General features: G+C 46.6%; 27 protein-coding genes. 16 read left to right on the forward strand and 11 right to left on the reverse strand.

Going from position 1 to position 40,707, the window contains the following annotated elements:
- Positions 1-195 precede the first annotated feature (195 nt).
- From QUA20_RS25770 to hisC, 3 genes are read left to right on the forward strand one after another with little or no spacing between them, the layout of a single operon-like run.
- Positions 196-1,050 (forward strand): alpha/beta hydrolase, encoded by an 855-nt coding sequence (locus tag QUA20_RS25770; protein ID WP_333192368.1) that lies wholly within the window; start codon positions 196-198, stop codon positions 1,048-1,050.
- Positions 1,047-1,760: a glycerophosphodiester phosphodiesterase family protein gene (locus QUA20_RS25775; protein ID WP_333192371.1), complete on the forward strand. Its 714-nt coding sequence runs from the start codon at positions 1,047-1,049 to the stop codon at positions 1,758-1,760. Before QUA20_RS25770 ends, QUA20_RS25775 begins: the two co-directional genes overlap by 4 nt.
- A 41-nt stretch (positions 1,761-1,801) precedes the next feature.
- Complete coding sequence (gene hisC, locus QUA20_RS25780) at positions 1,802-2,848, forward strand: histidinol-phosphate transaminase (RefSeq protein ID WP_333192374.1); 1,047 nt, start codon at positions 1,802-1,804, stop codon at positions 2,846-2,848.
- Positions 2,849-2,937: 89 nt separating this feature from the next.
- Here the strand turns inward: hisC and QUA20_RS25785 are convergent, their stop codons facing one another.
- From QUA20_RS25785 to QUA20_RS25815, 7 genes are all read right to left on the reverse strand, one after another.
- Positions 2,938-3,405, reverse strand: a complete 468-nt coding sequence (locus QUA20_RS25785; protein ID WP_333192377.1) for a type II toxin-antitoxin system VapC family toxin — start codon at positions 3,403-3,405, stop codon at positions 2,938-2,940.
- A complete protein-coding gene (locus tag QUA20_RS25790) occupies positions 3,399-3,695 on the reverse strand; it encodes an antitoxin family protein (protein ID WP_333192378.1) in 297 nt (98 codons plus the stop codon). Before QUA20_RS25790 ends, QUA20_RS25785 begins: the two co-directional genes overlap by 7 nt.
- Before the next feature lie 46 nt (positions 3,696-3,741).
- Complete coding sequence (locus QUA20_RS25795; protein ID WP_333192380.1) at positions 3,742-4,542, reverse strand: class I SAM-dependent methyltransferase; 801 nt, start codon at positions 4,540-4,542, stop codon at positions 3,742-3,744.
- A gap of 143 nt (positions 4,543-4,685) precedes the next feature.
- Positions 4,686-6,326, reverse strand: a complete 1,641-nt coding sequence (locus QUA20_RS25800) for a 2-isopropylmalate synthase (RefSeq protein ID WP_333192383.1) — start codon at positions 6,324-6,326, stop codon at positions 4,686-4,688.
- Between the two features lie 209 nt (positions 6,327-6,535).
- Entirely contained in the window at positions 6,536-7,057 is a 522-nt protein-coding gene (locus tag QUA20_RS25805) for a LabA-like NYN domain-containing protein (RefSeq protein WP_006633075.1), read from the reverse strand.
- Positions 7,058-7,389: 332 nt separating this feature from the next.
- Positions 7,390-8,040 carry a response regulator transcription factor gene (locus QUA20_RS25810; RefSeq protein WP_172184679.1) on the reverse strand — a complete coding sequence of 217 codons (651 nt, stop codon included), beginning with the start codon at positions 8,038-8,040 and terminating at the stop codon, positions 7,390-7,392.
- Positions 8,041-8,759: 719 nt separating this feature from the next.
- Positions 8,760-9,185 carry a (2Fe-2S) ferredoxin domain-containing protein gene (locus QUA20_RS25815; protein WP_172184677.1) on the reverse strand — a complete coding sequence of 142 codons (426 nt, stop codon included), beginning with the start codon at positions 9,183-9,185 and terminating at the stop codon, positions 8,760-8,762.
- A gap of 263 nt (positions 9,186-9,448) precedes the next feature.
- Between QUA20_RS25815 and groES the strand changes: the two genes are divergently transcribed.
- The 6 genes from groES to QUA20_RS25845 all read left to right on the forward strand — a co-directional run bounded on the left by groES (position 9,449) and on the right by QUA20_RS25845 (position 16,539).
- The gene (gene groES / locus QUA20_RS25820; RefSeq protein WP_006633072.1) at positions 9,449-9,760 is read left to right on the forward strand and encodes a co-chaperone GroES; all 312 of its coding nucleotides are present in this window, start codon (positions 9,449-9,451) and stop codon (positions 9,758-9,760) included.
- A 138-nt stretch (positions 9,761-9,898) separates the two neighbouring features.
- Positions 9,899-11,542: a chaperonin GroEL gene (gene groL / locus QUA20_RS25825; protein ID WP_172184675.1), complete on the forward strand. Its 1,644-nt coding sequence runs from the start codon at positions 9,899-9,901 to the stop codon at positions 11,540-11,542.
- A gap of 122 nt (positions 11,543-11,664) precedes the next feature.
- A complete protein-coding gene (locus QUA20_RS25830; protein WP_333192388.1) occupies positions 11,665-12,666 on the forward strand; it encodes an ATP-binding protein in 1,002 nt (333 codons plus the stop codon).
- Positions 12,667-12,694: 28 nt separating this feature from the next.
- A complete protein-coding gene (locus QUA20_RS25835) occupies positions 12,695-15,283 on the forward strand; it encodes a S8 family peptidase (RefSeq protein ID WP_333192390.1) in 2,589 nt (862 codons plus the stop codon).
- 168 nt (positions 15,284-15,451) lie between these two features.
- Positions 15,452-16,114 (forward strand): glutathione S-transferase family protein, encoded by a 663-nt coding sequence (locus tag QUA20_RS25840; protein WP_333192392.1) that lies wholly within the window; start codon positions 15,452-15,454, stop codon positions 16,112-16,114.
- Positions 16,111-16,539 (forward strand): hypothetical protein, encoded by a 429-nt coding sequence (locus QUA20_RS25845; RefSeq protein ID WP_333192395.1) that lies wholly within the window; start codon positions 16,111-16,113, stop codon positions 16,537-16,539. The genes QUA20_RS25840 and QUA20_RS25845 overlap by 4 nt, the downstream gene beginning before the upstream one ends.
- 260 nt (positions 16,540-16,799) lie before the next feature.
- Here the strand turns inward: QUA20_RS25845 and QUA20_RS25850 are convergent, their stop codons facing one another.
- Together QUA20_RS25850 and QUA20_RS25855 are read right to left on the reverse strand one after the other, a co-directional pair.
- On the reverse strand, positions 16,800-17,738 hold the full coding sequence (locus tag QUA20_RS25850; RefSeq protein ID WP_333192396.1) for an SH3 domain-containing protein: 939 nt from the start codon (positions 17,736-17,738) through the stop codon (positions 16,800-16,802).
- Between the two features lie 337 nt (positions 17,739-18,075).
- A complete protein-coding gene (locus QUA20_RS25855; RefSeq protein WP_333192398.1) occupies positions 18,076-18,267 on the reverse strand; it encodes a hypothetical protein in 192 nt (63 codons plus the stop codon).
- A gap of 725 nt (positions 18,268-18,992) precedes the next feature.
- Between QUA20_RS25855 and QUA20_RS25860 the strand changes: the two genes are divergently transcribed.
- Entirely contained in the window at positions 18,993-19,874 is an 882-nt protein-coding gene (locus QUA20_RS25860; protein ID WP_333192401.1) for a lysophospholipid acyltransferase family protein, read from the forward strand.
- Between the two features lie 385 nt (positions 19,875-20,259).
- Here QUA20_RS25860 and QUA20_RS25865 read toward each other — a convergent pair whose 3' ends face one another.
- A complete protein-coding gene (locus QUA20_RS25865) occupies positions 20,260-21,645 on the reverse strand; it encodes a 2-polyprenyl-6-methoxyphenol hydroxylase-like oxidoreductase (RefSeq protein WP_333192402.1) in 1,386 nt (461 codons plus the stop codon).
- Between the two features lie 399 nt (positions 21,646-22,044).
- Between QUA20_RS25865 and QUA20_RS25870 the strand changes: the two genes are divergently transcribed.
- Both QUA20_RS25870 and QUA20_RS25875 read left to right on the forward strand, forming a co-directional pair.
- Positions 22,045-25,143 carry an MFS transporter gene (locus QUA20_RS25870; RefSeq protein ID WP_333192404.1) on the forward strand — a complete coding sequence of 1,033 codons (3,099 nt, stop codon included), beginning with the start codon at positions 22,045-22,047 and terminating at the stop codon, positions 25,141-25,143.
- 886 nt (positions 25,144-26,029) lie between these two features.
- Positions 26,030-30,565: a response regulator gene (locus tag QUA20_RS25875; RefSeq protein ID WP_333192407.1), complete on the forward strand. Its 4,536-nt coding sequence runs from the start codon at positions 26,030-26,032 to the stop codon at positions 30,563-30,565.
- 130 nt (positions 30,566-30,695) lie between these two features.
- On the opposite strand, the gene QUA20_RS25880 is transcribed toward QUA20_RS25875, so the two are convergent.
- Positions 30,696-32,357 (reverse strand): glycosyltransferase family 39 protein, encoded by a 1,662-nt coding sequence (locus QUA20_RS25880; protein WP_333192409.1) that lies wholly within the window; start codon positions 32,355-32,357, stop codon positions 30,696-30,698.
- 74 nt (positions 32,358-32,431) lie between these two features.
- Between QUA20_RS25880 and QUA20_RS25885 the strand changes: the two genes are divergently transcribed.
- The 4 genes from QUA20_RS25885 to QUA20_RS25900 form a co-directional block, all read left to right on the forward strand.
- Positions 32,432-33,919 (forward strand): hypothetical protein, encoded by a 1,488-nt coding sequence (locus tag QUA20_RS25885; protein WP_333192413.1) that lies wholly within the window; start codon positions 32,432-32,434, stop codon positions 33,917-33,919.
- 359 nt (positions 33,920-34,278) lie between these two features.
- Complete coding sequence (locus tag QUA20_RS25890; protein WP_333192416.1) at positions 34,279-34,686, forward strand: DUF4347 domain-containing protein; 408 nt, start codon at positions 34,279-34,281, stop codon at positions 34,684-34,686.
- Between the two features lie 765 nt (positions 34,687-35,451).
- Complete coding sequence (locus tag QUA20_RS25895) at positions 35,452-39,030, forward strand: DUF4347 domain-containing protein (protein WP_333192419.1); 3,579 nt, start codon at positions 35,452-35,454, stop codon at positions 39,028-39,030.
- A 705-nt stretch (positions 39,031-39,735) separates the two neighbouring features.
- A partial coding sequence (locus tag QUA20_RS25900; RefSeq protein WP_333192421.1) for a DUF4347 domain-containing protein occupies positions 39,736-40,707 on the forward strand: 972 nt, incomplete at its 3' end.

Genomic DNA, 40,707 nt, shown 5'->3' on the forward strand with positions numbered 1-40,707 from the left:
GCTGAAAAGATAATATTTTTAATCTCTAATTCCATTTGGTTTGCGTTCTCTCATATCGCTTTTAGTCTAAACTCCAGCTGTTGAGGAAAACCGTACAATAAACTTCACTCTTCGCTTCACAGGCATCTTGCCTCTTCATAAAAATAGTATAAAGGAGGTAAAGTCAAATTCATCCAACCATCAAATACCCTAATTATGCCAAATCGTAATACTTTGCACTTACCAGAAATCGAACTTTCCTACCTAGAATGGCAGCCAGAAACTGGGAAAGAAAAATCTCCCCGTTTGCTGCTGCTGCACGGTTTAGCAGATAGTGCGTGTGTCTGGACTAGCTTGGGCAATTACTTGTCCAACCGCTATCATATTGTAGCACCAGATATGCGCGGTCACGGAGAAAGTAGCAAACCGAAAACAGACTATACTTTTGAAAGTGCGATCGCAGATTTAGAAGCTTTGATGGCACATCTCAACTGGCCAAACGCCCATATTTTAGGACATTCTTGGACGGGCAAACTAGCAGCGATTTGGGCGAGGCAAAATCCGGCTCGCTTTTGCAGTATGATTTTAGTAGACCCCATCTTCATCACAAAACTGCCCGCCGCCATTAAACTCACCTTGCCAATTGTTTACCGAAAATTAGACTGTCTCAAATGTGTGGGCCCGTTTGCGACTTTATCCCAAGCAGAAGCAGCAGCAAAACAATCGGGAGAATACGCAGACTGGAGTGACGTGCAGCAAATGGTATTCCAACACCAAATAGAACAAAAATCCGACGGAAGTTGGGGCAGTAAATTTGCGATTGCAGCCAGAAATCAGATATTTGCAGAAGTGATGAAAGTTGCCGGTTTAACAGAAAATATTGATATCCAGACTTTGTTTGTACAGCCGGAAAAAGGCGTAAATCGCATGAATTGGCAAATGCAGCCATACAAGAGATACTTGAAAAATCTTAGCGTTGCAAAAGTACCGGGGAATCACTGGTCTTTTTTGACTCAACAGGAAACTTTTAATCAAACTGTGGCAGATTTTTTAGAGGGCACAAGACAGTGAATTTAGAAATTATCGCACATCGGGGATTTTCAGCGATCGCCCCCGAGAATACTTTAGCAGCTTTTGAACTGGCGATCGCCCGTGGAGCTCATTCGATCGAATTTGACATCCAGCTATCCGCCGACAACGTACCAGTGATTTTTCACGACGCCACATTAGATAGAATCACTGGAGTTTCTGACAAAGTTAGGGAAAAAACTCTGTCTGAATTGCAAACACTTAATGCGGGAAAATGGTTTAGCGATGAATTTTCACAAGAAAAAATTCCTACCTTAAAAGAATCATTAGCTATCCTCAAAAATGTTGACAAATTTCTTTACTTTGATGTCAAGCCTCACTGCGAGTGGTCTGATTCAGATGTCGCGGCTTTTGTCAATACTTTGAAGGGCGAAGAAATCCAACATAAATGCGTTATTACTTCCTTTAACCCTGGATTTCTGGAACAAGTGCGGCGGCTATCTGGCGATTTGGCGATCGGACACATTGTTGCTAATCTAGAAGCGTACAAAACTCAATTAGCTCAAGCTGTGGCGCATCGGGATAATTTGATTAGCAGCCAGTACCGCGTGTTGCTGGAAAACCCCGCACTAATTCAAGAAAGCCGGAGTCAGGGAGTTGACATTGTGGCCTGGACGGTGGACGATCGAGCGGATATGCAAAAGTTAATTGATTTGGGTATCACGCGGATAGTCACTAATTGTTTGATATAATTTTTTAACCGAAGATGAAGGCAGATAAACGCAGATAATAGATGAATTACTTTCGCAAAAGCATCCACGAAATGTCTGGCTATGTGCCGGGGGAACAGCCACCGCTAGGCACAAAAATTATTAAATTAAATTCTAATGAAAATCCCTATCCGCCTTCTCCCAAAGCTTTAAAAGTGCTTCAGGAAATAGACGGAGAAATGCTGCGGCGCTATCCAGATCCCACTGGCAAAAGTTTCCGCATTGCTGCTAGTCAAGTTTTGGGAGTTGCTGACGATTGGATTGTTGTAGGTAACGGCAGCGACGATTTATTAAACTTGATAGTTCGCGCTGTGGGCGAATCTGGGAAACAGATTGTTTGTCCTTCACCCACATATGTATTGTATCGCACTTTGGCAGAAATTCAAGATGCAGAATTTGTCAAAGTTCCTTATCCCGAGGACTACAAGTTACCAGTCGATTTGTTAATAGCAGCCCAGGGTGCAGTGACATTTATAGCTTCGCCAAACAGTCCATCGGGAACAGCCATATCTGTTGCAGATTTGGAGAAACTGGCTAAAGAGTTATCGGGCATTCTTGTGATCGACGAAGCTTATGTAGATTTCGCCGAAGAAAATGCTTTGAACTTGACAAAAAAGTACAGTAATGTTATTATTTTGAGAACGCTTTCAAAAGGTTATTCCCTCGCAGGATTGAGGCTGGGTTTTGGCATAGCAAATCCGGCGCTGCTGGCAGAAGTAAATAAAATCAAAGACAGCTATAATGTGGATGCTTTAGCCTATGCAGTGGGGGCGGCAGCGATCGCCGATCAAGAGCACAAAATAAGCAACGCCGAAAAAATTAAGGCTTCGCGAGCAAAACTAGCTGTTAGCTTCAAGAAATTAGGCTTTGACGTTTGGCCCTCGCAAACCAATTTTTTGTTAGTTAGGCCACCAAACGGCGATGCAGAAAGGATTTATAAAACACTGAAAGTACGGGGAATATTGATTCGATACTTCAATCAGCCGCGATTAGAAGACAAATTGCGGATTAGTGTAGGTACGGAGGAACAAAATCAAATATTGGTAAAAACATTGAAAGAAATCCTATAACTAACGATCGCACTAAAAGTAGTTTCTAGTAATGACTTTAGTCCTCTGATTTTTATGAGGACTTGAATTCCTGACTACACACAGCTTGATTACTGATAATTATTAGGATTATCAATCGCCAACCCTGCCGACTGAGCAATATCGAGCAATCTGTTGTCCGCAGAAACAAAAATTAGTTGAGTTTCTGGTATGGATGTTAAAACTGATTGAACGCGCAAAGCAGACGCTAATTGCACAGCATCATAAGCCCGCAGTGGATATTGAACAATCAATTCACCCGCCCTTTCAACCAGTGCCAGATCAACTTCGATAACTCTATACCGACTATTGAATTCAGAGCGAAACTTTGCAATAAGTGCAGCAACTTCCGCAGCAGTTATACCGCCTTCACGTTGTCTGCGTGCAAAAGCACTAAGAACTTCCACCCAGGTGATGCTGACTAGAAGCAGCGAGTTACCAGTCTGGGAATCCGTGAGCGTTTTTATCCAAGGGCTGCCAATTTCAACCACATATCTTTTGATGAGGGCGCTGCTATCCAAAAAATAAATGTTTACCACGAGCCGCGATCCTCGATAATAATTTCTGACAGAGGCTTGCCCGGTTTTGCCCCTAACCTTTTAGCCAATTCATACACCTCTTCATCAGTGACAGCCTCGACGTTATGGGGATCGTTAGGTAGTGGAGTCACCAATCCTCGGTCAACTAAAAACTGGATTGCCAATTCTGCCTGCTTTTTTGGATCGTCTGGCCAGAGTTGAATCTGCACAGTTTCCCCATCCTTGAAAGACACAGAACTCAAGGGACGAAAAACCCCGTTTTCGTAGATAGCAGTAATAGTTTCTGGCATAATTAGCCTCTTAAATAAATGCTTTGACTTATTGTACTTTTTTTAATTACTTCGTTGCCACAACAGCCAAATTCCAAGCCAAGCGCTTCATCAAAGGCAACTTTTTCAAAAATCCATCCAACTCTTCCAACCGAGAGTATTCCGGTTTCAATCTATCTTGTTCAATGATAATCTTTTTCCAATAACGCTCCTCATTTGGATGCACTTTTTCTATCAAATAAAAGCGCAAAAAAACCCAAAGCGATGTCAGCCAAAACGTATCATAAGCCGTCTCAGAAAACAAAGACTTGACAAAATTCACAATATTAATATCTAAAGGAGTTTCATCCTCCGTCCGCACCTCAGTCGCCATCCTGCGGTAAACATTAATCACAGGATTGTGCTTCATCGGGTCCCAAAAACAAGCTTTACCCCCAGGCTTTAGCACGCGGTGCATTTCGCGAATTGCCTTTTCTGGTTCCGGTAAATGGTGCAACAAATTAGAAGCATAAACAATATCAAAACTATTGTCCGGGAAATCCATCGCCATTGCATTCACCGTGCAGCCGTCTATTTTGACGCCGTTTTTCTCAGCCAATTTCATAGCAACTTCTACCATGCCTTGAGAATAGTCCGCCGCCACACAATTCGCACCTTTTTTAGCAAAATAAACGCTATTTTCTCCCGCGCCGCAGCCTAAATCTAACAGGCGTTTGCCTGTAATATTGCCCATTTGCTGGACGATAAATCTATTTTCTGGGGCGGTACAAGCTTCAAAGTAATCATTGACTCGGATGCCGTCAATATCGATTGTGGATGCCCAAGCATCGTGGAATTGCCGCTCTTTTTTTAAAGTTTCGTCTTGCATTTTTCAAGAGTTGGTTATTAGTAAAAAAAAGTAATTTTAAACCGCAGATAAACCTGGCTCAAGGCAGATTAATTGAGATTTATCTGCTTCGCTCTGGGTTCGTCTGCGGTTTGTTTCAAGAAAAATGGCTGACAAGAAATTTATCAGCGCTGTGCTTCTGCAACAACTTCATTTCTGATCAGAGTTGGCTGTTCCGAGGATTTTTCAGTAGTATGCTGCAATGCCTGATACAGTCGATTTAAAGCGCTGATGTATGCTTCTGCAGACGCTACGATAATGTCGGTATTTGCTGAGTGACCGGAAAATACTTTGCCTTCGTGGCGCAAGCGAATTGTTACTTCCCCGATCGCATCTATGCCCGCTGTTACGGATTGTACAGAAAACTCGATCAACTCGTTCGGTACGTTTACCACCCGGTTAATTGCCCTGTAAATCGCATCCACAGGCCCAGTGCCGATCGCGGCATCGGTCAATTCTTCGCCCGCTGGATTCCGCACAGTGACGGTTGCTGTCGGGCGAGATTTGTCGCCGCAAGAAACCTGCACTAATTCTAACCGGAACAGTTCCGGTGCTTGGTGTACTTCGTTATTGGCGATCGCCTCTAAATCCCAATCAGTAATCTCTTTTTTCTTGTCTGCCAAATCTTTAAACTTGACAAAAGCCTTATTTAGCTCATCATCTGCCATTTCAAAACCCAACTCTTTCAAGCGAGTGTGAAAAGCGTGGCGGCCGGATAATTTGCCCAAGACGATTTGATTTTCCGTCAAGCCGATCGACTCAGCATCCATAATCTCGTATGTCAGCTTATTTTTCAGCACCCCGTCTTGGTGAATTCCCGACTCGTGAGCGAAAGCATTTGCCCCGACAATCGCCTTATTTGGCTGCACCAGCATCCCCGTCAAATTGGAAACCAAGCGGGAAGTTTTGTAAATTTGGCGCGAGTCAATATTTGTCAGCGGTTCCTCAGAATCCGCAGCCCGACCCAAGAACGGATTATAATATTGGCGCCGCACGTAAAGCGCCATTACCAACTCTTCCAGAGCTGCATTTCCCGCCCGTTCGCCAATTCCGTTAATCGTGCATTCTAACTGTCTGGCACCATTTTTTACGGCTTCCAAAAAGTTAGCAACAGCCAATCCTAAGTCATTGTGACCGTGAACCGAAATAATTGCGCGATCGATATTCGGCACATTTTCTTTAATTCCCCGAATCAAAGCCCCAAACTCGCTCGGAGTCGTGTAACCGACTGTATCGGGAATATTAACAGTAGTCGCACCCGCTGCGATCGCCCGTTCCAGAACCTGATACAAAAACTCCGGTTCCGATCGGCAAGCATCTTCCGGCGAAAACTCCACATCATCCACAAAAGACTTAGCGTAAGCCACCATTTCCGGCACAATTTCCAGAATCTCAGCCCGCGTCTTTTTCAACTTATGCTCCAAGTGAATATCAGACGTAGCCAGAAACGTATGAATTCGCGCATTTGCGGCTGGTTTCAGAGCCTCTGCTGCTCTTTTAATATCCGGCTTTCTCGCCCGTGCTAAACCGCAAATAGTCGGCCCATGTTCCGTGCCAACCGATCTGGCTATTTTTTGGACTGCCTCGAAATCTCCCGTGCTGGTGAAAGGGAAACCCGCTTCAATCACATCCACGCCCAATCTTGCTAACTGGCGAGCGATCGTCAGCTTTTCATCCACATTCAGAGATGCACCCGGAGATTGTTCTCCGTCCCGCAAAGTCGTATCGAAAATAATAATCCGGTCTTGACTTGGTTGAGTTTTCATAGCTCTAAAAAAGTGTTTTCCTGATTTTTACTTGTCCGTTTTTCTGGGTTTTTAGCCCCCAGTCACCAGTTTTGTGTCTCGCGCCAATAACTAATAATTAATAACCCATAACCCATAACTACTGACTGATGACTGATGACTGATGACTGATGACTAATGACTGCTGACTAATGACTAATGACTAATGACTAATGACTAATAACTACTGACTAATAATCCATTTTCTCGATATGTTCCCTAATTTCATTTAGGTCTATATACCTATCTGTAGCATTTCGTAACTCTCTAGCAATCATTCCTTCGGTTGATACCACAGTAATATGAGTATTTTTAGATCGCAACAGCTCGATCGCCCGCTCAAAATCCCCATCTCCGCTAAACAGCACAACTTGGTCGTACTGATCCACCGTATTAAACATATCAACAACAATCTCAATGTCTAAATTAGCCTTTTGAGAATATCTGCCCGAAGCATCATCGTAATATTCCTTAAGAATCTTAGTGCGAACCGTGTAACCCAGACTGATCAAGGCATCTCGAAATCCCCTTTGATCTTGCGGGTCTTTCAGACCCGTATACCAGAAAGCATTGATCAAGATGACATTCGGCTGCGAAGTTTTGAAATATTCGAGCACCCTGCGAGGATCAAAAAACCAACCGTTCTTTTGTTGAGCGTAGAACATATTGTTCCCGTCCACAAAAATAGAAAGGCGGTTCATTAAGTTTGTCATAGAAACTTAGACCTAATAATTGTAGAAAGAAGTTAATCTAAATATCACATTTTAGCAACATGGAGCTAACTGAGGCAATAGATTAGACTTCAGAAAACTCCATCCCCCCAGTATTTCATATTTTAGGCTCTACCGCCAGAGGGCTCTTTTAACCCTGCTTGGATTCGATCGAGCAGCCCTCACAAACCAGACGCCTAGTAACTCAATACCGGCTGCCCTGTCCAGGTTAATAGGGCTTCACACTACCGCCCTACCGCCCTACCGCCCAGCAGGCATACCGAAGCGCATAGCACTCGCTTTTGCTCCCTGATTTGATAGCAGAGTACCTCAGCTCAAGCCTTTTTGCTTTCAAGGGCCCAGCGAGCTAACTCTGTCCGGTTGTGCAGACCTGTTTTGCCCAGCATATTGCTGACGTGGCTCTCTATAGTCCGCTGGCTGACATTCATCACGTCTGCGATCTGTCGGTTTGCCATACCCTGCGCTAGCAACTGTACCACCTTTAACTCAGTGGGAGTCAATTCGACATTGCGGCGCGCCTTAATTTTTGGACCGCTCTCAATACCTGGATTTGAGTGACGAATCAAGCGGGAGGCTGCTTTCAGAGAAGATTCTACTTGGGCTACCAGTTCTTCTGGTTCAAAAGGCTTGACTATATAAACGTCAGCCCCAGTGCTCAAGCCTTTTACTCGGTCTGAACTTTGACCTTTGGCGGACAAGAAAAGAACCGGAATCCAGCTCGTGCGCGGGTCTTCTCTGATGTATTTGACTAAAGTGTACCCGTCCATTTCCGGCATCATCACATCGCATATGATCAAATCGGGGACTTCTTGTTCGAGCTTTTCTAGAGCGTCTCTGCCGTTTTCTGCTGTAATGACGTTGTAACCCCGAAACTCCAAGTAATCCTTGACTAGCAAGATTAAGTTCGGGTCGTCGTCAACCAGCATCAGCCGTTTTTGATCTCCTGAATTATTGTCTTTTGTCATGTTTATTCCCGCTAAAGTATCCCGCTCGCTTCCTTTTTTTCACTCGTGTTTTTTCCGTCACTCCGCCAATACCCGGCTGGGGGTGGAGGACTGCCGTCGGGTGAAACGATCGCCCTCAGGGGAAAGTGGGGCAGGTGTTACCGCTTCCCAACCAGCGATCGACGCCCGTTTGTGAATGTCTTGCGACTAGGAACGGAGCCAAAACCTATAAGGTACATCTTCACAAAAGCCTGTCAATGGCAGGCATCCTGCCTGCCCCACCAGAGTTATTGGAGATGTGTAATGGACGAATATCGCCCGTTGTCACTATCGGTCTTGATTGATTGGAGACTCTCTGGGAGAGCCCAAGTTAAATATTTAATCTCGATCGGTTTAATTGGTTGATGCCCCAGTTTTAAATGATACTTCTGATATAGAGGAATTTAAGCAGACTCCCTACTTACGTATTTAACTGTTTCTAGTGTAGTTTGGCAAACTGCTTAGTGTCGGCCACTGAGAAACTTTTGCACAAAATTTCACACTTTCTCCGATCGTTTTTTTTTTGCGTACCTTTTGAGCAACACCAGCGACAAGCCAAGCCCGACTACCAAGACAACCTAACTACAGTTTTTTTGCTCTGTAGCAGGTGCGATCGCCTGGGAGCCCAACGGTCTAAAATTCTCACCTTTAACCTTAAACTTAACATTTCAGTATAACTTTGTACTTTAACAGCGCTATACTTAAATGTTTGGCTCTGCCTCAGGAGGCACAGGCAAAGGATGAGTCAAGAAAGCGTATTCTTGAACGACCTTTGAATTTAGGAGATGTTCCTGAATAATTCTCTCAATGACGGGGGGAGTAACGTCGCGATACCACACTCCGTCTGGATAGACTACCACGATCGGGCCAGACGCGCACACTCGCAGGCAATTGGCTTTCGTGCGAAAGACACAGGTTGGTCGATCGGCACTTGGCTTGTCCAACCCCAATTCTTGCAAGCGTTTTTTTAAGTAATTCCACGCCTCCAGACTGGTTTGCCGATCGCAGCACTTGGGCACCGTTTGGTCAGCACAGATAAAAATATGCCGCTCGATTTTAGCGAGCCCCAGGCTTTGGACGCAAGCGCTCAAGCCTTGGCTGCAATATTCCTCGTTAGGTTCAAGCATTTTATTCATTCGTCAACAGTAATTGGTTAGCGAGCAAAAGTCATCACCACAGCCCCCACTTCCCCCTACCCCTCTCCTTCGCTCCCACTCATTCTCGGTTCGGGAACCCGTACTGACAACTAAGTTGCGATCGCCCCTTTCTAGAGCTAAATTAGCACTCAGGAGTCGAGAGTGCTAATATGTCAGTTGTAAGCAGTCGGCTGTTGCTTTTATAGCGACCCTGACGGCTGACTGACTAGGATCTGTAATCTGGAGATTTATTTATGGCAGCAGTATCACTGAGTGTTTCTACCGTTAAACCGTTAGGCGAGCGCGTGTTCGTGAAAGTAAGCGCTAGCGAAGAAAAAACCGCCGGCGGCATCCTTCTGCCTGACACAGCGAAAGAAAAGCCCCAAGTAGGCGAAGTCGCGGCCGTGGGCCCCGGCAAGCGCAACGACGACGGCAGCCGCACTGAAATGGAAGTCAAAGTCGGCGACAAAGTTCTCTACTCGAAATACGCCGGCACCGACATCAAACTCGGCACAGACGAATACGTCTTGCTTGCAGAAAAAGACATTCTGGCGATCGTTAACTAATTAATCATTAGTCATCAGTCCTTAGTCATCAGTCATTAGTTTAAAGCGAACGCCGCCAAACAACTAATGACACGGGACAAATGACTAAAATCCATCATCCCCAATCCAAAATCTCAAACCTTCTCATCCCCAAAAACTATGGCTAAGCGTATCATCTACAACGAAAATGCACGTCGCGCCCTCGAACGCGGTATGGACATTTTGGCCGAAGCAGTGGCCGTAACCCTCGGCCCCAAAGGCCGTAACGTGGTTCTCGAAAAGAAATTCGGAGCTCCTCAGATCGTCAATGACGGCGTTACCATCGCCAAAGAAATCGAACTAGAAGACCACGTAGAAAACACAGGCGTTGCTCTAATTCGTCAAGCTGCTTCCAAAACCAACGACGCAGCAGGCGACGGTACCACCACTGCTACCGTGCTCGCCCACGCAATGGTCAAAGAAGGCCTGCGGAACGTAGCAGCCGGTGCAAATGCGATCGCCCTCAAGCGCGGTGTTGACAAAGCAACCACGTTTTTGGTAGAAAAAATTGCCGAACACGCCAAACAAGTAGAAGATTCCAAAGCCATCGCTCAAGTAGGCTCCATCTCTGCTGGTAACGACGATGAAGTCGGTCAAATGATTGCCAACGCAATGGACAAGGTGGGCAAAGAAGGCGTGATTTCCCTGGAAGAAGGGAAGTCTATGACCACCGAATTGGAAATCACCGAAGGGATGCGCTTCGACAAAGGCTACATTTCTCCCTACTTCGTCACCGACACCGAACGGATGGAAGCGATTCTCGAAGAACCCTTCATCTTGCTGACAGACAAGAAAATCGCTTTGGTACAAGATTTAGTACCTGTGCTCGAACAAGTAGCTCGTTCCGGCCGCCCGCTGTTGATCATTGCAGAAGACATTGAGAAAGAAGCTCTAGCTACCCTCGTTGTCAACAAACTGCGCGGTGTGTTGAACGTGACTGCTGTGAAAGCACCCGGTTTTGGCGATCGACGCAAAGCCATGTTAGAAGATATCGCCGTATTGACCGGCGGTCAACTAATCACCGAAGACGCCGGTTTGAAACTGGAAAATACCAAGCTCGACATGATCGGCAAAGCTCGCCGCATCACCATCACCAAAGACAGCACCACAATTGTTGCCGAAGGTAACGAAGTCGCCGTCAAGTCCCGCTGCGAACAAATTCGCCGTCAAATGGACGAAACCGAGTCTTCCTACGACAAAGAGAAGCTGCAAGAACGTTTGGCCAAATTGGCTGGCGGCGTCGCAGTGATCAAAGTCGGCGCGGCTACCGAAACAGAAATGAAGGATCGCAAACTGCGTTTGGAAGATGCGATTAACGCTACCAAAGCTGCTGTAGAAGAAGGAATTGTCCCCGGCGGCGGTACAACTTTGGCTCACCTGACTCCTCAATTGGAAGAGTGGGCTAACAGCAGCCTGAAGGGCGAAGAATTGACCGGTGCTTTGATTGTGGCACGGGCTCTGGCTGCTCCTCTGAAGCGGATTGCTGAGAATGCTGGTTTGAACGGCGCTGTGATTGCTGAGCGCGTCAAAGAAAAGCCGTTCAACGTTGGTTTCAACGCAGCGACAAATGAGTTTGTCGATATGTTTGAAGCTGGTATCGTTGACCCTGCGAAGGTGACTCGTTCTGCTCTGCAAAATGCAGCATCTATTGCTGGTATGGTGCTGACAACCGAGTGCATCGTCGTTGACAAGCCTGAACCGAAGGATGGCGCTGCTGCTGCTGGCGCTGGCGGCGGCATGGGCGGCGGCGACTTCGATTACTAATTAATCGTCGTCTTTAAAGTAGGTGGGGGCGCAAGGGCCCTCACCTACTTTATTTTAATTAAGTAGTTGATTAATAAATCAAGTATCATAGTGGTGTACTCTCTAGTATAGTGAGAGGCGCTATGAAAGCAGAAGTTCTTAAAAGATTATTTAGGGCGATCGCCAGTGCCGACACAGAGGCGATCGACAAACTCACACACCTAGTCATTGAGGAAGAACGCCAGAAGGGACACACGCTACTAGCCGACCAATTAGAGAATATTACCAAAAAGAGCCAGAAAGAGAAATCGACCTCTAACACCAAAGCAGCTTCGCCAGTACCAAATAGCCGACAAGCTTTAAGCGAACTGCCGACAAGTAAGCGATTAAACCTTCCTTTAGTGACTGTCATCGGAAGGGAAAAACTGCGGCATCACATGGTGCTTCCTGAAGTTATTGAAAAACGTTTCCAGCGAATTGAGCGCGAGTATGCAGCAAGAGATAGGCTTGCTCTTCACGGACTCCGCTACAGACAAAAAATTCTTCTGTACGGTTTCCCCGGCTGTGGTAAGACACTCGGAGCAGAGCGTTTAGCTTGCAATACAGGTTTACCACTTCTCAAAGTTCGATTTGATGCAATGGTATCATCTTTTTTAGGCGAAACGGCGAGTAATTTGAGGCTGGTTTTTGAAGAAGCATCAAAAAATCCCTGTTTGTTGTTTCTTGATGAATGCGACTCAATTGCTAAATCAAGAGAAGACCATCAGGAAGTAGGAGAAATTAAGCGAGTGGTAAATACATTTCTTCAAATTTTGGATGAATATGAACCCACCTCAGGTCTGATTGTAGCAGCTACAAACCTCACTAAATCTCTTGATACTGCACTGTGGAGACGATTTGATGATTTGATAGAAGTACCAAAGCCCGGAGAAAAAGAGTTAGAATTTATCCTAAAAGAAACACTATCTGCTATGGAAGTAGGCTCTATTAACTGGCCTGTACTCATAGCTCAGATGAGAGATTTTTCGGCCGCTCAAGCTGTGAGGGTTGCACAAGATGCTGCTAAACGGGCAATTCTTGAGCGAGAGGAGCTGGTGATTCACGAACACTTGGAAGAAGCGATTAAAGAAATCAAGGTTGCATAAATTTATTTTTTTGTGTCAGGAGAAGTAAATGGTTGAACGTTCTGATAGATTTCCGCATATTCAGCTCAGCCTTACAAAAAAAGGAATTGCTGCACCACAAGGAGGAGGCAGCAAGAAAGATCCTCAAACACTCGCAAATTCTGGTGACAGATGGGGACATGGTAGTAGGCTAAATAGTTCAGTATCATCCATAACTGCTAATTGGAAAGATACTGAAGAAAAACGAGAAGAAGAAGAGCAACCCGAACTTCCTAAATCTCGACGCATTATCTTAAAAATAGATCCAAATTCTTTCGATCCAGAGAGTCTTAAATCCTATGGGATTGAGCTAATTGCAGAGATCGAAGATGGATATATTATTGGTGCATCAGCAGATTTAGAACTTAGTGAACTGCGAAAAAAAATAGGAAAATTTATTAGAGAAGAACATGGTGGTGGAAAAATTGCAGAAATCTGGGATCTGATTGACGGAATTAAAAAGCCAGAATACATTCTTTCGCCAGAATTAATGGCTCATTGGGATCTAGTTAAAGATGACCAGATATACACAGTTGATGTAGGTATTGCTTGTGTAGGCCTTAAATCTAAGTTACCTGATCCTCCAAAAAGAGAAACTAATGAAAGTGATGAGCATTTTGAAAAAAGAGTTAATCGCTGGATTGACAAACGTGACTTGACCTATGAAAAATGGGATGAGATAAAGTACGAAAGAGAAGTTGAGTTCACTGACTTTATTCAAAAAAGTTATCAAGGAAAAATAGTAGATGATATAGTTGATGGAAGTATTCCTCAATCAGCTAAATTACCGGATAGTTTTTCCTGTAGAATTACAATTTCCGGTAAAGGATTAAAAGATTTAGTTTTCAACTTTCCTTATATTTTTGATGTCAGTGAGCCTGATGTCGTTGCTGAATGGGTTAAGAAAGAAGCTTTATCTGATGTTGATACTCCTACTTTCAAACTACAAGCACCGAAATTAAATGCTCCCAAGGTATGTGTTATAGATAGTGGGATTCAAGAAATGCATCCTCTCTTAAAAGCAGCAATTGATTGCGATAATTCAACATCTTGGGTGCCGGGAGAAACCGACCAAATTGCTGACCGTGTTAGCAACGGTGGACACGGGACAAGAGTAGCTGGTGCAGTCCTTTATCCAATAACGATACCTCGTATTGGAAACGAAAAAGCTATTTGCTGGATTCAAAATGCGAGAGTTCTTGATGTTGATTGTAAACTCCCTAAACAGCTATTTCCACCGAAATTGCTAGGTGATGTTGTAGACTTTTATCACAGTAAAACAAACACAAGGATTTTTAATCATTCTCTTGCTGGAACTCTCCCATGTCCTACCCAATATATGAGTCCTTGGGCAGCAGCGATTGATAATTTGACCTGGAAAAATGATATATTGTTTATTGTGGCAGCAGGTAATTTACCTTTCAGGGGAAAAATAGGATATACAAGATTATCTGTCAAAGATCATCTGGCAGCAAATCGGCTATGTCCAGATTATCTTTTAGAAAATTCTTGTAGAATTGCTAACCCTGCACAAAGTTTTCAAGCCTTAACCGTTGGATCAATTTCTCCAGCTTCTTATCATGCACTACCCTATTCTTCAATATCACAAAAGGATAAACCCTCAGCTTTTTCATGCTCTGGGTTAGGAATTTGGGATACAATTAAACCGGAAGTAGTTGAATATGGTGGGGACTTAATAAAAGATGAATCTATACCACCTAACATTATTTCACGTAAAGAAGTTTGTCCTGAATTAGTACGATCAACTTTGAATGGTGGGCCAGCAGTTGCTGCTGACACGGTGGGAACGTCATATGCTACGCCAAAAGTCAGCCATATAGCAGCGTGTCTTGCTGCTGAGTTGCCGGATGAGAGTTGCCTTTTACATCGTGCGCTGATAGTACAATCAGCCAGATGGCCAGAGTGGGCAGAAGAAAAACTTGATACTGTTCGTCAAATTGGTTATGGTATTCCCAATATCGATCGCGCTTTAGGTAATTCTCCCAATCGCATCACTTTGATTACCAGAGGAAATAATCGTATCAAAGCCAGACAGGCTCATGTTTACCAAGTTAAAATGCCAGAAGGATTGCGTAGTCAGGGAAAAGAACATGAGATTTTGGTAGAAGTTACTCTATCTTACAAAGCACAACCACGTCGAACTCGTAGAAATCGCAGAAAATATCTTTCAACTTGGCTGGATTGGGATTGTAGCAAAAAGGAAGAAGATCCAGAAAAATTTCTGGCGAGAATTTTAAAAGAGTATGATACTCCAGAGAATGCAGATAAGGGACAGGAAGTTTTTCAGTGGACTATTGGCAAAAAAGCGAAAAACTATGGAAAAATTCATGGTGTTTCTAGAAGCGCGGGAACTGTTCAAAAGGATTGGACGGTTGTCAAATCATTTCAACTCAGAGAAGCATTCTGCATTGCAGTAGTTGGACATGAAGGTTGGAATAACGATCCAGATGCTGAAGCACCATATTCTCTCGTTATTAGCTTTGAAGCAATAGCATCGGAGCTTCCCATTTACGCTCCATTTGTTGAGGCTCAAGTCGAAATAGAATTAGAGCAACAGGTGGAAATTAACTCAATATGATGTAGCTAAAGTAGCTAAATGCGATCGCACATATTTTTGTTATATTTAACCAGTATTTGCCCTGACAATTCCGGATCGTATAAAATTGACTACAGTCTAAATATTTTCAGCAGCGCGAGACAACTGAACCCTCAACACCTTACTCTCTCAACAACCACAGAAGCAGCCATGAAACTTTACCACACTCCAATTTCCCCCAACTCCCGCCGCGTCTGGATCGCCCTCTTAGAAAAAAACCTCGACTTTGAATTAGTAGAAATCCACTTGGACGGCGATAACTTACAGCCCGACTTTATCGCAATGAATCCTTTTCACCGCATCCCTGTTTTGGTCGATGATGACTTCACTGTCGTCGAGTCTCTGGCAATTCTTGACTATCTAGAAGCGAAGTATCCCGAACCGGCAATGCTGCCAAAAGAACCGAAAGATTTGGCAGTTGTGAGGATGGTAGAATTGGTCACGGTTAACGAACTTATACCAGGAGTTAACCCGCTAAGCAGTCAAAAAATGGGATGGGGAACTCCCCAAGCGCAGGAAATCGAAAAGGCTAAGGAAAAAGTCGATACTGTGTTGAAATTCTTTGAAGGTTTGTTGGACGATCGCCCTTTTTTCGGTAGCAACAATGTCACGTTTGCCGAGTGCGTGGCCGGTACCATCGTGCCCTTGCTACCTTGGGTTGGTGTGTCCCTAGACGGCTATCCTAAAATTCAAGCTTGGTGCGATCGACTAATGTCGCGTCCCTCATGGCAGCAAACTCAATTCACCCAAGCAGATTTGGCGGCTTTCGCATCTCGAAGACAAAAATTTTTGGCACAAGCTGAAGCCTCATGAACAAATCAATTGTCAAGCGATCGCTCTTTTTCCTAGCTATTTTCGCCTGCATCCAAATTCCCATCGCAGCAATGGGGCAGCCCGCCGCCCGATCGAACTACGAAGCAATTAATGCTAAACAGTTCCTTGCCGATCGCAAAATTACCGTCTCCAACCCCAAAGATATCGCAGCAAAACTCTTTAGCAGTGACCGAGAATCTGAAGGCAGAAAAAGCGACCAAATTTCGGTTGAATATCCCACGCGAGAAACAGCCGTAATTGTCCAAACCGTGGTCGGTTTAGCTGACGATTCTGTTGCTGCAATGCGGCACCGCATCGAACTCAGACTCAGACAAAATAAGTGGGAAATTGTCTGGATTGGCCGACAATCCAAGTGTCAACCAAATCGCGGACACCAAGATTGGGCAAGAGGCCTCTGTAGGTAGAAAGGTCGATCGGCCTTTTCCTTAAATTCATTCATCCCGCGTGCGTTGCGAGGAACCAAGCTAGGACTTGATTGATGCAACCGACGAAAAACATAGACCAAAGATTCGCTACCGCTGCTTCCCGACAGAAATAAGTTATTCATGCGTAAGTCCAGGAAGCAGTCTGGGCTGGGCTTTGTTCGCTTGCTGCGCGACAATCTTAAAACTATTTTCGGTGTCGATCGCTCTTTTAGTTAAAAAGAGCGATCGAACTCAGAAGTTTACTTGCACATGATCAAATTTCCCGCTGAGATGAATCCGGCCACAGGGGCTGAAATCTCAACCCAATTGCGGTCTTCTCCATTCTTATCTTTCACTAACTGGAAATTCGGTACAAGCGTTACTTGACCGTTAGCCGGTACGCCACCTTTAACCGCAGCAGTCTTGGAAGGCTCCGTGCGGATAGCTAGACCCCTTGGCGCTACGCGAGGTTCTACTTGACGGCACAGACTTACGGGGCCCGGTGCTGGTGCTGGTGCTGGTGCCGGTGCCGGTGCCGGTGCTGGTGCTGGTGCTGGTGCCGGTGCTGGTGCTGGTGCTGGTGCTGGTGCTGGTGCTGGTGCTGGTGTCGGTGCTGGTGTCGGTGCTGGTGCTGGCGCTGGTGTCGGTGCTGGTGCCGGTGTCGGCGCTGGTGCAGGACTTGGACTTGGACTTGGACGCGGTGTCGGCGCTGGTGCTGGTGCTGGTGTCGCAGCAGGTGCCGGTGCCGGACTTGGGGAAGGAGTTTGACTAATTGTGGTGCTGGCTGTCGTGCACGAACCTAAATTAGCCTCGTTGTTGGGGTATCCGGTAGCTACATACCCTTTTACGGGAGCGGTAATTTGAATCCAGAGGCGGCCGTCGGAGGCTTTAACTGAACTAGCGCTTTGGGGTACCGTTACCTGAGTGTTAATTGCTACACCGCCAACTCTAGGGGATTTGGGGTCTGGGTTCTGGCGAACGGTCAAACCTTCTTTGGGAGTGACTTGGCGGCAAATGTTGCCAGCTTGGGCTATTTGAAAGGTGGCACTATCTTCAAATGAACTATTTTCAGCATCCTGACTGGCAGTGGATGTTGACGGGGCGGCAACACCGATCGCATTCGCTTGCAAACTTCCGGCTGCGATCGCGATCGCGCCCAGCAATGCAGCGGGTTTGTTCCAGTAACTCAAGTTTTTCATTCCGTTCGACTCCTCATCTCATCAAAACTATTATCTTTATTGCAGGTCAATATAGCAAAAAAATCGATTTGTCTTCCAGGAAAAAGCTCTACGTAACATTTTTTATGGCTGTAAGTCAAGTTTTTTCTATATAATTTAATTTTTGCTGAGAGTTAAGCCCAGACAAATTAAGCTGCTACACCTATAAATTGCTCTTATGGCAGAGCGGGGGAGGGGGAGAAGACGAGAGGGGAGAGCGGGGAGAGTGGGGGAGCGGGAGAGTGGAGGAGTCAACAGTTAACAGTTAACTGTTTAAATCCGCGGCAGTTTACTAGGAATGCAAGTCATTTGTTGTCCGTCAATATCTTGTCAGGTGTTCCTTAAACCATTTAGCTGCCAGTGGTTCCTGTTGAGTAATATTTTGCTGCATTTGAGGTGAACTCTTGGCAGCTTCGAGAGCGAGATGGTGCTTGAGATGGTCCAAGATTCTGAGTGGCAGACGATTGGTGCGATCGACCCCATCGTCCCAGTCGGGTGTCGCAAGCCGCATACAGTTCTTGGATCTCCCTCGCCTAACTCAACTGTCGATCGCACCTTACTTAATATTGCGGCAAACAGCGCAAATCGCTAGCATTGACCCCATGGCTAGCTTCAATTTGATAAAATCTTCCAAAACAGAAACCCATCGGCTTTAGACCTGGTTGTGTTTTTGTGGCTCAATCCGCCGCGCGATCGGCCAATGACAGTTGCTGTAGCTGTTTCCAAACAGTTTTGTTCCTGTGGAGACATTTCCATTAAGGATTCTAGTCGTCGCAAAGCCGGCTTGTAGTTCCTCTACTTCAGGTGCCCTTGGTTCTGGCTCTTAAGTAAGGAACTTGGATGGTTTCTTTGTATTTACTCGCTGACGCTTTACTGTGCCTGCTGCGGTTCAAGCGCCTGTCTGTTTAATAAAGATACAAGGAGCCAGTTTAGCCAACAAAATAGACAACCTGCACAAAACCTCCGAACAAAATCAGCCGGCTCAAATCAGAAACCAAATATTTGCACATATTATGATTTAATGATATTGATATAGCAACCGCGAGCGAAGGTTAGGATGTTTTAAATTTCTGAAACTAATGCAGTACATTCCTTCTGAAAGGAAGCATTTAATCTTAGTATTTTTTTTATTTCGCTCGCGGCGATGCTCTCACACAAGGAGAGTCAAAGTGAAACTGAGATGCTCCTTCTTCCTTCTCTCCTCGATAGCTAAAGCTTTCTTCCTTCTGCTATATAATGACCAAAGCGTTAAATATTTTTGCTGTGACAAAAACTACTAACAAAAAAGACGGCAAATCCTCTAACTATCCCTTTGACGGTCTATCTTTAGACGATCGCAATCCCGACTTCATTCAGCTTTTGTTGCCAATCTGGGAATGGCTGTACCGCTACTATTTTCGCGTACAAAGCGACGGCTGGCACCACGTACCCGCGAGCGGAAAAATGCTCGTTGTCGGTTCTCACAACGGGGGAATCGCCGCTCCAGATATGTTTATGTTCCTCTACGAATGGTTCCGCAGGTACGGAACCGAACGCTTGGCCTACGGATTGATGCACCCGACGGTTTGGCAAGTTTCTCCTGATGTTGCTAGCATGGCGGTTCAGTGTGGAGCCCTCAAGGCGCATCCGAAAATGGCGATCGCAGCTTTGCGTAAAAATGCCCCAGTTCTCGTCTATCCGGGCGGCGCCCAAGATGTTTTTCGTCCCCACCACTTGCGCGATCGAATCTACTTTGCGGGACGGAAGGGATTTATCAAATTAGCATTGCGAGAAGAAGTGCCAATTGTACCAATTATATCGCACGGTGCTCACGATACTTTGATAGTTTTGGCAGATTTGTACGAACAAGCAAAGCAATTGCATGAATTGGGGATGCCGTGGCTATTTGGCATCGATCCGGTGGTATTGCCGGTGTATTTGGGATTGCCTTGGGGATTGAGTATTGGGCCTTTGCCAAACCTGCCTTTACCCGTGCAAATTCGGACTCGCGTGTGCGAACCGATTGTATTTGAGAGGTACGGTTCGGAGGCGGCGCGCGATCGCGATTATGTTGATGCTTGTTTCGAGCGAGTTACCGCCCAAATGCAAGAACAATTAGATTGTTTGGCTGGTAAGTGAGAATTGCACAAGTCGATATTAGTCGAGGATGCAGAAACCGATTTTTTTTCCGACAAGATAGCGTGAAGCGCGATGGATATGGGTAAAAAACCCGGTTTCTTGAGTCCTGTGAGTAAGTCCTGACTACAAACAATTTTTGCAATAAATCTAATAATTTATTTCACAAACCGACAATTGGGTACAAAATCGGCTTTTACCCATCTTATGACGTGAAATACCAGAAAACCGCAGTCGAAAAAGTCACGTGTTTTATCATCCAGCTTTGAGGGGACATAATATCAGGTTAAATCAACGCAGATGAATAGGATTTCATCTGCGTTGATCTTCCTTCATCGGCGGTGAAAAAATAGAATTGGCCAAAATAACCTGATTCTTTATAAACTCTTTATTTTAATTCTGCCTTCTGACTTCCGGTGACTAATTGCCACATCGCCTTAAGCGCAATACTGGGAGAAAAAAGTACCGCCGGCGACTCAATCATGTGCAGAACTTCCAAAAAAGCTTGACAAACTTTAGCATCTCCGACCAGCACTTTTAACACTAGATCCATGTAATCAATTGTCAGCCGCGTAGCGAGGTTTAGTTTTGCGCCCGTACTTCCGCGATAGCGGGAATCCTGACTGATGGCAAACGTCCAAGGAATAGTGTGTAATTTTGCTAGTTTTTGTTGAAATTGTCGCGCAAAGCCTGTTAAATCGCCTTCTGGATACCGCTCTCTTTGCTTTTGCAGGCATCCATCTAGCATCTGAGCATCCAGTGCAGCAACGGTCATTCCCTGGCCGTAAACCGGGTTGAAAGCGCAAACTGCATGACCGATAATTATTAAGTTTTCAGGGTAACGAGAAAGGAGATCGTAGTGGCGCAAACGGTTTTCTGTACCTCGATAGCTATAAATAGGTGTTATTGCTTCTGCGTCTTTAATCGCATCATAAATTGTCGGGGTTGGCAGAGTGCGGGTAAATTCTAGAAAACCTGCTTCGTCGGCGGGAGGATAATCGCGATCGCCCCCGCCGAGAGTCACCAGCCAGCGATTGCCTTCGATCGGGAAAATTGCACCGCCACGGGTGCGAAATGGTGGTGCAGTTGACACAAATACTGGCGCTGTGTCTGACAATTTACCGCTGCATTTATAGATGCGGGTTGCATAGCCGACAAAAGCATTGATAACGGTTTCTTGCGGAGGTTCATAGCCCAAACTTTTCAACCATTGAGGTGTTTTGGAAACTTTGCCACCAGCATCGACTACTAAATCTGCATACAAATTTTCTGCATGGATGCTAACCGGGTTGTGGCGATCGCGAAAACGCACCGACACGCCAGTAACTTCCGCGCGCGAGGCATTCGCCAGCAACCCCGTTACTGTGCCTCCTTGGAGAAAATGCACGTTCGTATTTTCAGCCAAGCGACGGCGAATTTGCCAATCAACTAAATCCCGACTGAACATAATTAAATCATTTAGATCCGGGCTAAATTGTGGGGCCCAACCCGCCGGACTAAACCACCCGATCGACCTCGGATCTAAACTAGGAGCACCAGCAGCTACCAGTTCGTTTTCCAAGCCGGGAAAAAACTCTTCTAGGATGATTTTCCCCCGATTTAAAAGGATGTGAAGGTGACAGGATTGAGGAATCCCGGGGCGAGGTGCGGGTTTTTCTGGGAAAAAATCTCGTTCAACAATACTTACTCGGTCGAAGTGTTTTGCTAATACTCTAGAAGCCAACAGTCCTGCTAAACTGCCGCCAATAATAATTGCATGACTTTCTCGCTGCACTGTCAAATTCCTTGAAAGCTAATTTTCTATGGCCTTGGTAGATGAATTGCGAACAATTTGTCTGGGCTTCTGTGGCGACTCTTAATATCGCTCTACCAAAGATTTTCCTCTGCAATTATTTTAATCCGACTTACCATTACTACCATCTATCTCGGATGCGCCGCAGCGCGCTTTACTGATAACTTAGAACTAACAATTTAACAACTGCCAACTTACATAGCACAAATATCCCTAAATAGACAGCCGGCCGCAGACATATTTCTACACTTCCAACTGTAGGGGGATGCTTTAGCTCGTCAATAAGGCGATGCTTGCCATTGGGGGCATGAGTCTAAAACTATACATTAGTTAACTCGCGCCAACGATCGCGCGCACCCACCCCTTAACGAGGAATATACTATGTATCAAAATTTGCCAATAAATCCACAACTGTATAACATCGGATTCTGGCTGGCCCAAGTGCCAGTAGAGCAGACTACTACAAACACAGCAGAAGACGCAGCACTCCTCTATTCCGGGCCGCAATTTTTTATCGCCTTGATAGCTGGAGTCGTGCTCGCGTGCGCTTTCCAACTCTTGCTAACAAATTTATCAGTAGCTGCAGGCCTTTCCTACATGGGACAATCCCATGACGACGGCAACCGCTCGGATAGCGGCAGCTCCCCAGTCCGCCACATCGGCAGAAAAGTAGGCACTTGGACGCTAATCACCGTCACCGTCGCTTTATTTTTCGCTTGCTTGCTGGCAGTTAAGCTGAGCTTGATTAGCAGTCCCGGTTTAGGTGCGATCGTCGGTTTAGTCGTCTGGGCCGCCTATTTCTCAATGCTCGTTTGGGTGAGCTCCACTACCGTCGGTTCCCTGATCGGTTCCGTCGTCAACACCGCGACATCAGGCTTTCAAGCCATTGTCGGCACCGCAGCCTCGGCCATCGGCGCAAAAGCAGCTAGCAACCAAGTCGTCGCCACAGCCAAAGCAGCAGCAGCAGCAGTGGGCCACGAACTGGGTAGCGCGATCGACCCCACAAGCTTGCGCGAAAACGTCGAAGACTACATCCAAAGCCTCAAACCGCCGGAATTAGACATCAAAGGGATGCGCAGCGAATTTGAAAAATTGCTCAACGATCCCCAACTCAAAGCAATTGCTGGCGAAAATTTGCCTAATCTCGATCGGCAAACTCTCGTAGATTTAGTAAGTTCGCGATCGGACTTATCAAAACGCGACGTAAACCGCATTGTAGACCAACTCCAAGATGCTTGGAAACAAGTAGGAAAACAAGGGCAGCCATCAGACGGTATCGCCCAATTAGTAGACTATCTCAAATCTGCAAAATCGGGAGATTTGGTCTCAGATACATTGGCAAGTAGGGTAGAAAAAGTCCTCGGCAATCTGGGCGGCCAAAATTCCGGACAAAGCCCGACCATGATGTCCCAAGCAACGACAATGGCAGTCAATGCTTTAATGGGAATAGTATTGGGTCGCACGGATATTTCAGACTTAGATGTTGAAAAAGTAGTCGGTCAGCTCAAAGCAGCTAAAGACAAAGTTACTCAGCAAACTGATAAAATTACCGCTCAAGTCAAAGGCGAACCCGAAACTTACAGCCCTATTCGCGCCGACGTAGAAAACTACTTGCTCAATACTTATTCGTGGCAGATGAACCCCCAAGCGATCGAGCGCGAATTTCGTGACGTGCTCTACGATCCTACGGCCGATCCAGGAACTGTGCGCCGCGAATTAGAAAAACTAAAACAGGCGAATTTTGCAGAAATTCTGGCGAGCCGAGGGGTTTTTACCCAAGACAAAATAAAAGAAATTTCCCAGGAATTAGAAGCAATTAGACAGCGAGTTTTACAAACCGCGATCTTTGCCGAGGAGCAAGAAAAAGCTCGCGATTTGCAGTGGCGGCTGGAAACTTATTTGAAGCTGACGCCGAAAGAGGAACTCACCGCGGCAGGTATCGGCAGCGCTTTCAAAAAAATATTAGAGGATTCCGACGCTACTTACGAACAGTTGCGCGATCGGCTTTCTCCTTACACCCGCGACAGTTTCGTGCAAATTCTCAGAGGTCGCGAAAACTTCGGATTTCAGGAAGTAGAACAGATTGTTCAAGAGTTGGAAAGGACGCGAGATGTAGTTTTAGCAGATGCTAAAGGTGTCCAAGAAGCAGCGCAAGTTCGACTAGACAACCAGTGGCAAAGAGTGCAAGAATACTTGAAGTCTACGGGCAAAGAAGAACTCAATCCCGAAGGCATCAAGCGCGATTTCAAAACGCTGCTGGACAACCCGGAAGCCGGAATGTGGGCGCTCAGAGCTAGAGCTTCTAGGTTCGATCGCGAAAGTTTGGTAAAATTGCTATCTCAGCGGAAAGACCTCAGCGAAGACCAAGTAAATCAGCTTCTCGACAGCGCCGAAGAAACTTGGCACAGCGCGCTGCACGCGCCGCAAAAATTGGCAGAAAAAGCTAAGGATCAGTACGACAATACCACCACCGCCCTTGCAGATTACCTGCGCAATACTGGCAAATCAGAACTCAATCCTGAAGGGATTAAGCGGGATTTGACAAAACTGCTGGAAAATCCCAAAGAAGGAGCTTTAGCGCTGCGCGGTCGCCTGTCTCAAGTCGATCGCGATACTTTGGTAAAACTGCTTTCTCAGAGACAAGATTTGAGCGAGGAACAAGTCAATCAAGTTATCGACCAAGTGCAGGAAACTCTCGGCTCGATTGTGAAAGCGCCGCGCCGTTTGGCAAAGCGGATGCAAAGCCAAGTGCACGATTTCCAGAGTGTTTTAGAAGATTATTTGCGCAATACGGGCAAGGATGAATTAAATCCCGAAGCCATCAAGCGCGACTTGCAACTGCTGCTGCACGACCCGAAAGTCGGCGCTTACAGTTTGGGCGAGCGCTTGTCACACCTCGATCGAGCTACAGTTGTTTCTCTCCTGTCTCAGCGGCCGGATATTTCGGAAGCAGAAGCCACTCGCATTGTCGATGGAATTTTGTCGGTGCGGGATGAGTTTGCACTGCAAATTCAGAAAATACAGGAGGGTATTCAGTCGGTAATTGACGGGATTCTCGGAAAAGTTCGGGATTACCTCAATTCGCTCGATCGCCCTGAACTCAACTACGAAGGCATTACGCGGGACGTGCGGAAGTTATTTGACGACCCGCAAGCCGGATTTGACGCTTTGCGCGATCGGCTGGGTCACTTCAACCGCGATACTTTAGTAGCACTAATTAGTTCTCGGGAGGACATTTCCGAAGCAGATGCCAACCGCTTGATCGATCAAATTGAAAGAAGCCGCAACAGCGTCTTGCAAAGAGCAGAACGCTTGCAGCAAGAAACCCAGCTTCGCCTCGAAAGCATCAAATTACAAGCCGAAAAACAAGCCGAAGAAACCCGGAAAGCAGCAGAAGTTGCCTCTTGGTGGCTGTTTTTCACTGCTCTTACCTCCGCAGCCGCCTCCGCAGGCGCCGGTGCTTTAGCCGTCATCCGATAAAAAAGACTCAAGTTGCGATCGGATTGCAGATAGTGCCTGATGTGAGTTTCTACTGATATCAGGCACTAATGCTAGTAAAGGATTTTATCGGGGAGTGGGAACGGGCTTATTTAAGTTCTTGGTAGTGTCTAATGTTATTGATAAACCTGCTTCTACCTGTTTTTTAAGGATGGTGCAAACTGTGAATTGATACATCTTAATTAGCAGTTTTGATTTATTTAAAATTGAAAAATGAAAAGCATAATTTTTGGATTTTCGGATTTTTAATTTTTTTGCGGATGTAAACGGAAAGTCTGCGGATATTAATTACCTCTGCTAGAGCAATTTTTTGGTCAGTTATGAACTTGGTTTAGGCTTCGACGCTAAATTGGCTTTTCGACCCATTCCACAACTCCTGCAAGGATTGCTAGAGAACGACAAAAATCAAAAAAGCTCCTGGAATCAGAACCTTTTTGCGGGCCAAACTAGACGCGTCAGTCCGCTCTCTCCTCAATATTTTTTAGGTATAGTAATAGTTAGGGTTCTCAACCCAGCACGCCTGTTCTCCCAACCGCCCGCCGCCCTCGCTGCGTCGTATCAAACGCGAACTGTTTTGAGTTCGATCGCTCGTTTCTTTTGAAAATGCCGATCGTCAGGTCATAACTTGTAGGTCATCAGATCATAACTGCTAGCTCATAGGTTGTGCATAATAGGGAACTAAAGCTGTGAAAATACTACACTGACTGTGGGGGGCAACATACCGGATACCTTGGAAATACCAAGGGCTTTGCCAAGTCAGCCCACAACAGTCAAAACACGCAGGCCCTGCGATCGCCAATGCTAAACAACCTAAGTCTCAAACCTCTCCTGGCTAGTTGCCTAGTAGCACCGTGAGGAGGGCGACGCCATGCAACTCCGAAAAAAGACACTATTAATCATCGGTGCAGCGCTGATCAGCCTGATTCTGGTTCTCTATGCCACTGCATCAAGCATTTTGCTGCACGATTTTCACAACCTGGAGGCACAGTACGTCCGCCAGGATGTCGCACGGGCTTTGGACGCATTAGATGACGACTTGTCGAATTTAAACACCAGCGCCCAAGATTACGCCGATTGGGACGATACTTACTCTTTCGTCGAAACACGTAACGAGGATTTTGTCAAGTCAAATTTCGTCGATTCGACATTTGTTTACTTGAGACTAAACTTATTGGTGCTGCTGGACTCCAATGGTCAGACGATCTTCAGCAAAGGTTTCGACCTGAAATCCAAAACCCAAATCCCGATTCCCGAAAGCTTAAAACAGCACTTGACGGACGCGGTGCTAGACTCCTCGACAGGTTCTGGCGGCCCCGCCAAAACAGGCGTCCTCACCCTCCCAGAAGCCACGCTGCTGATTTCTTCAAAGCAGATCTTCAACAGCAACGCCCAAGGGCCACCGCGCGGGACGCTGATCCTGGGACGCTACCTCGACAGCAGCGAAATCGGTTTACTTTCAGAACTGACTCACTTGTCAGTGGATTTTAGATTGCCGAGTTTAGATTTTAAAGTGGGAGCCACGAACTACTCCGGACACGGCGCCAAGGCGATGGCTCGATCTAGGCAAGAGTTGGAAAATCTCAAACTAAAAATTTCCCACCTCAAATCGGTAGAAATTTTAGTCGAGCCGCTCAGCGACAGCTTAGTTGCAGGATACGCCCTGATTCGCGATATCCACGGCAACCTAGCGCTGCTGCTGCGAGTAGAGGCAGAGCGCATCATCTACCGCCAAGGTCAGGCTACCTTGGAGCTGTTTACCTTATCAATACTGGCAGTAGGTTTAATATTTAGCGCGATCGCCCTGCTGTTGCTAGAAAAATTAGTGTTGGCGAGATTGGCTTCTTTGAGCACCAGCGTCAGCAACATCGCAGCCAACGGCGACCCAGACTTGCGCGTTGAAATGGCCGGAGCAGATGAACTCGCAAGCTTAGCCGACACCATCAACCGAATGCTAGAAGCATTGACCAATTCTCAAGTCGAACGCTTAGAAATCGAAGGCCGCTATCGGTTGATGGCAGAGAACTCAACCGATATGATCACCAGACACGACCCCAAAGGCGTGTTTGTTTACGTCTCGCCCGCCAGCCGCGCTTTGCTTGGATACGAACCTTCCGAACTCATCGGCCGTGTCCCCAACGATTATTTCCACCCCGACGATTTAGAAATCATCGCCAAAGCTCACTGGAAAGTGCTGGCGCTCCCTGTTACTTACACCGTCAGCTACCGCATCCGCCGCCAAGACGGCAAATACATTTGGTTTGAAACCACCGGCCGCACGATCAGCGATCCCCAAACCGGCGAAGTCCAAGAAATTATCGGCATTTCCCGCGACATCACCGTGCGCAAGCAAACAGAACAAGAACTCCGAGAAAGCGAAGCTGCCATTAAAGCTTTGTACCAAGTGACTTCGGCTCCCCGTACAGACCCCCTCAACCACCTCTCTACCTTTGATTTGCGCCTCCAAGAACTGCTGGCAATGGGATGCCGGCAGTTAGGTCTGTCCGTGGGAATTTTGTCCTCCATTCAAGGCGACAACTATCAAATAATGGCTGTTGAGTGTCCGGACGGGTCGATCGTCAAAGAACAAATCTATGATTTGGAAAAAACTTTCTGCGTGGCTACGGCAATGGCAAAAGAACCGATTTACTTTGAGTCGGTGAGATTTTCGGGTTTGTCCTTCAACACGGAGGCTCCAGCCTTCAAAATTGAAGCTTACATGGGCATTCCCGTCACGGTGGCAGGTGAAGTTTACGGCACTCTGTGCTTCTTTTCTCCAACTCCTGTGACAGAACCGTTCCGAGTTGTAGACAGAGAGTTGATGAAACTGATGGCTCAGTGGGTGGGAAGCGAACTCGAACGCCAGCAAACAGACGTAGATTTGGCAAAAGCTCGCGATCAAGCACTGGCGGCTACTAGAGCCAAAAGCGAATTTTTAGCCACCATGAGCCACGAAATTCGCACTCCGATGAATGGAGTCATCGGCATGACCGGTTTGCTGTTGGATACCCGCTTAACTCGCGAACAGCGCGATTTTGTAGAAACTATCCGCAGCAGCGGCGATGCCTTGCTGACACTAATCAACGATATTCTAGATTTCTCGAAAATTGAGTCGGGCAAATTGGACTTGGAGGAACATCCGTTTGACATCCGCACTTGCATTGAGGAATCTCTAGACTTGGTAGCTGCCAAGGCGGCACAAAAAAAACTGGAAGTGGGTTACTTGATCGATCGTGCAGTACCAGCAACGGCGATCGGCGACAGCACCCGCTTGAGGCAAATTTTAATCAACTTGCTCAGCAATGCTGTTAAATTTACCCAAGCTGGAGAAGTGGTGGTTTCGGTGACTGCAAAAAAGATTTCAGTGCCGGCACCCCACGTTAAAGAACCGCCAGCAATTAATGGCGAACCGCTAACAATTAACCAAGCATACGAAATACAATTTGCGGTCAAAGATACAGGTATCGGCATTCCGAGCGATCGCATGGATCGGCTATTTAAATCTTTCAGCCAGGTTGATTCTTCAACCAGTCGCCAGTACGGCGGTACCGGATTGGGTTTGGCAATTAGCAAGCGTTTGGCTGAAATGATGGGCGGCAGGATGTGGGTGGAAAGTATGGGTAGTCTGGCAGGCAATCCTCCCGCAGATTTTAGATCGGCAGTTTTTGATTTGGGATGGGGAGAATCTTGCGAAATTGCCGAAAAATATTGCTATAGCAAATCGGTACTTAGCAATAAGCCGATCGGCCAAAATACCACATCCGTTGGCTCTACTTTTTATTTCAGCACGCTCGTTTCTGGCTGCAACAGTTCCTTGCCAGTTAACTTGAGCAATTCTCAACCTGAATTAGCTGGCAAGCGAGTGTTAATTGTCGATGACAATGCTACCAACCGCAGAATTTTGACTCTCCAAGCTCAGTCTTGGGGAATGGTGGCTAGGGCTTCATCTTCTGCTCGTTTGGCTTTAGATTGGCTGGCTGCTAAAGAGGAGTTTGACTTGGCAGTTTTGGATATGCAATTGCCGGAAATGGACGGGTTGACTTTAGCAGCGCAAATTCGCCGGTATCCTGATTGCGAAAAGTTGCCGTTAGTCATGCTAACTTCGATCGGCAGGCAAGAAATTAACACCCCTGCTATTGAGGTAGATTTTGCTGCTTTTTTGAATAAACCGATCAAACAATCTCAGCTTTACAATGTTTTAATCAATATTTTTGGAGAACAGACACCTGAATTTAGAGGGCAGCGCAGCAGCGGGCCTTTCTTGCAAAGCATACCCGTGCTGGCCGAGAACTTACCCCTGCGGATTCTGTTGGCTGACGATCATTTGGTGAATCAGAAGGTGGCTTTGCAAATTTTGCAGCGGATGGGGTATCGCGCGGATGTGGCGGGAAACGGTATCGAAGTGCTCGAAGCTTTGTGCCGCCAGCCTTACGATGTGGTGTTGATGGACGTGCAAATGCCGGAAATGGACGGACTGGAAACTACCCGCCGCATCCGCGAGCAATTTTCAGCAGATTTAACTTTAGAAAATGACACGGGAGAATCAGAAGTTTCCGCAACTGATGAGCAATCTAATAATCGAAAATCCAGAATCGAAAATCGAAAATCGACAGACGAGGAATCTAACAATCGAAAATCGAAAATCGAAAATCGAAAATCGACAGACGAGGAATCTAACAATCGAAAATCGAAAATCGAAAATCGAAAATCGACGAGGCCTTGGATTGTGGCGATGACGGCAAATGCGATGCAGGGCGATCGCGAAGAGTGTATGGCTGCGGGGATGGACGACTATTTGAGCAAGCCGATCGCAATCGAGCAGTTGGTGCGAGCTTTGATTGCGTGTAAATCTCAATCAAACTCCGCATTCGATCGCCTGCAGCCGATCGTTTGTTTGGATGCTCCGGCGGAACAGATCGAAGGAACGAGTGAATTACAAGTGCGATCGAATGTGGCTTTTGCGGGAAATCCACAACTGACAATTCCCAATTCGCCGGCAGTCGTCAATGGTGGTGCATCAAATCTCGATCGGGCTTTGTCAGAAAGCCAGAATTCTCTGAGTGCCAAGATTATAGATGGACTGCGAGAAGTGGAAGCTTTGGACGAGGCGATCGAGATTTACCTCGAAACAGCTCCCGAACTGCTGCGAGGCATCTCTATGGCCCTGGGCAACGCCGATCCGCTGGCTTTGCGGCGATCGGCTCACTCTTTAAAGTCGATCAGCGGTACTCTCGGTGCTTTTCGCTTGTTTGAACTGTGCGAGGAACTCGAAATCATGGGCCGCATCGGGACAAACGTGAACCAGCCTTTACCCGATCCGGCCTGCGCGCTTTTAGAACAGGTTGAGGCCGAGTATCAAAGAGTCGAAACGGCGTTGAAAATAGAAAGGCAGTCTGTTGATTGTTAGCGGTTAGATTGTGTCCGATTGATCGATCGTAAATTCGATGCCACTCCGGGTAAGGCTGGCAATCTGAACCAACAGCAGACAATCGAAAGTGCTCTCAGCCGCCCCAAGGAGGTGAGTGTTAACTATTAACTTACTTTTTAGTTACCAAAACCCAATCGTCCGCTGTTTTGACAATCTCAGCATTCTGCAAACCTAAATGTTTTAAAACTGGTTTTTCTAACAGAAAATAAGGTTGAGGAAGAGATTGCCATTTCTGTTTGAGCGCCGGCGCGTCGGCGACAATAACTTGGCGTTGGCTGTAAAAATTCAGCGATGGACGGCCCAAGCGGTGAGAAGTAAACACTTGTTGACCGGCCGGAGTTCCTGTGCGGACAATTTCGGCGATCGGCTTAACCGGATAATCCTCCGCCAGTTCCCAAACCCAGTTATCTGAAGCGACCAATACCAACAGCGTCAGGTAAGTTCCCCAAATTAAAACTAATATAAACTGCCGATCTTTGCGGTGCAGCAACACGGCCGCCATTGTCATTGTCAAAGCTACAAATATCAGCATTAACTGCAAATCTCGCTCGCTCGGCACAATGTATTTCCCAATTTGCACTAAGCCACTGAAGTAAATGCAGCCGACAACACCAAGTACAGCCAGTATTGCGAAAATCGCGGGATGAGGCAAAAAAGAAATAGCATCAAAATGTTCTTCTGCTTCCTCTTTGACCGGCTCTGGCGGCACCGACAGTTGCTCCCAAACTTCAGCGAGATAGCTGCCAACGGCTAGAGCAAAAGCTGGATAAACTGGCAAAACATACCAAGGCAATTTAGTATTCATAACAGAAATAGCCAGCAGATATACTCCAGTCCAAACCAATACTAATTTTGGCCCTGGAAAATTGCGATTTTCCCAACTCCAAAACAGCCCTTGCAGCCAAAATAACTGCCACGGCCAAGCTAATTTTAAAATTTCTAAAAGATAATACCAGGGCGGGCCTTTGTGACTGCTCACAGGTTCCGAAATGCGCCGGAAAGATTCGTTAACTAAATTAGTGTTGATGAAATATTGGCCGTAGTGCAGCCATTGGGCAAAATACCAAGCAGCTACTGGGAAAGTTCCGATCGCCAATCCGCCCCAAAGATACCCAGAAGTGAGGAGTCGCGGGGTATCCCAAACCAAAAAAATACAGCCAACAGCAGCCAACAGCAGCCCCAACATGACGCCCTTAGTCATGCAAATGAGTCCGAACCCAATCCCCGCTCCCAAAGCGTAGCGCAAGTCGCGGCGCGATCGTAGCAAACACCACATCGCCCCCAGCAAAAAACACAAAACCGCCCCATCCAACATCGCCAAACGTCCGTGCCGCACCACCGGTAACAGCGTCAGATAAACGAGGGCAGAAAAAATGGCGATCGACCGTCTGGGAAACAACTCCCTGCCAATGGCGTAAAGCAAGGGCACAGAAGCCGCCGTCAGCATCGCCGGTACCAACCTCGCCGTGAATTCGCTGACACCGCCTGCTGCAAAACACAGCCCGATCAGCCAGTGTACCAGCGGCGGTTTGTTGAAATAAGGCATAGAGTCGATCGTCGGATACAGCCAATTTAAGTTGCCCCGCCAAATTTCGCGGCTTACCTGCGCTGCAATGCCTTCATCCCAATCCCGCAACGCCACTCCGCCCAGATTCAGCCCGAAAATCAGCACGGCAGCCAACAGAAAAGCCAGCATCCACACTTTGTCTGTAAAGCTGTCATTCCAGCGATTTTTCGGTTTGCGGCCTAGGAATGGAAAGATTTCTGACATAAGTTAAGAGAGTTTTGAGCGTCCCAAACTGAAGGTAAACTTAGACAGCAGTTATTTGCGACTAGGAAAATACCATGAACTTGCCTGTAATTATAGATATTATCATTGGCTTAGTCTTTATCTACCTGACTTTAAGCTTGCTAGCTTCGGAAATTCAGGAACTGATTGCTACTGTTTTGCAGTGGCGGGCGGAACATTTAAAGAAATCGATCGAAGTGCTGATTTCTGGCGGCAACGAAGGTGCAAAAGATCCCCTGCAATTTAAGCGAGTCGGACATTTAGCCCATTCGATTTACGCCAATCCGATTATCAAAGATTTGAATCAGGGAGCGAAGGGGCTTTTATCAGAGGGCTTCCGCTCTGTTACGCACCGCATGGGGGATTTGTACCACGCAGTTACGGGTACTAAAAATGTTTTCGGCAATAAATCCAGTGGGCCTTCTTATATTCCAGCAGAGTGTTTTTCTGCTAGCCTTTTGGATACTTTAAAGGTTTCAAGTTTGATCGGCTCTATCTCTAAAACCCGATTGGAAAAATTTAAAAACTTACAGTTGGCACAAATTCAAATGATTGGAGAAAATTTGAATTTGCCCGATTCAACTAAACCGATTATCGATCAAGAATTTGGGTGGCTGACGGCGGAGTTTAATCGAGTTGTTGAAGATTATCAAAACAATTTAGGAAGTTTGAACAACAGCTTAGATCGAATGTCGGAAAAGCTAGGATTTTATATTAAGGATTCTCAGGTTTATCTACCAGAAACTGAGCTGGGGGGGAGAGAATTTCAGAGGCAGATGGCATTTGTGAAGGCTCGTTTTGACAGCCAAATTGAGCGGGTGGCACTGCTAGGGCAACTGCAACCGAGTTTCAGCAATCTGTTAAATACGGTTAAAAAAAGTCAAGCTACGGTAGCAGAAATTATGGAGATAAAAGAGGAGAGTCCGATTTATCAACAAATTCAAGAAACCTTGGACCGTATGCCAGAATCTTTGAAACGCAGCCTTTATATTTTAGCGCAGCGGGCTGAAAAAGGCGGCGGAGATACTCAAGAGCAGTTGCAGCGGTTTCAGAAAGAAATTGAAATTTGGTTTGACCAATCGATGGAGCGCGCTTCTGGCGTTTACAAGCGCAATGCCAGAGGGGTGGCGATTTTGCTCGGAACTGCGATCGCTGTCGCTGCTAATGCTGATAGCATTCATATTATTAATCGGTTGTCGAAGGATTCGATGTTGCGATCGACTGTTAATTTGTACGCTGAGCAGTTGGTGGCAAACAATGCTAAGACTAAATCAAATAATTTAACCAGTCTGACAAAAGTTCAACAGGATGTCGATCGAGCTTTGGATCAGGTAGCTCTGCCTTTTGGATGGAGCGAACAGAACAGCTTAGAACGAGATGCCAAGGGGAATTTATTGTGGCCGGCTTTGATGGCAAAATTGTTTGGTTGGATATTGAGCGGCCTAGCTATTTCTATGGGGGCTGCTTTTTGGTTTGAGGCGCTGAACAAGATTATTAATATTCGCAATGCAGGGAAAAAACCGCCATCTTCCACAGAATCTTGAGCGGTGCAGTTTCGCGGTCGATCGACTAACTGCCATACCCTTTTAGATTTTAGATGAAAGAATGGAAATGACTGAAGACTATTGAGGTTTGAAGCACGTGCCTACAGTTGGATTCTTTTTTGAAAGTGGTATCACCGATAGGATATAGGATCGATATGTAATTGCTGGCTTGCCGGAAGTAAGGGAAAACACGCAGAATATAAATTCCGTGCGATCGCGGATGGCAGTGCCGCAGAAATAGGGCAAACTGATAGATAGGTAAAATAAGAATGGGCGAAATAAACAAGGTCGCTGGCAGTTTCAGAAGCTCTGAATCCAAGGCTGTATCTACCGCTAAACACACTTTTGGAGGACGGAATATGTTGACTTCTTTAAGGGAAACGACTCGCGCCTCGGAATACGCAAATCCCCCATCCAAAAGCTTTGTATTCAATGGCTCCAGCATCCATGACGGTGGATATTTTGTTTCCATAATTTGGGCTGGGGCATCTGACTGCATCGAGAAAATTACCTCGGCACTTCAAAAATATGCCTCTATCCTTAGAGAGATTGACAAAGTTCGTACAACTTCTGAGGGCAGGTCGAACCAACTGCAATTAGGCTTTGTTATCCTCAGTTCAGATTACCTCGAACGATACAAAAGTCAATTGCCAAAATCGCATAGTTCTCTGAGTAAAAACAGGGGACTTGGTTCGTGTTATGCCGATCGAGATAGCGACACACTCGGCAACTGTATGGGGCGCGATCGACTATTTGGTAATAAGTAGAGTGATGCAATTGAGGGGGACTGGTCTGAATGCAATTGTAATTAGGGGACACAGGCGCGATCGAAATCAACGATTTTATCTGACTCAACCTGCAATCAATCATATGAACTCCCGCTGAATAATTCTAATCACATTTGTAGTGAGGATGGCAGTCATCAAACAGTCCGCGCCGGCGCACAAACAACTTGATTCCCAGCGATTAACTGGCACTTAATATCAGACAGTTTAGACTGTTAGTAAAAAATTCGACCAAACCCACTTCTAATAAGTATTTTGGTGTATCAAAAATCTAGCAGCTTCCAAGTATATATAGTTCTTCAAAATGTACATAATTAAGTTTTTCTTTGCAGGAAATACAGGTATGAGTACCTTACTACCCTGTGCCTATATCTAAAATTTCACACTCAAATGAAAACTACTAAATATAATTTAAAGGGATTATTGAAGGAGAAATTACCTACACAATTTCGTAATGCCTGAAAGAATGGCTACCGTTAGCCAAATCAGGCTGAAAAGGTCGGAATGGTAGAAGGTGGATTTATTTAAATTTTCCCGATAAGTTTGAGTATCTCTTCTCCAGCGTTAGCGACAAAAAATCCCAGTCAGTACCAGCGCCAACAGGTAAATTAGGATAATAATAAATTTAATAAATTAAATTTTAATATTGCAGTTTATCCAAATTTGGTGTTAAGATATAATTAAATAAGCCTGATGAGATTTCTCCGGGGTGTATCTACTAATAATGCCCTTAATGGAGTCTCCAATATGAGTTCTACGTTCGCTCAAGTTAACTCACAATCTTCTTTTGAAAAACTGCCACCGCGCTCCTTAGTCTTCATTGACTCCGGCGTGGAAGATTACGAGTCAATTGCAGCGGGAGTGCTGCCTGGACAACAGGTAGTAATACTCGATAGCACCAAAAACGGCATCGAACAAATCAGCTCTGAAATTGAAAAATACGCCTCTACTAACGGGGCTATTGACTCGGTTCACATTATTTCTCACGGCAGTTCTGGCAGCCTACAACTTGGCAATACCGCTCTGGGTTCAGATAACATAGAGCAATACAAAAGCCAGTTGGACTCGTGGCAAAGTTCACTAGGCCCAGAAGCAGACATCATGCTGTACGGGTGCGATGTAGCCGCAGGTTCGGGTGCTAATTTCGTCGCTCGCTTCAGTCAATTAACCGGGGCTGACGTTGCCGCTTCCACCAACATAACCGGCAGCGACGGCGACTGGAATTTAGAATTTGCTTCTGGCAAAATTGAATCTCCCATAGCCTTGCAAGCCGAGGCTATGGCAAGTTACCAAGGTGATTTAGCTACGATCGTAGTAGCCAACAATAGCGATAGCGGGCCCGGTTCATTAAGGGCTGCGATCGCCACCGCTGTTGCAGGGGATACAATTACCTTCGCTCCAGGTTTAGCCGGCCAAACTATTACCCTCACCAGCGGTCAACTCGATATTCCCGTTGGCAAAAACATCACCATTGACGGCACCGCGGCAGCGGGTTTAACTATCAGTGGCAACAACGCATCCCGCGCCTTTTTTGTCAATGCCAACGTTGCGACTGCTACCAATTTTGCAGTCAAAAACCTCATTATTACTAACGGCAAAACGGCTGATAACGGGGGTGCGATCGGTACAACTGACGAAGTAACGATGACCGTAGAAAACGTTCAGTTTACCAACAACGTTGCTGATAAAGGTGGCGGTGCAATCTTCAGCGGCTGGAACAACACCCTGACCGTTACCAACAGTAAATTCACCGGAAATAAAGCCACTGCAACCAACGATGAACGTGGCGCTGGCGGTATTGCTTTTGCAAGTAATAAAAACCTCACCGTTGTTAACAGCGACTTCACCAACAACTTAGGAATTAACGGCGGCGCAATTAATAGCCTCAACGGCAAGTTAACAGTTGAAAACTCGCGATTCATCGGCAACGACACCACCGCAGGCCAGTTCGCCCCAAACGATCCCAACGGCAATTCTTTTTTAAGGGGTTTCGGCGGCGCAATTTACACAGACAGAGCCAGTTCTACTGACGAGCCTTCCGGCACAATTAAAATTACCAAAAGCGTATTTCAAGACAACAAAGGGCGAGGCGAAGGCGGAGCAGCTTATCTGTTCACCGGTAGCCAGGACAATGTAATTTTGGAAAACACCACCTTCCAAAATAACGAAGTTATGGCGCTACCCAACGGTGGAAATGCTGGAAACGGTGGTGGGGTAACGATTTTGAGCGACAGCACCAACCAGGGATTGACCATTGCCAACACCACCTTTGCGGGCAACAAAGCCGGCAATCAAGGTGGCGGTCTGTGGATGCGAAATGCCCCTACTACGATTACTAACAGTACGTTTTCTGGCAACTCAGTTCCTACTACTGTGCCTGATGGCTACGACAAACTCGGCGGTGCAATGACTCTTGGTGCACCCACAACTATTGTTAACACGACGATCGCCGATAATTACGCCGGCTGGGTTGGTGGAGGTATCTTCGCCGATGCCAATAATGTCACCCTCAAAAACACGATTTTTTCCAACAATACAGCGGGCAACGGAGGAAACCCTTGGGGCATTCAGCAACACACCACGGCCCAATATAGCGATCAAGGAGGGAATTTTCAGTGGCCGGTGATTAACACCGATACCAAGGTGACGACAAGTGTGACGATCGCAGACCCTTTACTCGGTCCTTTGCAAAACCTCAACGGCGCTTTAGTCAGGCCGCTGCTGACAGGAAGTCCGGCAATTGATAAAGGGATTGCCACCGGCGCACCGGCTACGGATCAGCGCGGCGTGACTCGCCCTCAAGATGGCGACAGCATTCCAGGTGCGATCGTTGACAGCGGATCTTTTGAATTGGGAGGTAGTGTCGTCCCGGTGCCAACTCCGACGCCCGCGCCGACACCAACTCCGACACCGACTCCGGCGCCGACTCCGACGCCTGCGCCGACACCAACTCCGACACCGACTCCGGCGCCGACACCGACTCCGGCACCTACTCCAACTCCGACACCGACTCCGGCGCCGACTCCTACTCCTGCGCCAACTCCTACTCCGACACCACCGACGCCGACTCCGACGCCTGCGCCAACTCCTACTCCGACACCACCGACGCCAACTCCGACGCCGGCCCCAACTCCTATTCCGACTGAGACTCCGACACCGACGCCCGCGCCGACACCGACTCCGGCGCCAACTCCTACTCCGACACCGACTCCGGCGCCAACTCCGACTCCGGCGCCGACACCAACTCCGACACCGACTCCGGCGCCAACTCCGACGCCCGCGCCCACTCCTACTCCGACACCACCGGCGCCAACTCCGACGCCCGCGCCCACTCCTACTCCGGCCTCGGATGCTGGTCTGCTGGATGACCTCAACGCCCCGCAACTCGACGTTGCTGCCATCACCGCGAACCCCGTCCAACAAACTCTCAACGGCGGTGAAGGTTCCGATTTCATCATGGGCGGTGGCATCAACGAGTCAATTAACGGGCTTGCTGGTAACGACACTCTTTACGGCATGGGCGGCAATGACAACATTGACGGCGGTGCAGATAACGACTCGCTTTTCGGCAATGAAGGTAGCGATTTCATCTCTGGTGGCGCTGGCAACGATACCATCTACGGCGGCAAAGATAATGACACTGTTGTTGGCGCTGATGGCAGCGATTTTTTAAGGGGAGATCTCGGCAAAGATACTGTTGCCGGCGGCCTTGGCAGCGACACCATTTTTGGTGGCAAAGATGACGATATCTTGCTGGGCGAAGATGGCGACGACTACATTTTAGGCAACTTAGGAAATGACACCATTAATGCTGGAAACGGCAACGATATTGCGTTTGGCAATGAAGGTGCAGACCTAATTTTTGGTCAACTGGGAAATGACACGCTTTACGGCGGCAAAGAAAACGACAGTCTCGATGGCGGTGAGGGCAACGACTTGCTGTTAGGCGGCAATGAAAACGATGTGCTCTGCGGCGACATCGGTAACGATACTATGTACGGTGGCAAAGGCAATGATATTTTCAGCGGCGGTGCTGGTTCCGATTTCCTTTCCGGCGATGTTGGGGATGATACTTTGACTGGCGGTTCGGGAAATGATGTATTTTTCCTAAATCAAAGTTTGGGTAGCGACATCATTACCGATTTCCAAAAGGGTGAGGATTTAATTGGGTTGAATCCTGGTTTGAGTTTCAATCAACTCACCATCACTTCTAGCAACAATCAGACTTTGATTAGCGTGACGGACACCAATCAATTGTTAGCCAAGCTTAACGGTGTTACGCCCGGTATTCTCACCGCTAGCGATTTCACTCAGGTAACAATCTAACTGCCTGTGGTAGGGTGCTCCATAAGCACCTTACTACCAGCGCAACTTCGGGTAGGTGCGCTATAAGCACCACCCGAATAAAGCAAGCTTTCTCAATAACTAAATTTCGGATTGTTTGGAATTTTTTGCGATGGGCAAACAAGCTAAACTGACCAAGCTTTGATGCGGCTTTCCTGGTTTTCAGTAAGACAAATGTATGAGGTACTAGCTAGAGCAATTCTCAGGATTCGGAACCGCAGATATGTTTTCTGAATTTACCAGGACTAAGGCTCCAAAATGGTATGATGCGCTACTTATATCGGTAAGGTGCGCATTCCAAACCTGCGATATAGAGGTTCTACGTCCAGGGATATTTACATTACATCCTCTGCGGTTAATGGCTAGAAAACTCGCAATCCTTACACAGCAAAACCTACAGCAGATTGCAGCTTTATGAAGTACACCCGCCTATCGATCGATTCCCGTAGGGACACGGCACTGCCGTGTCCCTAGTGCTTCATCAACCTGGGATACGCTGTAATTATGGATACAAGTCTCGGATTTAAGGCAGGAAGAAAAAGAAAAATTTTCCCTAAAATTTCATCTCCCAGATTGATAATTGAGGTTTTAATTCGGCCTTCTGTCGGCTGCATTCTGCATCTCTAGCCTTCTGCTTTCAAGGTGAATCTACCAGCAAATAGCAAACATTCTCATAGGGTATGCGAAATGAACTCAACTTTTGCCAGTATTGATTCACAATCTGCGATCCGCAATTCTCGTTCTAAATCTATTGTCTTCATTGATTCCGACTTAGATGACTATCAAACTCTTGCGGGTGGCGTGCTTCCAGGCGCAGAGATCATCATTTTAGATAAAAATGGCAACGGAGTCGAGCAAATTACTGCAAAACTGCAAACAATTTCTGCTGCGGGAGGAACTGTAGACCAAGTTCACATTTTTTCTCACGGCAATTCTGGCAGCTTGCAGCTAGGTTCTGCGACGTTGAATTCGGATAATTTGCCGCAATATGAAAGCCAGTTGCAAGAGTGGCGAAATGCCCTGAGCGACCAAGCAGATATTGTACTTTACGGTTGCGATGTTGCTGCGAGATCGGGAAGCGATTTTGTCGATCGCCTGATCGAGTTAACCGGGGCTGATATTGCGGCATCTAACGATCGCACTGGCCGCGGCGGTAACTGGAATTTGGAGTTTGCCAAGGGTGATATTGAAGCACCGCTAGCCTTGACTCCAGAGGCAATGGCTGATTACCGAGGAACTTTAAAGACTATTACCGTTACTAACACTAATGATAGCGGGCCGGGTTCATTGAGAGATGCGATCGCCTCCGCAGCGACCGGCGATACCATTGAATTTGCCTCCACTCTTGCCAGCCAAACAATTACTCTCACTTCCGGTCAACTTGTTATCAACAAAAACTTGACAATTGATGCAGTTGGTGCAGCAAATTTAACCATCAGCGGCAACAATGCTTCGCGGGTGATCCTTACCGAAGGTTCAACCAATGTTACTCTAAAAAACCTGATTGTTGCCAACGGCAAAGTTTCTGGTACTGACCCCAACAATCAGACAACTAGCGCCGGTGGTGGCATTCAAACAGGAGGTAGCAGCACTTTAACTTTAGAAAATTGCCAAGTCAATAATAATGTTGCCGGTTTTGGTGGCGGCATTTACACGGGT

Origin of the sequence: Microcoleus sp. Pol7_A1, assembly GCF_036701085.1 — a bacterium.
Lineage (GTDB): Bacteria > Cyanobacteriota > Cyanobacteriia > Cyanobacteriales > Microcoleaceae > Microcoleus > Microcoleus asticus.

Excerpts from the sequence above, each read along its gene's own strand:
- QUA20_RS25870 (WP_333192404.1), top strand. The coding sequence starts at position 22,045 with ATGTATCAAAATTTGCCAATAAATCCACAACTGTATAACATCGGATTC.
- hisC (WP_333192374.1), top strand. The coding sequence starts at position 1,802 with ATGAATTACTTTCGCAAAAGCATCCACGAAATGTCTGGCTATGTGCCG.
- groES (WP_006633072.1), top strand. The coding sequence starts at position 9,449 with ATGGCAGCAGTATCACTGAGTGTTTCTACCGTTAAACCGTTAGGCGAG.
- QUA20_RS25860 (WP_333192401.1), top strand. The coding sequence starts at position 18,993 with ATGACCAAAGCGTTAAATATTTTTGCTGTGACAAAAACTACTAACAAA.
- QUA20_RS25830 (WP_333192388.1), top strand. The coding sequence starts at position 11,665 with ATGAAAGCAGAAGTTCTTAAAAGATTATTTAGGGCGATCGCCAGTGCC.
- QUA20_RS25790 (WP_333192378.1), bottom strand. The coding sequence starts at position 3,695 with ATGCCAGAAACTATTACTGCTATCTACGAAAACGGGGTTTTTCGTCCC.
- QUA20_RS25800 (WP_333192383.1), bottom strand. The coding sequence starts at position 6,326 with ATGAAAACTCAACCAAGTCAAGACCGGATTATTATTTTCGATACGACT.
- QUA20_RS25855 (WP_333192398.1), bottom strand. The coding sequence starts at position 18,267 with ATGCGGCTTGCGACACCCGACTGGGACGATGGGGTCGATCGCACCAAT.
- QUA20_RS25810 (WP_172184679.1), bottom strand. The coding sequence starts at position 8,040 with ATGACAAAAGACAATAATTCAGGAGATCAAAAACGGCTGATGCTGGTT.
- QUA20_RS25850 (WP_333192396.1), bottom strand. The coding sequence starts at position 17,738 with ATGAAAAACTTGAGTTACTGGAACAAACCCGCTGCATTGCTGGGCGCG.
- QUA20_RS25845 (WP_333192395.1), top strand. The coding sequence starts at position 16,111 with ATGAACAAATCAATTGTCAAGCGATCGCTCTTTTTCCTAGCTATTTTC.
- QUA20_RS25890 (WP_333192416.1), top strand. The coding sequence starts at position 34,279 with ATGTTGACTTCTTTAAGGGAAACGACTCGCGCCTCGGAATACGCAAAT.
- QUA20_RS25835 (WP_333192390.1), top strand. The coding sequence starts at position 12,695 with ATGGTTGAACGTTCTGATAGATTTCCGCATATTCAGCTCAGCCTTACA.
- QUA20_RS25840 (WP_333192392.1), top strand. The coding sequence starts at position 15,452 with ATGAAACTTTACCACACTCCAATTTCCCCCAACTCCCGCCGCGTCTGG.
- QUA20_RS25885 (WP_333192413.1), top strand. The coding sequence starts at position 32,432 with ATGAACTTGCCTGTAATTATAGATATTATCATTGGCTTAGTCTTTATC.
- QUA20_RS25875 (WP_333192407.1), top strand. The coding sequence starts at position 26,030 with ATGCAACTCCGAAAAAAGACACTATTAATCATCGGTGCAGCGCTGATC.
- groL (WP_172184675.1), top strand. The coding sequence starts at position 9,899 with ATGGCTAAGCGTATCATCTACAACGAAAATGCACGTCGCGCCCTCGAA.
- QUA20_RS25795 (WP_333192380.1), bottom strand. The coding sequence starts at position 4,542 with ATGCAAGACGAAACTTTAAAAAAAGAGCGGCAATTCCACGATGCTTGG.
- QUA20_RS25805 (WP_006633075.1), bottom strand. The coding sequence starts at position 7,057 with ATGACAAACTTAATGAACCGCCTTTCTATTTTTGTGGACGGGAACAAT.
- QUA20_RS25880 (WP_333192409.1), bottom strand. The coding sequence starts at position 32,357 with ATGTCAGAAATCTTTCCATTCCTAGGCCGCAAACCGAAAAATCGCTGG.
- QUA20_RS25895 (WP_333192419.1), top strand. The coding sequence starts at position 35,452 with ATGAGTTCTACGTTCGCTCAAGTTAACTCACAATCTTCTTTTGAAAAA.
- QUA20_RS25770 (WP_333192368.1), top strand. The coding sequence starts at position 196 with ATGCCAAATCGTAATACTTTGCACTTACCAGAAATCGAACTTTCCTAC.
- QUA20_RS25815 (WP_172184677.1), bottom strand. The coding sequence starts at position 9,185 with ATGCTTGAACCTAACGAGGAATATTGCAGCCAAGGCTTGAGCGCTTGC.